At 58.9% G+C, this 55,217-nt stretch carries 57 protein-coding genes, 2 tRNA genes, 3 pseudogenes and 1 riboswitch (2 of these 63 running past the window's edge); of the genes and pseudogenes, 32 read left to right on the forward strand and 30 right to left on the reverse strand.

Going from position 1 to position 55,217, the window contains the following annotated elements:
* From ACA062_RS25570 to ACA062_RS25580, 3 genes are all read left to right on the forward strand, one after another.
* Positions 1–406, forward strand: partial view of a hypothetical protein gene (locus ACA062_RS25570; protein WP_497453542.1) — the end only. It extends 971 nt beyond the left edge of the window; the window shows 406 of its 1,377 coding nt (coding positions 972–1,377); its start codon lies off the left edge, out of view; its stop codon occupies positions 404–406.
* 146 nt (positions 407–552) lie between these two features.
* On the forward strand, positions 553–777 hold the full coding sequence (locus tag ACA062_RS25575) for a hypothetical protein (RefSeq protein ID WP_497453543.1): 225 nt from the start codon (positions 553–555) through the stop codon (positions 775–777).
* Position 778: 1 nt separating this feature from the next.
* On the forward strand, positions 779–1,246 hold the full coding sequence (locus tag ACA062_RS25580) for a hypothetical protein (RefSeq protein WP_497453544.1): 468 nt from the start codon (positions 779–781) through the stop codon (positions 1,244–1,246).
* 523 nt (positions 1,247–1,769) lie between these two features.
* Here the strand turns inward: ACA062_RS25580 and ACA062_RS25585 are convergent.
* On the reverse strand, positions 1,770–2,600 hold the full coding sequence (locus ACA062_RS25585; RefSeq protein ID WP_497453545.1) for a hypothetical protein: 831 nt from the start codon (positions 2,598–2,600) through the stop codon (positions 1,770–1,772).
* Positions 2,601–2,763: 163 nt separating this feature from the next.
* On the reverse strand, positions 2,764–3,174 hold the full coding sequence (locus ACA062_RS25590; RefSeq protein WP_497453546.1) for a hypothetical protein: 411 nt from the start codon (positions 3,172–3,174) through the stop codon (positions 2,764–2,766).
* A gap of 408 nt (positions 3,175–3,582) precedes the next feature.
* Between ACA062_RS25590 and ACA062_RS25595 the strand changes: the two genes are divergently transcribed.
* Both ACA062_RS25595 and ACA062_RS25600 read left to right on the forward strand, forming a co-directional pair.
* On the forward strand, positions 3,583–4,290 hold the full coding sequence (locus ACA062_RS25595; RefSeq protein ID WP_497453547.1) for a recombinase family protein: 708 nt from the start codon (positions 3,583–3,585) through the stop codon (positions 4,288–4,290).
* Between the two features lie 227 nt (positions 4,291–4,517).
* Positions 4,518–4,667 carry a hypothetical protein gene (locus ACA062_RS25600; RefSeq protein ID WP_497453548.1) on the forward strand — a complete coding sequence of 50 codons (150 nt, stop codon included), beginning with the start codon at positions 4,518–4,520 and terminating at the stop codon, positions 4,665–4,667.
* Between the two features lie 4 nt (positions 4,668–4,671).
* On the opposite strand, the gene ACA062_RS25605 is transcribed toward ACA062_RS25600, so the two are convergent.
* The 5 genes from ACA062_RS25605 to dapA all read right to left on the reverse strand — a co-directional run bounded on the left by ACA062_RS25605 (position 4,672) and on the right by dapA (position 8,364).
* Positions 4,672–4,761 (reverse strand) — tRNA-Ser (locus ACA062_RS25605).
* A gap of 83 nt (positions 4,762–4,844) precedes the next feature.
* Entirely contained in the window at positions 4,845–5,558 is a 714-nt protein-coding gene (purC, locus tag ACA062_RS25610; protein WP_150745894.1) for a phosphoribosylaminoimidazolesuccinocarboxamide synthase, read from the reverse strand.
* A gap of 28 nt (positions 5,559–5,586) precedes the next feature.
* Positions 5,587–6,345, reverse strand: coding sequence for an MBL fold metallo-hydrolase (locus ACA062_RS25615; RefSeq protein ID WP_064679248.1), 759 nt, complete (start codon positions 6,343–6,345; stop codon positions 5,587–5,589).
* Between the two features lie 4 nt (positions 6,346–6,349).
* Positions 6,350–7,468 carry an NlpB/DapX family lipoprotein gene (gene bamC / locus ACA062_RS25620; protein WP_497453549.1) on the reverse strand — a complete coding sequence of 373 codons (1,119 nt, stop codon included), beginning with the start codon at positions 7,466–7,468 and terminating at the stop codon, positions 6,350–6,352.
* 17 nt (positions 7,469–7,485) lie between these two features.
* On the reverse strand, positions 7,486–8,364 hold the full coding sequence (dapA, locus tag ACA062_RS25625) for a 4-hydroxy-tetrahydrodipicolinate synthase (protein WP_128871996.1): 879 nt from the start codon (positions 8,362–8,364) through the stop codon (positions 7,486–7,488).
* Between the two features lie 328 nt (positions 8,365–8,692).
* On the opposite strand from dapA, the gene ACA062_RS25630 reads away from it, so the two are divergent.
* Together ACA062_RS25630 and ACA062_RS25635 are read left to right on the forward strand one after the other, a co-directional pair.
* Positions 8,693–9,253 carry a glycine cleavage system transcriptional repressor gene (locus ACA062_RS25630; protein ID WP_019692529.1) on the forward strand — a complete coding sequence of 187 codons (561 nt, stop codon included), beginning with the start codon at positions 8,693–8,695 and terminating at the stop codon, positions 9,251–9,253.
* Between the two features lie 10 nt (positions 9,254–9,263).
* Positions 9,264–9,737 (forward strand): peroxiredoxin, encoded by a 474-nt coding sequence (locus tag ACA062_RS25635; RefSeq protein WP_497453550.1) that lies wholly within the window; start codon positions 9,264–9,266, stop codon positions 9,735–9,737.
* A gap of 142 nt (positions 9,738–9,879) precedes the next feature.
* Here ACA062_RS25635 and ACA062_RS25640 read toward each other — a convergent pair whose 3' ends face one another.
* Positions 9,880–10,950, reverse strand: a complete 1,071-nt coding sequence (locus tag ACA062_RS25640) for an AI-2E family transporter (RefSeq protein ID WP_497453551.1) — start codon at positions 10,948–10,950, stop codon at positions 9,880–9,882.
* A 31-nt stretch (positions 10,951–10,981) separates the two neighbouring features.
* Positions 10,982–11,221 (reverse strand): sulfurtransferase TusA family protein, encoded by a 240-nt coding sequence (locus ACA062_RS25645; RefSeq protein WP_028621876.1) that lies wholly within the window; start codon positions 11,219–11,221, stop codon positions 10,982–10,984.
* Between the two features lie 97 nt (positions 11,222–11,318).
* On the opposite strand from ACA062_RS25645, the gene ACA062_RS25650 reads away from it, so the two are divergent.
* Entirely contained in the window at positions 11,319–12,752 is a 1,434-nt protein-coding gene (locus ACA062_RS25650) for a M48 family metalloprotease (protein WP_497453552.1), read from the forward strand.
* Between the two features lie 312 nt (positions 12,753–13,064).
* Here ACA062_RS25650 and ACA062_RS25655 read toward each other — a convergent pair whose 3' ends face one another.
* The 4 genes from ACA062_RS25655 to rpoE all read right to left on the reverse strand — a co-directional run bounded on the left by ACA062_RS25655 (position 13,065) and on the right by rpoE (position 16,870).
* Positions 13,065–14,492, reverse strand: coding sequence for a DegQ family serine endoprotease (locus ACA062_RS25655; protein WP_497453553.1), 1,428 nt, complete (start codon positions 14,490–14,492; stop codon positions 13,065–13,067).
* A 207-nt stretch (positions 14,493–14,699) separates the two neighbouring features.
* Complete coding sequence (locus ACA062_RS25660) at positions 14,700–15,662, reverse strand: MucB/RseB C-terminal domain-containing protein (RefSeq protein ID WP_497453554.1); 963 nt, start codon at positions 15,660–15,662, stop codon at positions 14,700–14,702.
* 8 nt (positions 15,663–15,670) lie between these two features.
* On the reverse strand, positions 15,671–16,258 hold the full coding sequence (locus tag ACA062_RS25665; RefSeq protein ID WP_497453555.1) for a sigma-E factor negative regulatory protein: 588 nt from the start codon (positions 16,256–16,258) through the stop codon (positions 15,671–15,673).
* A gap of 30 nt (positions 16,259–16,288) precedes the next feature.
* Positions 16,289–16,870, reverse strand: coding sequence for an RNA polymerase sigma factor RpoE/AlgU (gene rpoE, locus ACA062_RS25670; protein WP_007944079.1), 582 nt, complete (start codon positions 16,868–16,870; stop codon positions 16,289–16,291).
* 558 nt (positions 16,871–17,428) lie between these two features.
* On the opposite strand from rpoE, the gene nadB reads away from it, so the two are divergent.
* Entirely contained in the window at positions 17,429–19,045 is a 1,617-nt protein-coding gene (gene nadB / locus ACA062_RS25675) for an L-aspartate oxidase (RefSeq protein WP_497453556.1), read from the forward strand.
* Here the strand turns inward: nadB and ACA062_RS25680 are convergent.
* Together ACA062_RS25680 and ACA062_RS25685 are read right to left on the reverse strand one after the other, a co-directional pair.
* Positions 19,014–19,466, reverse strand: a complete 453-nt coding sequence (locus ACA062_RS25680) for a protein YgfX (protein WP_497453557.1) — start codon at positions 19,464–19,466, stop codon at positions 19,014–19,016. The two genes, nadB and ACA062_RS25680, sit on opposite strands and share 32 nt — an antisense overlap.
* Positions 19,450–19,704, reverse strand: a complete 255-nt coding sequence (locus tag ACA062_RS25685) for an FAD assembly factor SdhE (protein WP_497453558.1) — start codon at positions 19,702–19,704, stop codon at positions 19,450–19,452. Before ACA062_RS25685 ends, ACA062_RS25680 begins: the two co-directional genes overlap by 17 nt.
* 149 nt (positions 19,705–19,853) lie before the next feature.
* On the opposite strand from ACA062_RS25685, the gene ygfZ reads away from it, so the two are divergent.
* Both ygfZ and ACA062_RS25695 read left to right on the forward strand, forming a co-directional pair.
* The gene (gene ygfZ, locus ACA062_RS25690) at positions 19,854–20,795 is read left to right on the forward strand and encodes a CAF17-like 4Fe-4S cluster assembly/insertion protein YgfZ (protein ID WP_497453559.1); all 942 of its coding nucleotides are present in this window, start codon (positions 19,854–19,856) and stop codon (positions 20,793–20,795) included.
* Positions 20,796–20,829: 34 nt separating this feature from the next.
* The gene (locus ACA062_RS25695) at positions 20,830–21,651 is read left to right on the forward strand and encodes an HDOD domain-containing protein (RefSeq protein ID WP_497453560.1); all 822 of its coding nucleotides are present in this window, start codon (positions 20,830–20,832) and stop codon (positions 21,649–21,651) included.
* Positions 21,652–21,751: 100 nt separating this feature from the next.
* On the opposite strand, the gene ACA062_RS25700 is transcribed toward ACA062_RS25695, so the two are convergent.
* Together ACA062_RS25700 and ACA062_RS25705 are read right to left on the reverse strand one after the other, a co-directional pair.
* Positions 21,752–23,140: a sensor histidine kinase gene (locus tag ACA062_RS25700; RefSeq protein ID WP_138968773.1), complete on the reverse strand. Its 1,389-nt coding sequence runs from the start codon at positions 23,138–23,140 to the stop codon at positions 21,752–21,754.
* On the reverse strand, positions 23,133–23,804 hold the full coding sequence (locus tag ACA062_RS25705; RefSeq protein ID WP_497453561.1) for a response regulator: 672 nt from the start codon (positions 23,802–23,804) through the stop codon (positions 23,133–23,135). Before ACA062_RS25705 ends, ACA062_RS25700 begins: the two co-directional genes overlap by 8 nt.
* Before the next feature lie 384 nt (positions 23,805–24,188).
* On the opposite strand from ACA062_RS25705, the gene ACA062_RS25710 reads away from it, so the two are divergent.
* The 4 genes from ACA062_RS25710 to ACA062_RS25725 are packed head-to-tail and all read left to right on the forward strand — an operon-like array spanning position 24,189 to position 28,233.
* Complete coding sequence (locus ACA062_RS25710; protein WP_497453562.1) at positions 24,189–25,166, forward strand: Bug family tripartite tricarboxylate transporter substrate binding protein; 978 nt, start codon at positions 24,189–24,191, stop codon at positions 25,164–25,166.
* A gap of 59 nt (positions 25,167–25,225) precedes the next feature.
* On the forward strand, positions 25,226–25,684 hold the full coding sequence (locus ACA062_RS25715) for a tripartite tricarboxylate transporter TctB family protein (RefSeq protein ID WP_497453563.1): 459 nt from the start codon (positions 25,226–25,228) through the stop codon (positions 25,682–25,684).
* A 1-nt stretch (position 25,685) separates the two neighbouring features.
* A complete protein-coding gene (locus ACA062_RS25720; protein ID WP_497453564.1) occupies positions 25,686–27,200 on the forward strand; it encodes a tripartite tricarboxylate transporter permease in 1,515 nt (504 codons plus the stop codon).
* Entirely contained in the window at positions 27,193–28,233 is a 1,041-nt protein-coding gene (locus ACA062_RS25725; protein WP_497453565.1) for an AbrB family transcriptional regulator, read from the forward strand. The genes ACA062_RS25720 and ACA062_RS25725 overlap by 8 nt, the downstream gene beginning before the upstream one ends.
* 103 nt (positions 28,234–28,336) lie before the next feature.
* Here the strand turns inward: ACA062_RS25725 and ung are convergent, their stop codons facing one another.
* The gene (gene ung, locus ACA062_RS25730; protein ID WP_497453566.1) at positions 28,337–29,029 is read right to left on the reverse strand and encodes a uracil-DNA glycosylase; all 693 of its coding nucleotides are present in this window, start codon (positions 29,027–29,029) and stop codon (positions 28,337–28,339) included.
* A gap of 133 nt (positions 29,030–29,162) precedes the next feature.
* On the opposite strand from ung, the gene dspII reads away from it, so the two are divergent.
* Positions 29,163–30,269, forward strand: a complete 1,107-nt coding sequence (gene dspII / locus ACA062_RS25735) for an enoyl-CoA hydratase/isomerase DspII (RefSeq protein WP_497453567.1) — start codon at positions 29,163–29,165, stop codon at positions 30,267–30,269.
* A gap of 62 nt (positions 30,270–30,331) precedes the next feature.
* Here the strand turns inward: dspII and ACA062_RS25740 are convergent, their stop codons facing one another.
* Positions 30,332–30,805: a hypothetical protein gene (locus ACA062_RS25740; RefSeq protein WP_497453568.1), complete on the reverse strand. Its 474-nt coding sequence runs from the start codon at positions 30,803–30,805 to the stop codon at positions 30,332–30,334.
* A 166-nt stretch (positions 30,806–30,971) separates the two neighbouring features.
* Positions 30,972–31,220, reverse strand: coding sequence for a hypothetical protein (locus tag ACA062_RS25745; RefSeq protein ID WP_497453569.1), 249 nt, complete (start codon positions 31,218–31,220; stop codon positions 30,972–30,974).
* A 265-nt stretch (positions 31,221–31,485) separates the two neighbouring features.
* Positions 31,486–31,586: riboswitch (guanidine-I (ykkC/yxkD leader) on the forward strand.
* A 63-nt stretch (positions 31,587–31,649) separates the two neighbouring features.
* Between ACA062_RS25745 and ACA062_RS25750 the strand changes: the two genes are divergently transcribed.
* The 13 genes and pseudogenes from ACA062_RS25750 to ACA062_RS25810 form a co-directional block, all read left to right on the forward strand.
* Positions 31,650–32,717, forward strand: a complete 1,068-nt coding sequence (locus tag ACA062_RS25750; protein WP_497453570.1) for a putative urea ABC transporter substrate-binding protein — start codon at positions 31,650–31,652, stop codon at positions 32,715–32,717.
* Positions 32,718–32,732: 15 nt separating this feature from the next.
* Positions 32,733–33,548 (forward strand): ABC transporter permease, encoded by an 816-nt coding sequence (locus ACA062_RS25755; RefSeq protein ID WP_497453571.1) that lies wholly within the window; start codon positions 32,733–32,735, stop codon positions 33,546–33,548.
* A gap of 19 nt (positions 33,549–33,567) precedes the next feature.
* On the forward strand, positions 33,568–34,356 hold the full coding sequence (locus ACA062_RS25760; protein WP_497453572.1) for an ABC transporter ATP-binding protein: 789 nt from the start codon (positions 33,568–33,570) through the stop codon (positions 34,354–34,356).
* A gap of 12 nt (positions 34,357–34,368) precedes the next feature.
* A complete protein-coding gene (locus ACA062_RS25765; RefSeq protein WP_497453573.1) occupies positions 34,369–35,094 on the forward strand; it encodes an urea amidolyase associated protein UAAP1 in 726 nt (241 codons plus the stop codon).
* 11 nt (positions 35,095–35,105) lie between these two features.
* On the forward strand, positions 35,106–35,747 hold the full coding sequence (locus ACA062_RS25770) for an urea amidolyase associated protein UAAP2 (RefSeq protein WP_497453574.1): 642 nt from the start codon (positions 35,106–35,108) through the stop codon (positions 35,745–35,747).
* Positions 35,748–36,066: 319 nt separating this feature from the next.
* Complete coding sequence (gene uca, locus ACA062_RS25775; protein ID WP_497453575.1) at positions 36,067–39,699, forward strand: urea carboxylase; 3,633 nt, start codon at positions 36,067–36,069, stop codon at positions 39,697–39,699.
* Positions 39,700–39,724: 25 nt separating this feature from the next.
* On the forward strand, positions 39,725–41,503 hold the full coding sequence (gene atzF, locus ACA062_RS25780) for an allophanate hydrolase (protein WP_497453576.1): 1,779 nt from the start codon (positions 39,725–39,727) through the stop codon (positions 41,501–41,503).
* 190 nt (positions 41,504–41,693) lie between these two features.
* Positions 41,694–43,181 carry a sensor domain-containing diguanylate cyclase gene (locus tag ACA062_RS25785; RefSeq protein WP_497453577.1) on the forward strand — a complete coding sequence of 496 codons (1,488 nt, stop codon included), beginning with the start codon at positions 41,694–41,696 and terminating at the stop codon, positions 43,179–43,181.
* A gap of 6 nt (positions 43,182–43,187) precedes the next feature.
* A complete protein-coding gene (locus ACA062_RS25790; protein WP_497453578.1) occupies positions 43,188–43,385 on the forward strand; it encodes a cysteine-rich CWC family protein in 198 nt (65 codons plus the stop codon).
* A gap of 56 nt (positions 43,386–43,441) precedes the next feature.
* Positions 43,442–44,134, forward strand: coding sequence for a pseudouridine synthase (locus ACA062_RS25795; RefSeq protein WP_497453579.1), 693 nt, complete (start codon positions 43,442–43,444; stop codon positions 44,132–44,134).
* 312 nt (positions 44,135–44,446) lie between these two features.
* Positions 44,447–45,331 (forward strand): alpha/beta fold hydrolase, encoded by an 885-nt coding sequence (locus ACA062_RS25800; RefSeq protein WP_497453580.1) that lies wholly within the window; start codon positions 44,447–44,449, stop codon positions 45,329–45,331.
* A gap of 181 nt (positions 45,332–45,512) precedes the next feature.
* Positions 45,513–45,586, forward strand: a tRNA-Gly gene (locus tag ACA062_RS25805).
* 555 nt (positions 45,587–46,141) lie between these two features.
* Positions 46,142–46,363: pseudogene (locus ACA062_RS25810) on the forward strand (helix-turn-helix domain-containing protein); the annotation flags it as partial.
* Positions 46,364–46,381: 18 nt separating this feature from the next.
* Here ACA062_RS25810 and ACA062_RS25815 read toward each other — a convergent pair.
* Positions 46,382–46,629 (reverse strand): annotated as a pseudogene (locus ACA062_RS25815) (AbrB/MazE/SpoVT family DNA-binding domain-containing protein).
* Positions 46,630–47,054: 425 nt separating this feature from the next.
* Here ACA062_RS25815 and ACA062_RS25820 point away from each other — a divergent pair.
* A complete protein-coding gene (locus tag ACA062_RS25820) occupies positions 47,055–47,324 on the forward strand; it encodes a short-chain dehydrogenase (protein ID WP_307327516.1) in 270 nt (89 codons plus the stop codon).
* Positions 47,325–47,610: 286 nt separating this feature from the next.
* On the opposite strand, the gene tam is transcribed toward ACA062_RS25820, so the two are convergent.
* The 4 genes and pseudogenes from tam to ACA062_RS25840 form a co-directional block, all read right to left on the reverse strand.
* Positions 47,611–48,381 (reverse strand): trans-aconitate 2-methyltransferase, encoded by a 771-nt coding sequence (gene tam / locus ACA062_RS25825; RefSeq protein ID WP_497453581.1) that lies wholly within the window; start codon positions 48,379–48,381, stop codon positions 47,611–47,613.
* Positions 48,382–48,679: 298 nt separating this feature from the next.
* A complete protein-coding gene (locus ACA062_RS25830) occupies positions 48,680–49,744 on the reverse strand; it encodes an RHS repeat-associated core domain-containing protein (RefSeq protein WP_497453582.1) in 1,065 nt (354 codons plus the stop codon).
* A gap of 239 nt (positions 49,745–49,983) precedes the next feature.
* Positions 49,984–50,088 (reverse strand): annotated as a pseudogene (locus tag ACA062_RS25835) (trans-aconitate 2-methyltransferase); the annotation flags it as partial.
* Between the two features lie 159 nt (positions 50,089–50,247).
* Positions 50,248–50,394, reverse strand: a complete 147-nt coding sequence (locus ACA062_RS25840; RefSeq protein ID WP_497453583.1) for a hypothetical protein — start codon at positions 50,392–50,394, stop codon at positions 50,248–50,250.
* Between the two features lie 189 nt (positions 50,395–50,583).
* On the opposite strand from ACA062_RS25840, the gene ACA062_RS25845 reads away from it, so the two are divergent.
* Positions 50,584–50,994 (forward strand): low affinity iron permease family protein, encoded by a 411-nt coding sequence (locus tag ACA062_RS25845; RefSeq protein ID WP_497453584.1) that lies wholly within the window; start codon positions 50,584–50,586, stop codon positions 50,992–50,994.
* Between the two features lie 59 nt (positions 50,995–51,053).
* Here ACA062_RS25845 and ACA062_RS25850 read toward each other — a convergent pair whose 3' ends face one another.
* The 4 genes from ACA062_RS25850 to ACA062_RS25865 form a co-directional block, all read right to left on the reverse strand.
* Positions 51,054–51,557 carry a DUF4142 domain-containing protein gene (locus tag ACA062_RS25850; RefSeq protein ID WP_497453585.1) on the reverse strand — a complete coding sequence of 168 codons (504 nt, stop codon included), beginning with the start codon at positions 51,555–51,557 and terminating at the stop codon, positions 51,054–51,056.
* Positions 51,558–51,630: 73 nt separating this feature from the next.
* Positions 51,631–51,789 (reverse strand): KGG domain-containing protein, encoded by a 159-nt coding sequence (locus tag ACA062_RS25855; RefSeq protein WP_497453586.1) that lies wholly within the window; start codon positions 51,787–51,789, stop codon positions 51,631–51,633.
* Between the two features lie 116 nt (positions 51,790–51,905).
* Positions 51,906–53,255, reverse strand: a complete 1,350-nt coding sequence (locus tag ACA062_RS25860; RefSeq protein WP_497453587.1) for a sensor domain-containing protein — start codon at positions 53,253–53,255, stop codon at positions 51,906–51,908.
* A gap of 84 nt (positions 53,256–53,339) precedes the next feature.
* The gene (locus tag ACA062_RS25865; protein ID WP_497453588.1) at positions 53,340–53,978 is read right to left on the reverse strand and encodes a LysE family translocator; all 639 of its coding nucleotides are present in this window, start codon (positions 53,976–53,978) and stop codon (positions 53,340–53,342) included.
* Between the two features lie 26 nt (positions 53,979–54,004).
* Between ACA062_RS25865 and ACA062_RS25870 the strand changes: the two genes are divergently transcribed.
* Entirely contained in the window at positions 54,005–54,187 is a 183-nt protein-coding gene (locus ACA062_RS25870) for a hypothetical protein (protein WP_497453589.1), read from the forward strand.
* A gap of 110 nt (positions 54,188–54,297) precedes the next feature.
* Here the strand turns inward: ACA062_RS25870 and ACA062_RS25875 are convergent, their stop codons facing one another.
* Positions 54,298–55,217, reverse strand: partial view of an MFS transporter gene (locus ACA062_RS25875; protein WP_497453590.1) — the 3' portion only. Its footprint extends 412 nt past the window's final position; the window shows 920 of its 1,332 coding nt (coding positions 413–1,332); its start codon lies beyond the right edge, outside the window; it ends in the stop codon at positions 54,298–54,300.

A 55,217-nucleotide genomic window follows, 5' to 3' on the forward strand; every position in this document is an offset into this window, starting at 1 on the left:
CAGCTTTCAAGCCTTTGATGCCCTCCAAGGTGAAACTGTTGATCGCAAGATGATACGGAGCACCTTGAGTAAGTATCTGACGGTAACGTCGCTCTCGCCGAACTACAGCAGTTCCACTAGCAGCATGCAGGATCACTTTGCTGACGACTATTCACGGTTTGTTGAACAAGTGCCGACGATCAAGAATGCAATCATCACCCTTGGCTTACCTGATAAAGTAATGTTATCTGAAGAGGTGTTGAAAGCTGAGATTGCACAGCGCGAAGAAGAAATCTTTGCCAGCTTCAACTATGAGCAATGCGAAGGACCGTTGGACTATTCCACCATCTACTATCAAGTAGAAGACGACTACGTACCGAATCCAAACCTGCGCGTCACTCCGGCAGAGATATTCTGCTACTTCTAAAACAGCGATACTGTCGTAGGTAGTATCTACACATGATACATGCATCACCCTGTAAGCGTGATTATACGTGGCTTGTAGCCATTTTGAGCAAGTGAATCTTCTGTCGTTAGACAGAGCCCAACATTATAAATAAGAGGATGAAACAAATGAGCAGCAGTCTAGATCATTTCGGTAGCTGTTTTGTACGAGCATTTGCTAAACAAAAAGCAAATCAACACGTACAAACAAAGCAGCAAGTACAAAAGATTGATAGCAGCAATGTAATCAACACCATCACCAAGACCACCACTGCCAAGCTATCAGATGAGCAATACAGAACGTCAATCATAGCAAAGGCAATCGCATACATTAAACAAAAAGGGAGCATGTAAAATGACAAGTATCAAAGGCGCACCACGCAAGTATGACCAGAATGAACTTGAACAACGTCAAGCTGCTTATCGTGATTTTTACAGCACCAGCATGGAGTGTCGAGAAGCCATTCGAGCCGAGCTACCACATCACTTACTGCTGAATGTAATTAAATATGCCAATGAGGGATACATATTGGATGAAAAAACTCCACTTCGACTTGAAATATTGAATTACAGAGCTTTCATGGTTAAACCTGATCACATGCAAACCGCAGACCTTGCAGCAGCTGACCTTAAGATAAAAGACGCGTACGTGCTTGAGTTACAAGCTGACCGTGATCGATACAAGGAACTGTTGAAAGCTCAGTTGATTGAAAGTGATTTAGCTAAAGAGAAGAAGGCATTGGATGCAGCTAAAGCTGAAAGAATGGCAGAGATTGAAAAGGAAGTGAATAACACGTTTGCTGCCTTGATCATTCCAGATTAAGTCAATGACGATAGCGGTAAGCTCCTGCTATCGAATACAAGAGTATTTACAATGTTGGTCGCCCAATCGACACCATCACCAGCCCTTGACTACTTAACAGTGGTCAGGGGCTTTTTTGTGGGCGGTAAGAATTACAATTTAATCACCACTATAACAGGATAAATATCAGAGCCAGAATCACAAGTGACAACAGGATCGCCATCTATGAATATATGTATCAACACCTTGGAAACACTGATTATTACTAGGTTTAATCAGCAATAGGTTAGGCATATTCTTTTCTAACCTTAAATCTCATTATCTGGACTCATAAGTAAAAAATATCAATCTATTATTGTCGATGGACTTTGCCTATGAATGCCTTTGCAAAATATTGCCTAAATTCACGTTTGTATTTTCAGCAAGTTACAATCCGCGCCAGCATCTCCCCCTCATTTGACCTCAGAACGTCTTAGAGGGTCTTCTTTGTGAGTAACAATCGGTTTGGTTTGATGTACACCATCGTCGTCAAAAGACAAATAAATTATTCCCCTTTCAAATCCTTCATAGCATCACTATAACCTGCTTCCATCACGGCCCATTGACGCTCCAATTGCCGCTGAAGGTTCGCGACATCACAGGCAATACCAAGGTCTTCGCGTATGGCGACCATAACCTTCAATTGAACCTTCGACAGTTCTTTCATTTCAGGTAAAAGTAAAGCATGAAATTCACGCAGCTTTTCCCCATGAGCGCTGTATGCTGTTGCTCGCGCCGCTGCATACTCCTGAGACTGACCGAATTTAAACTCATAAGAGTTTTTAAGGGTCTGGTATACATCCCATTCCTGACGACCTTCCTCGTTGAACCTTTGCATATCCCGCTGTAGTCTAGAAGCCTCAGCAAACGAACTCTCGTAGTAGTCATCGTTGATTTCAATGTCTGTTTTGGCAGCCTGTAAGATTGCAAGTCGAGGTAGCAGCTTTACAAATAGCGCTCCAAACTCAACACCTAAATTTCCCGCCAATATCGAGGTCTTAGATTCAGCAACTAGTCTCAGCTTTGCTATCGAACCGGTGATTACCTGAATCTCTGGTGTCAAATTCAAACTAGCAATGTCGCGATTGGCTAAGTTGCCAATATGAAGATTTGTAATTTCAATGTCTTCAATCGCTTTCAAGTAAACCTCACGCCTTAGATCGCTAATTTTCTCCTTGGACTTCTCGCTTGCGTCATGATCAAGTTGCAGCTTAAGGCGGCTGTTGTTACTTCTATTCGACAGCATTACTCCAAACAAAGTTATGCCTGATGCAACGATCGCCGACCAAATTACATCTGGAACTGATTTTATTAAGTCAGTAATTTCCGAAGGCATTGCGTCACTCCTTGATATTGATGGTCCTTCAAAGGCGAAACCATCTTTAGGTTGTTAACTTCAGTCATGCTCAGCAAGTGAATCCTACCTGCAAGCCCGGCTTACACCACTATCACTCATTCGATTCGACTTGCTCGATGCTACCGGGTAGCGATGAATGTGGTTATACCATCTTGGGGCGAAATCCTCGGTATATCCAACCAACAAGCCAGCCAGCGATGTACAGGACCACACTCAGCCCTAACCAAATACCAACCGCCGTAGCTATGCACTCCATCCGTTCCTTGGGTAGTTTTGCAAGTTTTTTCCGGAAGTCTTCGTTTTCTTTTCGAATGTCCTCTCGCAAGCCGGCGATGTATTCACTTGAATAAGTATTAGTTGTCGCCTCCTTCAGATAGCCAGTTAATTGGTTGATTGATAATTCATGGTAATACGTGGTTCTCGATTCATTGGGTAGTAGAAGTGCTGTATACCACCCGATGAAGATTGCAAGAATCAAACACACAACGACCCAAAGTCTTAGCCACCCATTCATCTCGTTCTCCTTGTCCATGCCGTTCAACCCATTATCCATGATGGCACCCGGCGCTGACAGTGATAGCGGAGACCCCTACGCCTGCACACGGTTGACCTGGAGCGTTCGCACATCAGCTGAAATGGTTAGCTCACGCTGAATGAAACTCTTCACAATGCGGCGTTGCAATGTCGCTATAGGATGACGGTAGCAATGCCACTACGGGGTAGCTCGCCTCATCACCATGTAGGTGATCCCTGATGGTGATGAGTAGCAGTCGAACATTCCATCCTGCGCAGCAAAACGACACGCTCACTTTCAAATGAAACTCGCCACGTTGGTGCAACCCACAATCCAATGACAAATACAAGAGGTGAAAATCTATTTTATTGCTGCTTAACATTACGTTGACGACCGGCAGCGGTCTGTTAATATGATCACATCAACCACACAGACGGACTCACCCACATGAACATCGTTGCCTACTACCGCGTATCGACTGATGGTCAAGGTAAGTCTGGTCTGGGTCTTGACGCGCAACGTGAATATGTACGGCTGGCTGCTGAGTCCAACAGTTGGAACATCATTGGTGAATTCACTGACACCGCCAGCGGCACCATCACACCAACAGAACGCACACAGTGCAAGGCAGCATTGGCAGCCTGTGTAGAACATGCCGCAACGTTGGTAGTCGCTAAGCTGGATCGTCTGTCACGCGACGTTGAGGACATTGCCGGATTGATGAAACGTGTGAAGTTCAAAGTGGCGACCATGCCCACTGCTGATGCTTTCCAGTTGCACATATATGCAGCACTGGCACAGCAGGAACGTGAATTCATTGCCAGTCGTACAACCGCCGCACTCGCCAGTCTCAAATCCAAAGCAGATGCTGGCGACAAGGAAGCACAAGCCAAGGTCGCACGTCGTAATGCTGGTAGAGCAGTGGCACACGCCAAAGGTACAGGCGCAGCTACAGCAGCAGCACAGGCAGTTGCCGACACCAATGCCGAATCACTACGTCAGGCTATCCAGTCCGGTATGTTTGAGGGTGTGACTACATTGCTCGGCATGGCGAATTACTTGAATGCCAAAGGTGTGAAGACTGCGCGTGGTAATGAGTTTGCACCAATGACAGTCAAGCGCACTGTTGAACGTCTTGGGCTCACCTTTCCTTAACGTGAAGTGGTGGGTTTTCCTGCACGATTAGACGCGCAAACCATCACCCTTGGGGTCTGCACTACCTAAAGCCTACAACGCCTGATTCGATGCTACAGCAGCAGTAAAAGAGCCATTCAATCAATCATTGGTGTGCTGGGGATTTTGGAGAACCTAAGAGGGGGTATCTCGATTTTCAGGCTTGAGTGTCGAGCAGGTTCGATGCCCCGCTGAGGGATTTTCCCTACATGAAAGCACTGGCTCGACGTGAAATCGAGATTCCAAAACGGGGGGGTTGGGGTTTTGGTGGAATTGGAGTAGTAGAAAGCAGTAGTAGAATCGAAAAATCAGCAGACACAAAAAAGCCTCGTAAATCAACGACTTACGAGGCTTTTTGAATAATGGCGGAGAGATAGGGATTCGAACCCTAGGTACCGGTGAAGGTACAACGGATTTCGAATCCGTCCCATTCGGCCACTCTGGCATCTCTCCAACGGCGCGCATCATAACAACACTTTCGCCGGAAGCGAACCCCCTAGGCGAAATATTTCTGTGCTTTCAGATGCTTGCGTCGGTTAAAGCGGTACGCCCAGGCGATTGGCGACTTCTTCGTAGGCTTCGATGACATCACCGAGGCCCTGGCGGAAGCGGTCCTTGTCCATTTTCTTGCCGGTGGCCTTGTCCCACAGGCGGCAGCCGTCCGGGCTGAATTCGTCGCCCAGGACGATGGAGCCGTCGGAGAACACGCCGAATTCGAGTTTGAAGTCGACCAGCAGCAGGCCGGCGTCGTCGAACAGTTTGTTCAGGACTTCGTTGACCTTGAGCGACAGTTCTTTCATGCGAACCAGTTGCTCGGCGGTGCCCCAACCGAAGGCCACGACGTGGGATTCGTTGATGAACGGGTCGCCCTTGGCGTCGTCCTTCAGAAACAGTTCGAAGGTGTACGGGTTGAGCTTCATGCCCTCTTCGACGCCCAGGCGCTTGACCAGGCTGCCGGCGGCGTAGTTACGCACGACGCACTCGACCGGGATCATGTCGAGTTTTTTCACCAGGCACTCGTTGTCGCCCAGCAGTTTGTCGAATTGGGTCGGCACGCCGGCGGCTTCGAGTTTCTGCATGATGAAGGCGTTGAACTTGTTGTTCACCATGCCTTTGCGGTCGAGCTGCTCGATGCGCTTGCCGTCGAACGCCGAGGTGTCGTTGCGAAACAGCAGGATCAAGCGGTCAGCGTCGTCGGTCTTGTAAACCGATTTGGCTTTGCCGCGGTAGAGTTCTTCACGTTTTTCCATGATGGGCTCCGCTTGCTAAGTAGGTGGGCTAGGCGATGTGTCGCCAGTCGAGCCCTGAATCTTGATCGGCCAGTTGCAGCCAGTCCGGGTCGCACCCGAGGGTGTCGACAAAACATTGCCGGGCCAGCTGCGGCAGGTTGTTCTTGCTGCTCAGATGGGCCAGGACCAGGTGTTGCAGGCCTTGCCAGCCCAACTCGGACACCAGGAATGCCGCCTGGTGGTTGTTCAAATGTCCCAGTTCGCCGCCTACCCGCTGCTTGAGAAAGTAGGGGTAGTGACCGCGAGCCAGCATGTCACGGCAATGGTTGGACTCGATCATCAATGCATCGAGGTCCCGATAGCCGTCCAGCACCTTGTTGCAATACGAGCCCAGGTCGGTCAACAGGCCGAAGCGCCGCTCACCGTCACTGAAGACGTATTGCGTCGGCTCTTGCGCATCATGGGCCACGGCAATGACACCGATGTTCAGGTTGCCGATCTGCAGTTGCTCGCCGCCCGCCAGGAGGCCGGCCGGTTCAATCGGTTTGCGCATCCCGCGCAGTGTGCCGCGACTGAGGTAGACCGGCAGATTGTAACGCCGAGACAGTAAACCCACGCCATGCACGTGGTCGGCATGTTCGTGGGTCACGAGTATCGCGCTCAGTTGCGCCGGGTTTACACCCAGGCGCAACAGGCGTTTTTCGGTTTCCCGCAGGGAGAAACCACAATCCACCAGCACGTACGTATCAGCACTGGCTATCAGCGTGCCGTTCCCTTGGCTACCGCTGCCGAGCACGGCAAAACGCATGAGATCAGCCCAGGTTGTCCTGAATCACGCTCAACACTTTGCGCGCCACGTCAGCCGGCGCCACGGTGTTGATGTTTTTCTCGACGGTGACCTGGACGTTTTCGCCAACCTTGCTCAGGCGAACCTGATAACGCTCGGCACGGGCTTCGACGGCTTCCTTGTCCGGCGCGCTGCCAAACAGGCTGCTGAAGAAACCGGGCTTGTCGTCTGCCTTCTCGGCTTTTTCCGCCAGGTTGATGTAGTACAGGCCCAGGCTGCGGTTGATGTCTTCAACCCGCCATTCGCCCTGTTCCAGCGCACGGCCGACGCTTGACCAGGCACGGTCGAGGTCGGAGCCGACGTTCAGCACAGGGTTGCCGCTGCCGTCTTCGCTCAGGCTGACGCGACTGGGTGTATCGAAATCACGGGAAGCCAGCATGGAGACCGAACCGCCCTTCTCCGACGTGCGGCTCATGCTTGCGAGCATGTCGTCGACCAGTGCCGCGTCCAGGCCAGTGTTGACCGAACGGTTGGTGAAGGCCACGTCGGCAGTGCTGCCGGCAGGACGTTGGGCGCTGACCACATAGACTTCACTGGTATTGCGCTGCACGCCTGGCTCGATGCGGACCCGCACGCGCGATTCGCTGTCGGTGCCGACACCGGCGGCGCTCAGGCGCTTGGCCATCGCGGCCGACAGTTCGTCGGAATGCTGCCAGGTGGTGGTGAATTCACCGGTTTGCGGGCGCTGTTCGTCCAGACGGAAACCATTGTCCTGGAAGAACTGCACGGCCACTGGCCAGACTTCGGCTGGCGGGCTCTGGGCCACGATCCAGCGCGTGTCACCGGTCTTCTGCAGCGAGTAGGCGCCAGCGGCGTCGGCTCCGGCGGTCAGCGGCTGCGGACGCGGCACGACGTATTCGCCCTTGGCGGTGTCGTCGGCCACGTTGCGCGGGATCGGCAACAGTGGATCCAGACGTTTGGCGGTGTTGACGTCCTGCGGCAATTGCATCGGTGCAGTCTGTTGCGCCTCCAGGTAATCGCTGCCACGGTCACGGAAATAACCTTCCGGGCCCCAGACCCATCCACAGCCACTGGTGCTGGAGATAATCAAGGCAAGTGCGGAAAGTCCGGCCAATCGCTTCATGCGTAGTGCTTCCTCAATTAAACCAGGACGCCGGACTGGCGCATGGCCTGCCGCAGCGGTTCGTGACAGGCAGCGCTGAGCCAGGTGAGCGGCAGACGGATACCGTCCGGCATCAAGCCCATTTCATGCAGCGCCCATTTCACGGGAATAGGGTTGGATTCGATAAACAGGGTTTTATTGAGCGGCATCAGCTTTTCGTGAATAGCGCGGGCCGTGACGGCATCGCCCTTCAGAGCGGCATTGCACATGTCGGCCATGTCCCGCGGCGCAACGTTGGCGGTCACCGAGATATTGCCTTTGCCGCCCAGCAGCATCAGCTCGACTGCGGTGGCGTCGTCGCCGGATACCACCAGGAAGTCTTTGCTGACGCCGTCGATGATGGCTTTGGCACGGGACATGTCGCCGGTGGCTTCCTTGATGCCGATGATGTTCTTCACGGTCGACAGGCGGATCACGGTGTCGGCCAGCATGTCGCACGCGGTGCGGCCAGGCACGTTATACAGGATCTGCGGGATGTCGACGGCTTCGGCGATGGCCTTGAAGTGCTGGTACAGGCCTTCCTGGGTCGGCTTGTTGTAATACGGGGTCACCAGCAGACAGGCATCGGCGCCGGCGATCTTCGCATTGGTGGTCAGCTCGATGGCTTCGCGAGTCGAGTTGGCGCCAGTCCCGGCGATCACCGGAATGCGCCCTGCAACCTGCTTGACCACGTAACGAATCACTTCGATGTGCTCGTTCACGTCAAGGGTGGCCGATTCACCTGTAGTGCCGACCGCCACGATGGCGTGGGTGCCGTTTTGCAGGTGAAAGTCCACCAGTTTGCTCAGACTGTCCCAGTCGAGACGACCCTGTGCATCCATGGGTGTGACCAGTGCCACCATACTGCCCGCAATCATGCAACCGCTCCTGCCGGAAAAAGAGAGCGGTAATGGTACTGGCGCCAAGATGCTTGTACAAGCGAAGTACTGCGCTGCTGCCATTCCCCTTGGCGCTGCTTTTCGCTACCCTTCAGACTTTGATCGGTACTGATAAGCTCGCAAGCCGGGTTCCAGCCTCCATTTTCGGCATCACAAGCCCCGATCCAGCGTTGCCGCCCTTCGCTCTTGCCACTCTGGAGCAGGTTGCAACCTTCCGGCTCGGGTTTTCTGAATTCGCATCCGCAGGCTCGCCCCGGCAAAAAAAGCCCATAAAAGTATCGACCGCTCATCGCTTTAGGAATGCTGCATGTCCACCCCCACAGTTCGCGAACAATTCCTTGTCATCAGTGCCCTCGGCGCCAACCCCATGGAGCTGACTAACGTCCTGTGCCGCGCCAGCCATGAAAACCGCTGCGCCGTGGTTACCTCTCGCCTGACCCGTCATGGCGAGTGCAGTGCGTTGGTCCTCGAGATCTCCGGCAGCTGGGACGCCCTGGCGCGCCTCGAAGGCAGCCTGTCGAGCCTCGCCAAGAAGCACGCCTTCACCGTCAATGTGGTGCGCAGTGCGGCGCTGGAGAATCGCCCCCAGGCCCTGCCGTACGTCGCTTATGTCAGCTCGGCCTACCGCTCGGATATCATCAACGAGCTGTGCCAGTTCTTCATGGACCACAACGTCGAGCTGGAAAACCTGACCTGCGACACCTATCAGGCACCCCAGACCGGCGGCACCATGCTCAATGCCACGTTTACCGTGACCTTGCCGGCCGGCGTGCAGATCAGCTGGCTGCGCGATCAGTTCCTGGATTTCGCCGACGCGCTGAACCTGGACGCCCTGATCGAACCGTGGCGCCCACAAAACCCAATGTAAGGAAGCTTTCATGGCCGTTGCCATCGACCAACCGGTTGCCGATTTCGAAGCACCCGCCACCAATGGGCAGACCGTCAGCCTGGCGGGTCTCAAAGGCAAGCAAGTGGTGATTTACTTCTATCCGAAGGACAGCACGCCGGGCTGCACCACCCAGGGCCAGGGCTTTCGTGATCAGCTTGACGCCTTTAAAGCGGCCAATACCGAAGTCTTCGGCGTGTCCCGCGACAGCCTGAAATCCCACGAGAACTTCAAGGCCAAGCAGGCGTTCACCTTCGAGCTGATCAGCGACAAGGAAGAAGCGCTTTGCCAGCTGTTCGACGTGATCAAGTTGAAGAAGCTGTATGGCAAGGAATATATGGGGGTTGATCGCAGCACGTTCCTGGTTGATAAGGATGGCGTGCTGCGTCAGGAATGGCGGGGTGTGAAGGTGCCAGGGCATGTGGATACCGTGTTGGCGGCGGCACAGGCGTTGAACAAGGCCTAAGCTTTCTTGGCATCTGCGCTGACGCCATCGCGGGCAAGCCCGCTCCCACAGGTACTGCATCGATCCTGTGGGAGCGGGCTTGCTCCGGGCGGCGTTCCGACGATGAGGTCCTACGCCTCACCCTGTGAATCAGAACAGACAATTACAGCAGCGGCGCCACCACCGGCTCCTTGCGCGGCCACGCATCCAGCACAGCCTTGAACAGCGTCGCCAGGGGAATCGCAAAGAATACCCCCCAAAATCCCCACAACCCGCCAAACAACAGCACCGCGCAGATGATTGCCACCGGGTGCAGGTTGACCGCTTCCGAGAACAACAGCGGCACCAGCACGTTGCCGTCCAGGACCTGGATAATGCCGTAGACCGCCATCAAATAGATGAACTGATCGCTCCAGCCCCACTGGAACAGGGCGATCAACAGCACTGGCACGGTCACTACCACGGCCCCGACATAGGGCACCACCACTGACACGCCCACCAGTAACGCCAGCAGCGCCGCATAGTTGAGGCCCAGCACCACGAAACCGATGTAGGTCGCACCACCGCAAATGACGATCTCGATGCCTTTGCCGCGAATGTAATTGGCGATCTGCCGGTTCATCTCGCGGGCGACGCGGGTGATCAGCGCCCGCTCGCGAGGCAGATAGCCGCGCACCCATTGGCCGATCATCTCCCGGTCCTTGAGAAAGAAAAACACCAGGATGGGCACCAGTACCAGGTAGATCATGATGTTGACCAGCAGCGGCAGACTCGACAGCGAGTACGTCAGCGCCCACTGGCCGAAATTGCCGATCTCGCCCCGCGCCACTTCGATGGCCCGCAGCACCTGCTCATCGGACACCAGATGCGGGTAACGCTCGGGCAGCAGCAATAACAGTGACTGCCACTTGGCGAGCATGCCGGGCAATTCGTTGAACAAGGTGATCAGTTGATGCCAGAGCAATGGCACCACGACCACGATGAACACCAGCAGCAGCCCCATGAATAACGCAAAGACCAGCCCAACCGCCGCTGCGCCCGGCATGCGCAGGCGTTCGAGCGTCACCACCAGGCCTTGCATCAGATACGCCAGCACCATCCCGGCGAGCACCGGGGCGAGCATGCCACCGAGCGTCAGTACGGCGGTAAACGCCAGAAACAGCAGCACGGCAAGCACCACGGCTTCTTCGTCGGAAAAATAGCGCTGAATCCAGTCGCGTAACACCTTGAACATCAATAATCCCTTAGAAATGAACGCAGCAGGTTCAGGCTTTTTTCAGCCAATAGCGGTAAACGCCCGCCTCATCTTCTTCACGCAGCAGCGTATGACCGGCCAATCGGGCAAAGGTGCGAAAGTCGCGCTGCGAGCCCGCATCCGTGGCGATTACCTTGAGCACTGCGCCGCTGGCCATGCGGTTGAGTTCCAGTTTGGCCTTGAGTAACGGCAGCGGACAATTGAGGCCGCTGGCGTCGAGTTCGGCGTCATGGGCTACGGCATCGGTCATTGCATCACTCCGGTCAGGTGGTCGAGGAGCTTAGAATATCTGGTCCGAAGCGTACTGTCCGGCTACAGTAAGGTCTTTGTCGACTAAGGCTTTGTGCATGACATTTCTGCGCCCTACCCTGCTGACGCTCGCTTGCCTGCTCGCCTCACCGGGCTTCGCCGACGACCTGCCGTCACTTGGCGACGCCAGTTCTGCCATCGTCTCGCCGCAACAGGAACACCAGTTGGGCCGGGCCTGGCTGGCGCTGTTGCGTAGCCAGGTGTCCCAGCTCAACGACCCACAGCTCAAGGACTACGTCGAATCCAGCGTTTACCGCCTGGTGGAGACCAGCCAGGTCAATGACCGGCGCCTGGAATTCATCCTGATCAACAGCCCGCAGCTCAACGCCTTCGCGGCGCCAGGCGGGATTGTCGGGGTCAACGGCGGTCTGTTCCTCAATGCCCAGACCGAAGGCGAATACGCCTCGGTACTGGCTCACGAACTGGCTCACTTGTCGCAGCGTCACTTTGCCCGTGGCGTCGAAGCCCAACAGCGGATGCAGGTACCGATGATGGCCGCCCTGCTGGCCGGGATCGTGATTGCCGCGGCCGGTGCCGGCGATGCCGGGATCGCGGCCATTGCCGGCACGCAGGCAGCGGCGATTCAGGAACAGCGGCGCTTTTCGCGTCAGAACGAACAGGAAGCCGACCGCATCGGCATTCTCAATCTGGAAAAAGCCGGTTACGACCCGCGCTCGATGCCGACCATGTTCGAGCGCTTGTCGCGCCAATACCGCTTTGACGCCAAGCCACCGGAATTCCTGCTGACTCACCCGGTCACCGAATCGCGGATCGCCGACACCCGCAACCGTGCCGAACAGGCCAAGCCTGGCGGCATTGAAGACACCATGCGTTATCAGCTGATTCGTGCACGGGTCCAGCTGATCTATGAAGAAACCCCGGGCCTGGGCGCCAAGCGCTTTCGCGCCCAGCTGGATGAAAACCCGAAAAACGATGTCGCGCGCTATGGCCTGGCGATCGCCCAGATCAAGGGCGGCCAGTTGAACGAAGCTCGGGAAAACCTGGCGACGCTGCTGGCCAAGTCACCGAACGAGATCATCTATAACCTGGCTCAGGTCGATCTGGATATCACCAACAATCGGCTGCCCGATGCTCAATCCCGGGTGGACCGGATGTTGACTCAGTATCCCGGCAACTATCCGTTGAACTCAGTGCGTGTCGACCTGCTGCTCAAGCAAAACCGTGCGCCCGAAGCGGAAAAAGCTCTGGAGAATCTGCTCAAGAGTCGACCGGACGATCCGGACGTCTGGTACATGGTGGCCGAGACTCGTGGCTTGTCGGGCAACATAATCGGCTTGCACCAGGCCCGAGCCGAGTACTTTGCCCTGATCGGCGACTACCGCCAGGCCATTCAGCAACTGGACTTCGCCAAGCGCAAGGCCGGCACCAACTTCCCGCTGTCGTCGCGGATCGACGCGCGGCAACGGGAGTTGATGGAGCAGGAGCGCATGATCAAGGACATGATGGGCTGACGCTTTTTACCGACGCATAAAACAACCGCCCTTTCGAGGCGGTTTTTTTATTCGGCCGACAACTGGCGATGCCCTTGCCCTTGTAGGAGCAAGCTTGCTCGCGATGGACGTTAACGATGACGCGTTAATTCTGAATAAACGCGTCGCCTTGAGATCTTCGTCGGAACGCCGCCCGGAGCAAGCTCGCTCCTACAGGATGGACGTCAACGATGACGCGTTTTTTCTGAATGAACGCGTCGCCCATGAGACCTTCGTCGGAACGCCGCCCGGAGCAAGCTCGCTCCTACAGTGCATTCATTTCCGACAACCGGATTATTCAGCCAGTTTGAAGGTAATGAAGCTGGCGCGACCTTGACGCAGAACCCGCATCGACACCGAGCGGTTCTTCGGCAGCGCCTTGGCGATGTCGGTGAACTCCTTGGTGGAACCGATCGCCTGATTGTTCAGGTGGGTGATCACATCGCCAGGCTGCAAGCCGATCAGGGCGGCAGGACCGTCCTGGACTTCCTTGATGACTACGCCGCCTTTGAGGTCGAAGGTTTTCTTCTGCTCATCGGTCAGCTCGGCCACGGAAACACCCAGGCGATTGCTGCTGCTCTCGACACTGGATTTTGGCAGGGTGTCCAGCTCCTTGCCTTCTTCAGGAATAGCGCCAACCGTCAGTGCGACGTTCTTGCGCTTGCCTTCGCGAATCACTTCCAGATCGGCCTTCGAGCCGGCCTTCAGCGCGCCGACCAGGTGCGGCAGATCGGCGGACATGACGATCGGTTGACCGTTCATGCTAAGGATCACGTCGCCGACTTGCAGGCCGCCCTTGGCAGCCGGGCCGTCATCCTGGATCTGGGCCACCAGCGCACCGGCAGGTTTTTCAAGACCGAACGACTCGGCCAGGTCCTTGTTCACTTCCTGAATGACCACGCCCAACCAGCCACGGCTGACCTTGCCGCCGCTTTTCAGCTGGTTGGATACGTCCATGGCCACGTCGATCGGAATCGCAAACGATACGCCCATGAAGCCGCCGGAACGGGTGTAGATCTGCGAGTTGATCCCCACCACCTCGCCCGCCAGGTTGAACAGCGGACCACCGGAGTTACCCGGGTTGATCGGCACGTCGGTCTGGATGAACGGCACATAGTTTTCGTTCGGCAGGCTGCGACCGATGGCGCTGACGATGCCCTGGGTCACGGTGTGGTCGAAACCGAACGGCGAACCGATCGCCACCACCCATTGGCCGGCCTTCAGGTCCTGGGATTTACCGAGCTTGAGCACCGGCAGGTCCTTGCCTTCGATTTTCAGCAGGGCTACGTCGGAACGCGGATCCGTGCCGACCAGCTTGGCTTTCAATTCGCTGCGGTCCGCCAGGCGGACGAGGATTTCGTCGGCATCGGCAATCACATGGTTGTTGGTCAGGATGTAGCCGTCGGACGAGATGATGAAACCCGACCCCAGGGACTGGGCTTCACGCTGGCGGTCACCCCGTGGCGTACGCGGTTGTGGCGGCATGCCGCGCTCGAAGAACTCGCGAAGCATCGGCGGCAAGCCCTCAAGGTCGGGCATCTGCTGGTTCACTTTACGGTCCGGCAGTTTCTGCGTGGTACTGATGTTCACGACCGCCGGCGAGGCCTGCTCGACCAGCTGCGTAAAATCAGGCAGTTCGACCGCTTGCGCAGGTACAGCCTGACCAAGCACCAGTACGGTGGCAACAACGGAGAGATAAGACTTCAAACTGAGTATCGACATACAGCTCCCATTACGACGAGCAGGGTTAAGCGATATGGAGCAAGGAACACCGGTCACGACAGGCCGGTATTTTTGTTCCGGGAACAACAGACAAGGCCAGAGCCGAGGTGCTCTGACCTATAAAAAATTTTCGGGATATTTGCAAATGAAAATGCTCAGCAAACATTTCGACGTCTCGCCAACGAGGTGAAAAGGGCCGAAATCAGCTCACTGCTTGCTGGTGACAGCGCTATCGTTACGCATGGACAGCGCAATGCGTTCAGCGGTGCCAGCAGGAATTTCACCGACCACCGTGACCATCATTTCACCCTCAGGGGTCTTCAAGCGTCGGGATACAGCGACGGTTGGGCCCATCTGAACGCGAGTATCGGTGACGGCTGCGCCATCCAATGGCTCGAGGAATACCGAGAAACGGGCCAGACCATCGTCATACATCAGACTGTTGACCTGGGTTTTGGTCTGCGGATCCTTGCGTGCGGTACTGCTGGTCAGCTCGAAACCGGGAGGCAACCAGTCCGAATGCCAGGCCTGGGCAACCTTGGCTGCAGCAGCCTTGTCGCTATCGAGGGCGATCGCCTTGCAGTCGTCGCCCGGCTGCAAGTCTCTGTCCGCCGGCACGTCGGTGGTATTGAGCTGCGTGAACTGGAATCGCTCCAGCAACTGCCCTTTGTCATTGAGCAGCAATGACTTGAGCGGCAGGCCGGTTTCTTGATCCAGATGCAGCTCAAACCCATAGCGATGCTGATCGCGAGGCGTCAGGGAAATGATCACTGCCGAACGCCCGGCCACACGCGACTTGCCAATGACGGCAAGGTCATACCAATTCTTGAGCTTTTGAGGATCGAGTGCACGAGCAGCGGAATTCGGGGTATCCCCGAGCCCTGCAATCAGGGTGCCGCTGACGCATTGAGTATGCCCATCAATGCGCACGACTTCCTGGGCCGAGCCGTCGAGCTGGAGTAAACGCTCGCGGACCTTGCCATCCTGGACCCGGTGCCAGATGTTGTGGGTAGAAAAACTACCGTTACGCTCGTAGACGAAAGTACCGTGAAAGTTTTGCTGTTGCTCGGCCTGCCCCAGACGGGTCAACCAGTTCTGGGCTTCATCGGCGTGGGCTGGAACAATGAACCAGCCACTGAGCACAAGCGTAAGTAAAGGTATGGAGCGCATGGTCCTCCTTAACGGTTTTCCAGACTTGCTGCACGAGCGTAAGGCAATGCACTTTCAGTACCTTTTAGTGCGGCCTGCTGAGCATGTTGGCGCAAGTAGCCTGGCAAACGCTGATCGTGCCAGCCTGGCTGGCCTTGCAATACGCCGTTGGCCATGGGACCGGTGGCATCCGAACTCTCACTATAGCCTGCCAATACAGCTGGACCCTTGACCTGAGGTGCAACCAGACCCTGTTGGGTGGATTGCTGGGCCAGTTCGACACCGGCGATCTCGTCCTGGTTGTACAGACGGACACCTGCCAATACTGCAACGGTGACCGAAGCAGCGACTGCCAGACGACCCAGGCTGCGCCATGGACCACGGGAAGCTTTTGCCGGTACGGCTTCGTCAGCCAACGCAGCGGAAACTGCCGCGGCAATGTCCAGGCGTGGAAGCAGCAGATCCTTGTGCATCACTGCCCGAGCGATTTGATAACGAGCCCAGGTTTCACGAGTTTCAACATCGTCAAAGGCATTCAACACCCGACGCAATTCCAATTCGTCCGCTTCGTTATCCATCACTGCGGACAGCGATTCCTGCAGGGCTTCACGACTCATGGCGTTCCTCTCTTGGCTGTCGCCGCTGTCTCAGTTCTCCTGCAACAACGGCTGCAGGGCTTTATCGATGGCTTCCCGAGCGCGGAAAATCCGGGAGCGCACGGTACCCACCGGACATTGCATGACTGCCGCAATGTCCTCGTAACTCAGACCATCGAATTCACGTAAAGTTAAGGCGGTACGCAAATCTTCTGGAAGTTGCTGGATGGTTCGATGGACAGTGCCTTCGATCTCATCGCGCAGCAGTGCACGTTCGGGCGACTCGAGATCCTTGAGGCCATGATCGCCATCGTAGAACTCTGCATCCTCGGAACTGACATCGCTATCAGGCGGCCGGCGGCCGCGTGAAACCAAATAGTTTTTCGCCGTGTTAATGGCGATGCGGTAAAGCCACGTATAAAACGCACTGTCTCCGCGAAAATTTCCAAGCGCACGGTACGCCTTGATAAAGGCTTCCTGTGCCACATCCTGGGCTTCATGGGTGTCGTGCACGAATCGCACGATCAACCCGAGAATTTTGTGCTGGTATTTCAGCACTAGCAGATCGAAAGCTCGCTTGTCGCCGCGCTGAACGCGTTCGACCAGCTGCTGATCCTCTTCCTGGGTTAGCATGAACACTCCTCGATAAACTCGAAGGAGGCTTGCATGACTAAACGACCAGGCTTGCAAACATAGACTCGGGCTTTTCGCAAAAGTTCTCCCCCTCCAAGCAAGTTTCCTGCGGGCTCTGATTTGGCACGCACGAAAAGCGCAGCGCGAGTTGACCCGGCTGCGCGAATAATCTTGTCATCGGTTTCGCCGGTGAGGATCCAACCACGATCCTGCACTGAAGCCGACGCTGTCCCTTGATTCAGGCAACCTTCTATTGATCTTGGGCCTTTGGCAAAAGTTCCAAATATTTATAGCCGGACCGAGTCGACATTGTGCAACCGTGAATGGAAAAAGAGTGTTAAATCCACGATACAGTGATGGTGTCGCCGAACCGGAGGAGAAATCATCCGACGAAGCGTCCCCTTTTTTCCGTCACAGTAGTTTCACAATGCCATACAGGCTCGGCTATTGTGCCGCTCCCCCCCTCTATATACTAGTGGGCTGTGTGGCTGTCTTGACTCGCCGATCCAGGTGTCATGCGCCAACCCCGACCCGGGTCGCTTTGAGCGGAATCCTGAAATGAGCCAACAGTTTCAACATGATGTTCTGGTAATTGGCAGCGGCGCTGCCGGCTTGAGCCTTGCGCTGACCTTGCCCGATCATTTGCGCATTGCCGTACTGAGCAAAGGCAACCTCGCCAATGGCTCGACTTTCTGGGCCCAGGGCGGTGTCGCAGCCGTCCTGGATGACACCGACACTGTTGAATCCCACGTCGATGACACGCTCAATGCCGGCGGCGGCCTGTGTCACGAAGACGCGGTGCGCTTTACCGTCGAGCACAGTAAAGAAGCCATTCAATGGTTGATCGACCAGGGCGTGCCGTTCACCCGCGATGAACAGTCAGGCACCGAGGACGGTGGATTCGAGTTCCACCTGACCCGTGAAGGGGGCCACAGTCATCGGCGCATCATCCATGCCGCCGATGCCACGGGCGCCGCGATTTTCCGGACCTTGCTCGACAAAGCCCGGCAAAGACCGAACATCGAACTGCTGGAACAGCGGGTTGCGATCGACCTGATCACCGAAAAACGCCTGGGCCTTGAAGGCGAGCGCTGCCTCGGCGCCTACGTGCTGAATCGGGGCACGGGAGAAGTCGACACCTACGGCGCGCGCTTTGTGATCCTCGCATCCGGCGGCGCCGCCAAAGTCTACCTCTATACCAGCAACCCCGACGGTGCCTGTGGCGACGGCATCGCCATGGCCTGGCGTTCCGGCTGCCGGGTGGCCAATCTGGAATTCAACCAGTTCCACCCCACCTGCCTCTATCACCCGCAAGCCAAGAGCTTCCTGATCACCGAAGCCCTGCGCGGCGAGGGTGCGCACCTGAAGCTGCCCAACGGCGAACGCTTCATGCAGCGCTTCGACCCACGCGCCGAACTGGCCCCCCGGGACATCGTCGCGCGGGCCATCGACCATGAGATGAAGCGCCTGGGTGTCGATTGCGTTTATCTGGACATCAGCCACAAGCCCGAAGCATTCATCAAGACTCATTTCCCGACGGTGTACGAGCGCTGCCTCGAGTTTTCCATCGACATCACCAAACAACCGATCCCGGTGGTGCCGGCGGCGCACTACACCTGCGGTGGCGTGATGGTCGATCAGCAGGGCCGTACCGACGTGCCAGGCCTCTACGCCATTGGCGAAACCAGTTTCACCGGCCTGCACGGGGCCAACCGCATGGCCAGCAACTCCTTGCTGGAGTGCTTCGTTTATGCGCGCTCGGCGGCGGCGGACATTCTTGAGCAGTTGCCCCAGGTGTCGATTCCTGCCGCCCTGCCCGTCTGGGATGCGAGCCAGGTCACCGATTCCGACGAAGACGTGATCATTGCGCACAACTGGGATGAACTGCGGCGATTCATGTGGGACTACGTGGGTATCGTGCGCACCAACAAGCGCCTGCAGCGGGCCCAGCACCGCGTGCGCTTGTTGCTGGACGAGATCGACGAGTTCTACAGCAATTACAAGGTCAGTCGCGACCTGATCGAGTTGCGTAACCTGGCCCAGGTGGCCGAGCTGATGATCCAGTCAGCCATGGAGCGCAAGGAAAGTCGTGGCCTGCATTACACCCTCGACTACCCGAACATGCTGCCGGACGCCCTCGACACTATTCTGGTGCCGCCCACCTACGCCGACTGAACGTGAGCCGGACCCGCAGGCGTCGGTGCAGATCCGCCGCCTGCGAATCCCGGGGCACACAGATCGATCGGTCATGCCACTCACCCCGCAAACGAAAACGCAGCACCACGATCAAGGGGAGCGCCAGGCTGTCCGGCCGCAGTTGCACCGGCTGCCAGCCCGCTGCCTGGTTCCACAGCTGCCAGCCATCCCCATCGCGACGCAAGCCGCGAAACGCCCGGGGATGCGTCAGCAGAATCTGCCGTGGCAACACCCACACGCCGTGAGCCACGCACAGCGAAACGCCGAGCAGACTGGCCCAGACCGGTATCGACAGAAGACACAACGAACCCAGCGCGAACAGCTGGGCCAACAGGTACACCGCCAGCAGCTGCCGTGAGGCATGCCAGCGGCATTCGAACGCTTTACTTGGGCTGGACACGATCCAGGATCATGCGCACCATGCGCTGCAGCTCCGGATCTTCCGATTCGGCGCGTTCCATGAACCAGCCGAACATGTCCTGATCTTCGCATTCGAGCAGCTTGCGGTAGCATTCGCGGTCGACCTCGTTGAGGTGCGCGTAGACCTCTTTCACGAACGGCACCAGCAACACGTCAAGTTCAAGCATGCCGCGACGGCTGTGCCAGTAGAGGCGATTCAGTTCAACATCTTCGACCATGGAGCGCTCCTCAAATAGGCGGCAAGTATACAGCCCCATGCTGCGTCGAACACTCGGCTTTGGTCAGGCAACAGGGTCTTTTGTGAACTACCCATTTCATGGGCGCGCCCTTATGATGTCCCCCAGACTTTTTTATCCTGCGATGACCCATGGCCGACTCAGCTTTTTTCTGCACCCTGTCTCACGAAGGCGTTCTCGCGGTCCGCGGCGCGGATGCCGGTAAATTCCTGCAAGGCCAATTGACCTGCAACCTCGATTACCTGAGCGACACCCGGGCCAGCCTTGGCGCGCGCTGCACGCAAAAAGGCCGGATGCAGTCGAGTTTCCGTATCCTGCTCGAAGGTGACGGCGTCGTGCTGGCCATGGCCAGCGAGTTGCTGGAGCCGCAACTGGCGGACCTGAAAAAGTACGCGGTGTTCTCCAAATCCAAATTGACCGATGAAAGCGCCGCCTGGGTGCGCTTCGGCCTCGAGCATGGCGATGCCGCACTGCTCGGCCTGGGTCTTGGGCTGCCGGCAGACACCGACAGTGTCGTGCGCAATGACGGCCTGATTGCCATCCGCGTCTCTCCTGATCGCGCCGAACTCTGGGCCGGCGCCGATCAAGCGGACGCCCTCAAGGGCAGGCTGTCCGCCCTGCTGGCCGAAGGCGATCTGAATCAATGGCTGCTGGGCCAGGTCCGCGCCGGGATCGGGCAGGTCATGCCGGGTACGCGTGAACTGTTCATCCCGCAGATGCTCAACCTGCAAGCCGTCGGTGGCGTGAGTTTCAAGAAAGGTTGCTACACCGGCCAGGAAATCGTCGCGCGGATGCAGTACCTGGGCAAACTCAAGCGCCGCTTGTATCGCCTGCGCCTGGATGCCGACCCATTGCCGGAACCCGGTGCGCCACTGTTTTCGCCGACCCATGGCAGCGCTATCGGCGAAGTGGTGCTTGCCGCCCGCGCCGGGCAAAACATTGAACTCCTGGCTGTACTGCAAGCCGAAGCAGCAGAAGGTGGCGATATTCATCTGGGCGCGCTCGAAGGGCCAGCCTTGCACCTGCTCGACCTGCCTTATCAACTGGATCGCGATCGCGAAATCCAGCGCTGAATGCAGCACTTGTCGCAATACCCAGAGAGTCGAAATGAGCAAGCTGGCGGATAAGGTCCAACAGGATTTGGTTGCGGCCATCGATAACGATGACCTGGTTCTGCCAACATTACCGGAAGTGGCCTTGCAGATTCGCAAGGCCGCCGAAGACCCGGAAATCAGCGTCAGTACGCTCAGCAAAGTGATCGCCCGCGATACCGCGTTGTCGGCGCGCCTGATCAAGGTGGTCAACAGCCCGCTGCTGCGCGCGACCCGGGAAGTCACTGACCTGCACACGGCGATCACCCGCCTGGGCGTCAATTACAGCAGCAACCTGGCGATCGGCCTGGTGATGGAACAGATTTTCCATGCCCGCTCCGAGGTGGTGGAGCAGAAAATGCGCGACGTCTGGCGCAAAAGCCTGGAAATCGCCGGGATCAGCTATGCGCTGTGCCGCCGTTACACCCGACTCAAACCCGATCAGGCCGCCCTCGGTGGGCTGGTGCATCAGATCGGTGTGCTGCCGATCCTGACCTACGCCGAAGAACACAATGAACTGCTGTCCGATTCGATCAGCCTGAACCATGTGATCGACCAGATCCATCCCTTGATCGGCGACAAACTGCTCAGGGTCTGGGAGTTTCCGGAGATGCTGGTGCAGTTGCCCGGGATGTACCTGGACTTCGACCGCCAGTCCGAACGGGTCGATTATGTCGATCTGGTGCAGGTGGCCTGCCTGTTTAGCTACAGGGGCACCGACCACCCGCTGGCCGGAATCGACGCGACCAGCGTGCCCGCGTTCAGGAAGCTGAGGATTGATCTGGAGAACGAGGTGCAATGCGGCGTACTGGAAGAATCGCGGTCGATGTTTTATTAAAGCTTCGCGGGCAAGCTCCGCTCCTACAGATCATAACAAACCGTAGGAGCGAGCGGTGCGGCGATCCGACTTGCCCGCGAAGAGGCCGGCACAAACACCATCAATCTCCGGCAATAAAACTCACCCGCACCTTCAACCCCGCCTGCTCGCCATCGTGCAGGCTGATCTGTGCCAAGTGCGCGCGACAGATTTCACCGACAATCGCCAGGCCCAACCCGGACCCGGCCACTTGCTGATTGCGGCGATAGAAACGCTCGAACACTCGATCACGCTCTTCAAGAGGGATGCCTGGGCCATCGTCCTCGACCTCCAGCACGGCCGGTGCAGTCACCCGCAGAATCACATTGCCGCCTGGTGGCGTGTGCGCCAGCGCGTTATCCACCAGATTGCTCAGTAATTCATTCAACAGCGTCGGTTCACCGCGCAGCCACACCGGTTCATCCGCTTCCAGCGCCAGTGCCACGCCGCGCTTGTGCGCCAACGGCGCCATCGCCATGCCGAGTTCGCGCGCCAACTGACTGAGGTCCAGCAACTGTGCACCGCCCTCGGCGATTGCCCGCGCGCCATTCTCCACCCGTGCCAGGGACAGCAGCTGGTTCGCCAGGTGGGTCAAGCGATCCGTGCCCTGAGCCGCGGTTTCCAGGGTGCTGCGCCAGGTGTGCGGTTCGGTCGAGCGCAGGCCCAGTTCGAGCCGAGCCTTGAGCGCCGCCAGCGGCGTACGCAGTTCATGGGCCGCATCGGCAATGAACTGCGCCTGCCGCTCGAACTGTCCGCGCAGGCGTTCGGTAAAGTGATTGAGCGCACGCACCAGTGGCCACAACTCATGTTGCACTTCTACCAACGGCAACGGCCGCAAATCATCGGGCTGGCGCTCCTCCACCGCCGTGCGCAAACGCTCCAGCGGGCGCAGTGCCGCGCTGACCGCGAACCACACCATCAACAACGCACCGATCGCCAGCATGCCCAGCCGCAGCAAGGTGTCCGCCGCCAGGCTACGCGCCATGCTGACCCGCGCCTCATCGGTTTCCGCTACGCGGATTTCCGCCATGCCGTTCATGTTCGGCTCGCTCACGGGCTTGAGCAGGCTGACCACCCGTACGTTCTGCCCTTGGTATTTAGCGTTGTAGAAGCGTGCCAGCGCCGGGTAGTCATCCGTGCGCGGTGTACCCGGCGGCGGTGGCGGCAGGTTTTCGTAGCCGGAAATCAGCTTCTGGTTGATGTCGTTGACCAGGTAGAAAATCCGTCCCGCGCTGTCGTAGGCAAAGGTATCGAGGGCCACGTACGGCACATCGGCACTGAGGCTGCCATCACGTTGGGACACCCCGGCGGCGATGGTTCGCGCCGAGGCCAGCAACGTCCGGTCATAGGCGGTGTCGGCGGCTTCGCGACCGTTCCAGTACGCACTCAAACCACTGGCCAGCATCAACACCACCAGCAACAGCGCGAGGTTCCACAGCAACCGCCAGCGCAGGCTGCTGGGCTTATGCATCGCGGCTTTCCAGCAAATAGCCGAGACCGCGGAAGGTGACGATGGCAACCGGTTGCCCGTCGAGTTTCTTGCGCAGGCGGTGAACGTAGATCTCGATGGCGTCGGGGCTGGCCTCTTCGTCCAGGCCGAACACCTGGGCGGCCAGTTGCTCTTTGCTCATTACCCGGCCGGGACGGGCGATCAGGGCTTCGAGCACGGCCTGCTCGCGGGAGGTGAGCGTCAGCAGTTCTTCGCCCAGGGTAAAGCGCCGGGTGTCCAGATCGTAAACCAGCACCCCACAGGTCTGCTGACGTTCGCCACCGAGCACACTGCGGCGCAGCAAGGCTTTGACCCTGGCTTCGAGTTCGGTCAGTTCGAAAGGTTTGGCCAGGTAGTCGTCGGCGCCCAGATTCAGGCCATGGACCCGGTCCTTGACGTCGCTGCGGGCGGTCAGCATCAGCACCGGCAGATTCTTGCCCCGGGCCCGCAGGCGCGCCAGCACTTCAAAACCGTCCATGCGCGGCAGGCCGACATCGAGGATCGCCATGGCGTATTCCTCGCTGCTCAAGGCCAGGTCGGCCGCCACACCGTCGTGCAGCACATCCACGGTCAGGCCAGTGCTCTTGAGCGCCTGGGCGACGCTTTCAGCGAGCTGCAGATGGTCTTCGACGAGCAGAACACGCATGGATAGTTACCTCATTCAGGGATGTTCGACGCCATTGTTTGGCGCGGAGTTTACAGCCGCCTCCGCCACTGTGAAGCCCGAAAACCTTGAAAGTCCGCTGAAAGGTTAGCGAAAGGTTCGACCGTTAGAGTCGGCCCACGGATGGTTTCGACTGCAAGCCATCCAATCGTGCCCTGAACTGTAGCGCCCGAAAAACGCCATGAAGCGTTTTCGCCAATAAGAACAATAAATAGAGGTACTGCACCATGCTGTCCACACAGCTTCTGGCTCGCCCGCCCCGCCCCTCCCCATTGTTTACGTTCGCCAGCGCCGAATCCGGCTGCACGGCGCAACACCGTCGCACCTGACACATCCCCAAAAACAACAACTCCCGTGGAGACCACAATGAATCGATCACTGCGCCGTTTTGCCCTCGCCGCCAGCTGCATGCTGTTTGCCGGCCAACTGATGGCCGAGCCCAAACGCCCGGAATGCATCGCCCCGGCCTCGCCAGGCGGCGGTTTCGACCTGACCTGCAAACTGGTGCAAAGCGCGCTGGTGAACCAGAAACTGCTGAGCAAACCCATGCGGGTGACCTACATGCCCGGCGGTGTCGGCGCAGTGGCGTACAACGCCGTGGTGGCGCAGCGTCCGGCCGACGCCGGCACGCTGGTCGCCTGGTCCAGCGGTTCGCTGCTGAACCTGGCCCAGGGCAAATTCGGTCGCTTCGATGAAAACGCCGTGCGTTGGCTGGCGGCGGTCGGCACCAGCTATGGCGCCATCGCGGTAAAAAACGATTCGCCCTACAAAAACCTCGACGACCTGGTCAAGGCGCTGAAGAAAGATCCGAGCTCCGTGGTCATCGGTTCCGGCGGCACCGTCGGCAGCCAGGACTGGATGCAGACCGCCCTGATCGCCAAGGCCGCCGGAATCAACCCACGGGACTTGCGTTATGTCGCCCTCGAAGGCGGCGGTGAAATCGCCACCGCGCTGCTCGGCGGCCACATCCAGGTCGGCAGCACCGACATCTCCGACTCCATGCCGCATATCCTGAGCGGTGACATGCGTCTGCTGGCGGTGTTCTCCGAGAAGCGTCTGGACGAGCCGGAAATGAAGGACATTCCGACCGCCAAGGAGCAAGGCTACGACATCGTCTGGCCAGTGGTCCGCGGGTTCTACCTCGGGCCAAAGGTCAGCGACGAAGACTACGCCTGGTGGAAAGACTCCTTCGACAAACTGCTGGCTTCCGACGAGTTCGCCAAGCTGCGCGATCAACGCGAGCTCTTCCCGTTCGCCATGACCGGCCCGGAGCTGGACGCCTACGTGAAGAAGCAGGTAGCGGACTACAAAGTACTGGCCAAAGAGTTCGGCCTGATCCAGTGATCGCCTCTGTCTAGCGGCTGCAGCTCCGTCTCCCCGGGGCCGCGGCACAGGAGTTTTTCATGCTCTTACAACGCATTTTCGCTTCGGTGCTGTTGCTGGCCTGCATCGGCCTGGCACTGATGGCGTGGCCGTATCAAGCGGCTTTTTCCTACGAACCGGTCGGACCACGGGCCTTTCCGCTGTTGATGCTCGGCCTGATGGGCCTTGGTCTGCTGTACATGGTGATTCGCCCGACGCCGATCGTGCACAGCGACGATGACCCCAGGCTCGATCGCGAAACCCTGAACAAGATCGGCCTCTGCGTCGTGCTGCTGCTGATCTTCGCCGGGCTGTTCGAGCCGCTGGGCTTCATCCTCAGCAGCATCCTGATCGGCATTCCGATGGCGCGCCTGTATGGCGGTCGCTGGGGGCCGAGCATCATCGTGACTACGCTGGTGAGCATTGGTCTCTACCTGCTGTTCGACAAGTTGATGGACGTGCCGCTGCCCCTGGGCCTGCTCGACGTACTGGAGAACTGATATGGATACTTTCGGCTATTTGGGCCAGGGTTTCGGCGTCGCGCTGAGCCCGTACAACCTGGTGACCGCGCTCTGCGGCACCCTGATCGGCACCGTGGTTGGCCTGTTGCCGGGCCTGGGCCCGATCAATGGCGTGGCGTTGTTGATCCCGATCGCCTTCGCCCTCGGCCTGCCGCCGGAGTCGGCGCTGATCCTGTTGGCAGCGGTGTACCTGGGCTGCGAATACGGCGGCCGGATCAGCTCGATCCTGCTGAACATCCCGGGCGAAGCCTCCACCGTGATGACCACCCTCGACGGTTACCCGATGGCCCGCAAAGGCCTGGCGGGTGTGGCGTTGTCGCTGTCCGCCTGGAGTTCGTTCATCGGTGCCTTCATCGCCACCTGCGGCATGGTGCTGTTCGCCCCGCTGCTGGCGAAATGGGCGATTGCCTTCGGGCCGGCGGAATACTTCGTGCTGATGGTGTTCGCGATCGTCTGCCTGGGTGGCATGGCCGGTGATCGACCGTTGAAAACCTTTATCGCAGCGCTGATCGGACTGTTTCTGTCGACCGTCGGCATCGACGCCAACAGCGGCGTGTACCGTTTCACCGGGGACAACATCCATCTGACTGACGGCATTCAGTTCGTGGTGCTGGTACTGGGCCTGTTCTCCATCAGCGAAATCCTGCTGCTGCTGGAAAAAACCCATCGCGGCCAGGAAGCGGTGAAAGCCACCGGGCGGATGATGTTCAACTTCAAGGAAGCGTCTTCGGTGTTCGTGGTGAACATCCGATGTGGCCTGTTGGGGTTCATCATGGGCGTGCTGCCGGGGGCTGGCGCAACATTGGCCAGTGCCGTGGCCTACATGACCGAAAAACGCATCGCTGGCACCAAGGGCACCTTCGGCCAAGGCGACATGCGCGGTCTCGCGGCACCGGAAACCGCCATCGGCGCTTCGGCGTGCGGCGCCCTGGTGCCGATGCTGACCCTCGGCGTTCCGGGTTCGGGCACCACGGCGGTGATGATCGGCGCGCTGTCGCTGTACAACATCACCCCCGGCCCGCTGTTGTTCCAACAGCAACCGGACATTGTCTGGGGCCTGATCGCTTCGTTGTTCATCGCCAACATCATGCTGGTGATCCTCAACATCCCGATGATCCGCATCTTCACCCGTATCCTCGCCGTGCCGAACTGGGCGCTGGTGCCGGTGATCGCGATCATCACCGGGATTGGCGTCTACGCGGTGCACGCGACCACCTTCGACCTGTTCCTGATGATCGGCATCGGCATCTTCGGCTACATCCTGCGCAAGCTGGACTTCCCGTTGTCGCCTGTGCTGCTGGGCTTCATCCTCGGCGGTCTGATGGAGCAGAACCTGCGGCGCGCCCTGTCGATTTCCAACGGGGCACTGGAAATCCTCTGGTCGAGCCCGATCACCTTCGGGGTCTGGGTACTGACCGCGTTGATGCTGCTGATGCCACTGCTGCGGATCTGGCGCAAACGTTCGGTCGCCCGGCGCGCCCTCGCCGATGTCTGATCGAACACCGTTCAAAGCCTGGTGGGGAACCCCGCTGGCCGGTCTGCTGGGCGGTTACCTCGCCAGCCAGATCGGCTGGCCGCTGCCGTGGATGGTCGGCTCGTTGCTGGCGATCATCCTGGTGCGTTGCCTGACCCCTTGGCAATTGGCGGAAATCCCTGGCGGGCGCAAGGTCGGCCAGTGGATCATCGGCATCGGTATCGGCCTGCACTTCACCCCGGTGGTGATGGAGCAGGTGCTGAGTCACTTCGGCTTGATCTTCTTCGGCGCGTTGATCACCAGCCTGTCGGCCGTGGTCGGGGTGTGGTTGATGCGGCGTACCGGCGAAGATCGCGCCACGGCGTTCTTTTCCAGCATGCCCGGCGGGTCCGGGGAGATGGTCAACCTCGGCGCGCGTAATGGCGCGGTGCTCAGCCGGGTGGCGGCGGGGCAAAGCTTGCGGGTGTTGGTGGTGGTGCTGTGCGTGCCGGCTGCGTTCAAGTATTTGCTGGGCGACGGTGCACCGGTGTTCCATCCGAGCGCCGTCGACTGGCGGTGGCTGGCCCTGCTATTCCCGGCGGGCGCAGTGGCTGCGTGGCTGTGGGAGCGTCTTCGTCAACCCAATCCGTGGCTGTTCGGGCCGTTGCTGGTGAGTGCGGCGGTGAGCATTGGCTGGGATCTGCACATCGGCTTGCCCAATGGCGGCAGCCAGATCGGCCAATGGCTGATCGGCAGCGGGTTGGGTTGTCACTTCAATCGGCAGTTTTTCCGTCGCGCACCGTCGTTCATGGGCCGGACCCTGATCGGGACGGTGCTGACCATGTTGATCGCTACGCTGGCAGCGCTGGGACTGAGTGCGTTGACTCATCTGGATCTGCGCTCGCTGACCCTGGGCATGATGCCCGGCGGGATTGCGGAGATGAGCCTGACAGCGGAGACCCTGCAGTTGTCGGTGCCGCTGGTGACGGCAATGCAGGTGATGCGGTTGTTGTTTGTGTTGTTTCTGGCGGAGCCGTTGTTCAAGTATTGGGACCGTCAGCCGGATTCTGTCTGATGGACCGAGGAGTTCCCTTCGCGGGCAAGCCTCGCTCCTACAGATTCCATGTGAACCCTGTAGGAGCGAGCGATGCGGCGACCCGACTTGCCCGCGAAGCTTTTTAGGCTGGCGGCAACCGCCACTCGATCGGCGTCTCGCCATTCTGCTCAAGAAACTTGTTGGTCCGGCTGAAGTGCCCGCAGCCAAGAAAACCACGGTATGCGGACAACGGCGATGGATGCACCGACGTCAGCACCAGGTGCTTGGTGGCATCGATCAGTTTCTGTTTGCTCTGGGCATGGGCGCCCCACAGCATGAACACCAGATGCGGTTGCTGTTCACTGACCACTTGAATGATTCGATCCGTGAAAAACTGCCAGCCCTTGTCCTTGTGCGCATTGGCGTTGGCGCGCTCCACGGTCATGGTGGTGTTGAGCATCAGCACGCCCTGCTCGGCCCAGCTTTGCAGGTAACCGTGGCTCGGGATGTCGATGTTCAGGTCGCGTTTCAACTCTTTATAGATGTTCACCAGCGATGGCGGCGCCGGCACGCCCGGTTGCACCGAGAAGCACAGGCCGTGGGCCTGGCCCGGGCCGTGGTACGGGTCCTGGCCGAGGATGACCACCTTGACCTTGTCCAGCGGCGTCGAGTTGAGCGCGTTGAAAATCATCGGGCCCGGCGGATAGATCTCCTTGCCCGCCGCGCGCTCTTGTTGCAGGAAGTTGCGCAACTCTGCCATGTAAGGCTGGTCGAATTCCGCACGCAGTGCCTCCTTCCAGCTCGGTTCGAGTTTGATACGGTCGTCAGCAGTCATGGTTGCATCCGGCAAAAACAATGGGGCGAACCCTAGGAAAGCTCACCCTGCTTGTCAATTGATCTGACGCAGATCCGGCATTTTCCTGTACAGCGATCATACTGAACGCTCAAATTCCCGATCGAGGTCCACGATGAATCTGCACTTCGAAGAACTCACCGGCACCGACGGCGCACGCATCGGCGTTGCCAGCCTGGATGCCGAAAAATCCCTCAACGCCTTGTCCCTGCCGATGATAAACGCCCTGCGCGATCAACTGGAGGCCTGGGCCAAGGAGGAACCGCAAATAGTCTGTGTCGTGTTGCGTGGCAACGGCACCAAGGCCTTTTGCGCCGGTGGCGAAGTCCGCAGCCTGGTGGAAGCCTGTCGCGCTCACCCGGGTGAAGTGCCACCCTTGGCCGCGCACTTCTTTGCAGCGGAATATCGCCTGGACTACATGCTGCACACCTACCCCAAACCGCTGATCTGCTGGGGGCATGGTTACGTGCTGGGCGGCGGCATGGGGTTGCTGCAAGGGGCGAGCATCCGGATAGTCACGCCGAGCAGCCGCCTGGCGATGCCGGAGATCAGCATCGGCCTGTACCCGGATGTCGGCGCCAGCTGGTTCCTGTCGCGGCTGCCCGGCAAGCTCGGTTTATTTCTCGGCCTGACCGGCGCCCACATGAACGGTCGCGATGCGATCGATCTGGACCTGGCCGACCGTTTCCTGCTCGATGAACAGCAAGAAGAGCTGTTCGAAGGCTTGCTGCAGTTGAATTGGCAGGAGCAGACGGCCATGCAACTCAACAGTCTGCTCAAGGCCTTGCAGCAGGAGGCGGTCGCGCAGATGCCCGAAGCCCAATGGTTGCCGCGTCGCCAGCAGATCGACGAACTGCTGGATGTCAGTGACGTGGCCTGCGCCTGGAAAGCCATCAGCTTGCAGCGCGATCACACGGACCTGCTGCTCAGTCGTGCGGCTAAAACCATGAGTGAAGGCTCGCCCGTGACCGCTCATCTGGTGTGGGAGCAGATCGCCCGCGCCCGGCACATGTCCCTGGCTCAAGTCTTTCAGATGGAATACACCATGAGCCTCAACTGCTGTCGTCATCCGGAGTTCAGCGAAGGTGTGCGCGCACGGCTGATCGACAAGGATCAAAAACCGCACTGGCACTGGCCGGACATCAACAACGTGCCCGATGCGGTGGTAGATGCCCATTTCCACAAGGCCTGGGAAGGCCGGCATCCCTTGGCAGACCTGTAGGAATGCTGATCAAAATAATGTGGGAGCGAGCTTGCTCCCACAGTGATTGCGTTCAATTCATATTAACGGTGGCCACCTCGGCCATCGTGATCGCCGCGACCGTTGTGGTCGCCTCGTCCACCACGGTTGTCGCGCCCGCCAGGGCTGCGATTGTCGTTGTCCCGACCGCCACGGTTACGGCCGTCCCAACCACTACGGCTATGCCCATCCCAGCTGCGACTCTGATGGGCCCGGTAGTCGGCTCGCGGCGCCGACTGGTAATAACGCGGTGCTGGCTGATAAACCCGCGGCTGGTGGTAATACCGCGGCGTTGGCTGGTAATACCGTGCAGGTGGCGAATAATACCGGCGCGGCGCCGTGTAATAACCGCCGTTGGAATAGTAAGGCCCGCCACCGGAATAATACGGCGCAGGAGAGGTGTAGACCTCGGAACGGTAGTAGCTGGCTCCTCCATCGGAATAGGGCACGCACGCACCAAGAGACAATCCCATCAGAGCAATCAGAAGAATGCGGTGGAGCTGTTTTCGACAGAGCATGGCGGCCTCCTGGACCGCGAGTGAGCCACACCAGCGACGCTGGCAGGCGACAGTCAATTATTCGGTGGCTGTCGAAAGATCAGACATCGAATTCGAAATCTGGTGCGCTTGTGAAACACATTGAAACAAGTCGCCGATGAAAGGTTTTTCATCATTCACCTGCCGATCAACGGTGCCAGTGGTGATATCCGCCATGGTAATACCGCGGGCCATGACCGCCGAAGTACCAATAGCGATAGCCCCCGTAGACGCGCGGGTCGTAATAACCGGGTGCGTAGTAAGGCGAGTGGTAACCGGGGTAGTAATAGGGCGCCGGATACACATCGGCCCCACCTGTGTAGTAGTAACAGCCAGACAGGCCAAACCCCAGCAACGCACTCATCAGTAGTGGATGGAGCTTTTTCTGAAGGAGCATGACGGCCTCCGGGAAGACCCGCGACAACACTCATCTGTTTTGACTTGAAAACCTGAACCGAGTGCGCCCTGCAAAGAACCTTCAGATCAGCGGCCAGCACGTTCCATTGCAGTGCACTCACGCACCATCACAAGGCAATCCCCCTCCCTTTTCCACAGCGACTGTTGCTATTTCCTGCGGCCTAGAGCGCTCCAGCCAACTTGGCACGGCTCTCGCTTTAGCAAAGACGTGCAGGAGTCATCACAGGTTCGCGGCACCACAATTTGCAATGGCTGACTAGGGTTCCGGCTCGCTAAGGCGAGTGGCTGGTCCGAGAGTTGGCGACCTCCAGTTGAGGTTACACGGCGGGACAAAAGCCCGGGAGACAAGCCACCGTTCGCGGTGCCGCGTTGACTCCTGCCCGCCCCTGATCAACTGGAGAACTATCCCATGTCCCGACTTCGATTACCCGCCCTGCTCGCCGCTGCCTTCGCAGCCTGTGTGAGCCTCTCGTCCCAGGCTGCCCAGAAAGACCACTTCAGCGTCTGCTGGACTATCTACGCCGGCTGGATGCCCTGGGAATACGCAGGCAGCCAGGGCATCGTCGACAAATGGGCGAAAAAGTACGGCATCCAGATCGATGTGGTGCAGCTCAACGATTATGTCGAATCGATCAATCAATACACCGCTGGCCAGTTCGACGGCTGCACCATGACCAACATGGACGCACTGACCATTCCGGCGGCCGGTGGCGTCGATAGCACCGCGTTGATCGTCAGCGACTTCTCCAATGGCAACGATGGCATCGTGCTCAAGGGCGATGGCAAGAAAGTCGGCGACCTCAAGGGCATGGACGTCAATCTGGTGGAGTTGTCGGTGTCCCACTACCTGCTGGCCCGGGCCCTGGATTCGGTGGACCTCACCGAGAAAGACCTGAAAGTGGTCAACACCTCTGACGCCGACATCTCGGCCGCCTTCAACACCGATCAGGTCAACGCCGTCACCACCTGGAACCCGATGCTCTCCGACATCAAGGCCAAGCCCGGCGTGACTGAAGTCTTCAACTCCAGCCAGATCCCCGGCGAAATCATGGACATGATGGTGGTCAACAGCGCCACCCTCAAAGACAACCCGGCCCTGGGCAAAGCGCTGACCGGCGCCTGGTTCGAAGTGGTCGAGTTGATGAACGCGAAAAACGCCGCCAGCAAAGCCGCCCTGGAGCACATGGCCAAAGCCTCGGGCACGGATCTGGCGGGTTTCCAGGCGCAACTCGACACCACCAGATTGTTCGCCACGCCCAAAGAAGCCCTCGCGTTTTCCACCAGCAAGCAACTGCCGGAAACCATGCGCAAGGTCGCCGAGTTTTCCTTCCAGCATGGCTTGCTGGGTGAAGGCGCCAAGGACACCAGCGCCGTCGGCATGGCCTTCGCCAACGGCGTGACCAGCGGCGACAAGGGCAACCTCAAGCTGCGCTTCGACCCGACCTTCGTGCAGATGGCTGCCGACGCCAAGCTGTAAACAGGAGGACTGGCCATGCGCCTGATCAATCGCCACCCGGATCGCCCGAGTCGCCTGCTGTTGGTGATCCTGCCATTCGCCCTGGTGCTGTTCGCCTACTTCATGGGCTCGGCCGAGCGGCTGACGGACAACCCCAACGACAAGCTGCTGCCAAGCGCGGTGCAGATGACCGACGCGGTGAAACGCCTGGCGTTCACCGCCGACACCCGCACCGGTGACTACCTGCTCTGGCAAGACACCGCCTCCAGCCTGCGCCGGCTGGCCATCGGCCTGGGCATCAGCGCGTTGGCCGGGCTGTGCCTGGGTATCGCCGCCGGGACCCTGCCGCTGTTCGGCGCGCCGTTGTCGCCGTTGCTGACGGTGCTGTCGATGGTGCCGCCGCTGGCGATCCTGCCGATTCTGTTCATCGTGTTCGGACTGGGGGAGTTGTCGAAAGTGATGCTGATCGTGATCGGCATCACCCCGTGCCTGGCGCGGGATCTGGAACAGCGTGCCCGGGAGATACCGGTCGAGTTGCTGATCAAGGCCCAGACCCTCGGGGCTTCGACCTGGACCTTGATGCTGCGGGTAGTGCTGCCGCAATTGCTGCCACGCCTGTTGATCTCGCTGCGACTCATGCTCGGCTCGGCCTGGTTGTTCCTGATTGCCGCCGAAGCCATCGCCTCCACCGACGGCCTTGGGTACCGGATTTTCCTGGTGCGCCGCTACCTGGCGATGGACGTGATCTTGCCCTACGTGGTGTGGATCACCCTGCTCGCCTGGCTGATGGATTGGGGCCTCAAGCGCCTGACCCGACGGGCCTTCCCCTGGCATGAAGGTGCCCCTAAATGAGTTATGAAGGAGCCCGCGCATGAGCTTCATCACCGTGAAAAATGTCTGGCAGCAATACGCTGATCAGGTGGTGCTCGAAGGGCTGAACCTGAACGTCAACGAGGGCGAGTTCTGCACGCTGGTCGGCGCGTCAGGTTGCGGTAAATCGACCTTCCTGCGCCTGCTGCTCGGCCAGGAACGCGCCAGTCGCGGCGAGATTCTGTTGGACGGCCAGGCCCTGGCCGGCGAGCCGGATGCCAGCCGTGGCGTGGTCTTCCAGCGCTACTCGGTGTTCCCGCACCTGAGCGTGCTGGACAACGTCGCCCTCGGTCTCGAACTGCCGCGTTCGCCATGGCTCGGGCGGTTATTCAGCAACGCTAAAAAAGACGCACGAGAACAAGCCTCGGTGCTGCTGCACAAGGTCGGCCTCGGGCATGCGCTGGACAAGTACCCGGCGCAGCTGTCCGGCGGCATGCAGCAACGGTTGGCCATCGCCCAGGCGCTGATCATGAAACCCCGGGTGCTGCTGCTAGACGAACCCTTCGGCGCGCTCGATCCAGGCATCCGCAAGGACATGCACGGGCTGTTGCTGGAGCTGTGGCGCGAGACGCAACTGACGGTGTTCATGGTCACCCACGACCTGTCCGAAGGCTTCAGCCTTGGCACGCGTCTGCTGGTATTCGACAAGGTCCGCCTCGACCCGCACGCCCCCGGCGCCTATGGCGCGCGCATCACCTACGACATCCCGTTGAACAGCGACCGCCGCGTCAATCGCGCGGCCGTCGACGCCCTGCCGCCTCAACTGGCGGGCACGCTTCGTATCGCTTAGAGGAATTTTGCAATGACGGATTCGACCCAACTGTTCCTACCCTTCGCCGAAGAAATGCTCCCCGGCGGCGGTCATCGTTCTTTCGTATTGAAGCGCGGCCAATTGCTGCGCCTGACCGACCTGCGCGGCGGTGCCAACGTCAGCCTGACGCTGCTCAACGCCAACGAAAAAACCGAGCGCCTGAACCTGCCCGACAGCCTCAAATGCCAGCACACCGCCAAGCTCACCACCGGCCATTGCCTGTACTCGGACATGGGCCGGGTGCTGGCGGCCATTACCGCCGACACCTGCGGCTGGAGCGACAGCCTCGGTGGTGTGCTGTGCGCTGAAGAGGTCGCGCAAAAATACGGTCAGGGCCGCTATCAGGAACTGCGCAACGGCTTCTTCCGCAACGGCACCGACAACCTGTTGGTGGAGCTGGGCAAATGGGGGCTGGGCCTGTCCGATCTGCTGATGACGCTCAACCTGTTCAGCCGGGTGAACGTCGATGAGGCCGGACGTTTCCACTTCGTCGAAGGCAACTCCCGGGCCGGCGATTACATCGAGTTGTATGCGCCGATGGACACGCTGGTGGTGCTCACCGCCCTGCAACACCCGATGGACCCGTCACCGCAATACGCCCCCCAACCCCTGAAGCTCAGCTGGATGAACGCCGATGCCAGCGTCGCCGAACACTGCCGCACCTCGCGCCCGGAAAACGAGCGCGGCTTCATCAACACCGACCGCCTGTTCGCCTGAGGATCGCTGCCATGTCACTTGCCATCGCCACTGTTCAACAGCTGCCTGAAACCGCGGTCTACCGCGCCACCATCCCTGCCGGCGAACCCTGGCTGATGGAGGTGAAGGCCGGCCAGACCTTGCGCATCCTCGACCTGGAAGGCAACCAGGCGGTCGACACCCTGTTCTACAGCGTCGCCAACCCCAAGGAACGCTACGACGTGCAACGCACCTTGCGCCGGCAGAACAGCGTCTACCTGAGCACCGGCAGCGTGCTCTATTCCAACCTCGGCCAACCGATGCTGACCATCGTCGCCGACACCTGTGGCCGGCATGACACCCTCGGCGGTGCCTGTGCCCAGGAGAGCAATACCGTGCGTTATGCACTGGAGAAACGCTATATGCACAGCTGCCGCGACAACTACCTGCGCGCCTGCGTCCACGACGGGCGACTGGGTAAAGGCGACATCGGACCGAACATCAACTTCTTCATGAACGTACCGGTCACCGCTGACGGCGGCCTGACCTTCGAAGACGGGATTTCGGCGCCGGGCAAGTACGTCGACCTGCGGGCGGAGATGGACGTGATCGTGCTGATTTCCAACTGCCCGCAATTGAACAACCCGTGCAATGCCTACAACCCTACGCCGGCGGAGGTGTTGGTATGGAACTGAAATTGGCGCGGTTGCGTAAATGGTTGTTTGCCCTGTGCCAGGCCCGCTCCGGGCAATGCCTCAAGCAGTAAGAACACCACTGAACCCTGTGGGAGCGGGCTTGCCCCGGGCGGCGTTCCGACGATAGCGGTGTGTCAGTTGACATCAATGTCGAATGTGCTGGCCTCATCGCGGGCAAGCCCGCTCCCACAGTGGGCGATGGTGTTCTGAAGAAAATTGATTTTGCCGCCGGGGACGACCCCGGCGCCCATCGAAAAACTGCGGGACGGCCCGCATCCCAGGTCGAGGCTGATGCGCTATCGCCTCCGGGGGTTTTGCCATGTTCGAAAAAGTCCTGATTGCCAACCGTGGCGCCATTGCCTGCCGCATCTTGCGCACCCTGCATGAATTGCAGGTCACAGGCGTCGCCGTCTACTCCGAAGCCGATGCCGCCAGCCTGCACATCCTGCAGGCCGACGAGGCCCACAGCCTGGGTGACGGCGCCGCGGCCGGCACCTATCTGATGGTCGACAAGATCCTCGCCATCGCCAAATCCACAGGGGCCACGGCGATTCATCCGGGCTACGGTTTTCTCTCGGAAAACGCCGCGTTCGCCGAAGCCTGCGAAGCGGCCGGTATCGCCTTCATCGGCCCGACGCCACAACAACTGCGCGTGTTTGGCCTGAAGCACACCGCCCGTGCCCTGGCCAGGCAACACGGCGTGCCGATGCTCGAAGGCACCGAACTGCTCGACAGCCTCGACGCCGCCTTGATCGCAGGGGAACAGGTCGGCTACCCGGTGATGCTCAAAAGCACCGCGGGCGGTGGCGGCATCGGCATGCGCGTGTGCCGCAGCGCAGCCGAACTGAACGAATCCTTTGAAGCGGTCAAACGCCTCGGGCAGAACAATTTCAGCGACGCCGGTGTATTCATCGAGAAGTACATCCAGCGCGCCCGGCATCTGGAAGTCCAGGTGTTCGGCGACGGCCACGGTGAAGTGATTGCCCTCGGCGTGCGCGACTGCTCGGTGCAGCGCCGCAACCAGAAAGTCCTCGAAGAAACCCCGGCGCCGAACCTGCCCGACGGCATGGCCGAAGCGCTGTGCGCGGCGGCGATCAAACTGGCAAAAGCGGTGAATTACCGCAGCGCCGGAACTGTGGAATTCGTCTTCGACAGTGAAGATCAGCGCTTCTACTTTCTGGAAGTGAACACCCGCTTGCAGGTGGAGCACGGCGTCACCGAGCAAGTGTGGGGCGTGGACCTGGTGCGCTGGATGGTGCAACTGGCAGCCGGTGATCTACCACCGTTGAGCGAGTTGAGCCGAGGGTTGAAAGCTGACGGTCATGCGATTCAGGCACGGCTCTATGCCGAAGATCCGGGCCGGGATTTTCAACCGAGCCCCGGCCTGCTCACGGCCGTGGATTTTCCTGTCGCCGATGGCAAACAGTTAAGGATCGACACCTGGGTCGAAGCCGGTTGCGAGATTCCACCGTACTTCGATCCGATGATCGCCAAGGTCATCAGTTGGGCGCCGACCCGCGAACAGGCCCGCGCCGATCTGCATCAGGCGTTGGGCGACAGCCTGCTCTACGGGGTGGAAACCAATCGCGATTACCTGCGCCAGATTCTGCTCGATACGCCCTTCGCCAGCGGTCAGCCATGGACCCGCTGCCTGGAAGGTCTGGTCTATCAGGCCAACACTGTCGAAGTGCTCAGCGCCGGCACCCAGACCAGCGTTCAGGACTATCCCGGCCGCCTCGGCTACTGGGCGGTGGGCGTGCCGCCGTCGGGGCCGATGGACAGCCGCGCGTTGCGACTGGGTAACCTGTTGCTGGGCAACGACGAAGGTGCGGCAGCGCTGGAAATCACCATGAGCGGACCCTTGCTGCGCTTCAATTGCGATGCGGTGATAGCGGTGACCGGGGCGGTGATTCCACTGACCTTGAACGGTGAATCCGTAGCGATGAATACGGCGCTGCTGATTCCGGCAGGCGCCACGTTAAGCCTTGGCACGATTGCCGGTGCTGGCGCTCGCAGCTACCTGTGCCTGCGCGGTGGCCTGCAAGTGCCGGATTATCTGGGTAGCAAAAGCACGTTCACCCTTGGCCAGTTTGGTGGGCATGGTGGCCGAGCGTTGCGAGCCGGGGATGTGCTGCATGTTCCGGCCTTGAGTGACGTTGGCGCCGGGCAACACCTGGCTGAAGAACAGATCACCGGGTTGCCCGCAGTGCGACAGATCCGGGTGATCTACGGCCCCCACGGCGCGCCGGAATACTTCACCGAAAACTACATCGCCACTTTCTTCGCCACCCAGTGGGAAGTGCATTTCAACTCCAGCCGCACCGGTGTTCGACTGATCGGGCCGAAGCCGGAATGGGTTCGCGCCGACGGTGGTGAGGCGGGATTGCATCCGTCGAATATTCATGACAATCCCTACGCAATCGGCGCGGTGGATTTTACCGGTGACATGCCGGTAATCCTCGGCCCCGACGGCCCGAGCCTGGGCGGATTTGTCTGCCCGGTAACAGTGATCGAGGCGGATCTTTGGCAGCTGGGGCAGCTCAAGGCTGGCGACAAGGTGCAGTTCTTCCCAGTCGATCTAAAGGCCGCCCGCAATCTTGCCCTGAAATGGGGGACCTGTAGGAGCTGGCTTGCCAGCGAAGGGGCCCTACCAGACACCGCGTCAACTTCTTCGCTGGCAAGCCAGCTCCTACAGGGGATTGTGTCGCCGGTGATGTTGGATATTGGTCAGGACGATACTCGGCTGGTGGCGAGGCTGTCGGGCGATACGCACCTGCTGCTGGAAATCGGCGCCCCCGAGCTGGACCTCGTCCTGCGCTTTCGCGCCCATGCCCTTATGCAAGCCCTGGAAAGCAAGCACCTGCACGGCGTGATCGACCTGACCCCAGGCATCCGCTCGCTGCAAGTGCACTACCAACCCGAACAACTGCCGCTGGCCGATCTGCTCGGCATCGTCGCTGGCGAATGGGACGCCGTATGTGCCGCCACGGACCTGCAAGTGCCCTCGCGCATCGTCCACCTGCCACTGTCCTGGGACGATCCGGCCTGTCAGTTGGCGATCGAGAAATACATGACGACCGTGCGCAAGGATGCGCCCTGGTGCCCGAGCAATCTGGAGTTCATCCGCCGCATCAACGACCTGCCGAACCTCGACGAGGTGCAGCGCACGGTATTCGACGCCAGCTACCTGGTGATGGGCCTGGGCGACGTCTACCTCGGTGCACCGGTCGCCACCCCGCTCGATCCGCGCCATCGGCTGGTCACCACCAAGTACAACCCGGCCCGCACCTGGACCGCGGAAAACTCGGTGGGCATCGGTGGCGCCTACATGTGCGTGTACGGCATGGAAGGCCCCGGCGGTTATCAGTTCGTCGGTCGTACCTTGCAGATGTGGAATCGCTACCGTGAGGTCGCGGCGTTCGATGGCAAACCGTGGTTGCTGCGCTTCTTCGACCAGATCCGGTTCTACCCGGTGAGCGCCGAAGAATTGCTGCGCATTCGCCGGGACTTTCCCTTGGGGCGCTTCGATCTGAACATTGAACACAGCCAACTGAACCTGGCGGATTACCAGGCCTTCCTGACCAAAGAAGCCGAGACCATTGCCGCGTTTCGTGATCAGCAACAAGGCGCGTTCAACGCCGAACGCGAGCGCTGGATCGCCAGCGGCCAGGCACATTTCGACAGCGAGGAGCCGGCTCCGGAAACCACCGCAGACGCGCCGCTGGCCAGTGGTCAACAGAGCGTCGACAGCCACATCGCCGGCAACCTCTGGCAGGTTCAGGTGGAGGCCGGCAGCCGGGTCGCCGCCGGTGATGTGCTGGTGATTCTGGAGTCGATGAAGATGGAAATCCCCCTGCTCGCGCCGATGGCCGGCGTGGTGCGCGAAATTCGCGGACAGCCGGGGTCGGCGGTACGTGCCGGGCAGCGCATCGTGGTGCTGGAACTCGAGTGAACCCATTTTGAAAAGGATTAAACCGATGAACATCAATCTGCAACTCGATGCCCTGCGTAGCGCCTACCGCGACGGCAGCACCACACCTCGGCAACTGTTGCCGAGCCTGCGCGAGAAAGCCGCGGCGCTGAACCCGGACTATCACCTGTTCATCCACTTGCTCAGTGTCGAAGAACTGGAGCCCTACCTCGCCGCCCTCGACGGTTGTGACCCGGACAGCCTGCCGCTGTACGGCGTGCCGTTCGCGATCAAGGACAACATCGACCTGGCGGGCATTGCGACCACAGCAGCGTGCCCGGCGTTTGCCTACGTGCCGCAGCGTTCGGCGACCATCGTCGAGCAGTTGCTCGCCCTGGGCGCTATTCCTCTGGGCAAGACCAACCTCGATCAGTTCGCCACTGGCCTCAACGGCAGTCGTTCACCCTTTGGCGCGTGTCCGAACAGTGTGTTGCCGGAGTACCCCTCGGGCGGTTCCAGTGCCGGTTCTTCGCTGGCGGTGGCGCTCGGTGTGGCAAGTTTTGCGCTGGGCACCGACACGGCAGGTTCCGGGCGAGTGCCGGCGGCCTTGAATAATCTGGTCGGGCTGAAAGCGACCAAAGGGTTGATCTCCACGGCGGGCGTGGTGCCGGCCTGCCGCACGCTCGATTGCGTCACGACCTTTACCGCCACCGCCCGGGAAGCCAGTCAACTGCTGGCGCTCACCGCGCAGCTCGATCCGCGGGATGAATACAGCCGTAGCAATCCGCTGTGGAATGACGGTTCGGCGTTCGGTACACCGCGTCCGTTCCGTTTCGGCGTGCCGCGTACGCAAGACCTGGAGTTCTTCGGTTGCCCTGAAGGTCCGTTGTTGTTCGCCGATGCCATCGATCAGCTCAAGGCGTTGGGCGGTGAGGCGGTGGCGCTGGATTTGTCGCCGTTCCTGGAAGCGGCGCGCCTGCTCTACGACGGGCCCTGGGTGGCCGAGCGCTACAGCGTTGCCGGGGAGTTGATGGAGCAAAATCCCGAAGCCGTGCTGCCGGTGATTCGTGCGGTACTGGCCAAGGCACCAGCGGTGAGCGGCGTGCAAACCTTCCGTGCCCAATATCGCCTGCAAGCCTTGAAGGCACTGTGCGACCAGGCGCTGGACGGACTCGATTGCGTGCTCACGCCAACCATCGGCCGCCCGGTGACACTGAAGGAACTGGCGGCCGAACCGGTGCTGCGCAACTCGGAACTGGGCTATTACACCAATTTCATGAACCTGCTCAATTATGCCGCCGTCGCCGTGCCTGCCGGCTTAATGGGCAACGGCCTGCCATGGGGCGTAACGCTGTTCGGCCGGGCGTTTACCGATCAGTACTTGTTGGGAGTGGCGGATGCACTGCAGCGCCGGCAAGGTTTGGCGACCTCTGCACCAACCACAGTCGCGCGCAATGATCGTGCGCGGTTGGTGGTGTGTGGTGCGCATCTGGATGGGTTGGCGCTGAACTGGCAACTGAAGCGGCGCGGGGCTCGGTTGGTCGAGACGACGTTCAGCTCACCTGACTACCAGTTGTATGCATTAGCTGGCGGCCCACCGCTGCGTCCCGGGATGGTTCGGGTGAAGGAAGGTGGTGTCGCAATCGCCGTGGAAGTCTGGGAACTGCCGAGCAGTGAGTTGGGTTCGTTCCTGACCGGGATTCCGGCACCGCTGGGGTTGGGCAAGGTGCAACTGGCGGACGGGCGTTGGGAGAGCGGGTTTATCTGCGAGGCGTATGGGTTGGAGGGGGCGGTGGATATCAGTCATCTGGGCGGGTGGCGGGCGTACCTGAAAGATCGGCGTTGATCTTACAAATCGCGGGCAAGCCCGCTCCCACAGGGTCCGCGCAGAACCTGTGGGAGCGGGCTTGCCCGCGATGACGTCAGCCCAGGCGCCACCGTCCGTGATCCATACCGATTCACCCCACAAATCCCGCAGTTATTTCCGCAAAGTGCCACTAGAATGCTTGCCATCGGATTACTGCAACGGAATCGCCATGCCGCTTCGCTCGCCGCTGTATTCGCAACGTTCGTTGGTGCTCACGCTGATCGCGCTGCTGGGCGCAGGATTCCTGGCCACCTCCTTCCTGAGCTACTACGCTTCGCGGGCGTCGATCCGCGACAGTATCGTCAATACCGAATTGCCGCTGACGTCGGACACGGTCTACTCGGAAATCCAGAAAGACCTGGTCCGACCGATCCTGATTTCCTCGATGATGTCCCGCGACACCTTCATGCGGGACTGGGTGGTCAATGGCGAAAACGACCCTGGGCAGATGACCCGCTACCTCGACGAGGTCATGACCCACTACGGCGCCTACACCGCGTTTTTCGTCTCCAACGGCACGCTGACCTACTACCACGCCAAAGGCGTGCTCAAGCAGGTCAAAGTCGATGAGCCCCGCGACGCCTGGTACTTCCGCGTACGCGACATGGCCGATCCCTATGAGATCAATCTCGACCCGGACCTGGCCAACAAGGACAACCTGACCTTCTTCATCAACTACAAGGTCTACGACTACAACAACCGTTTCATCGGCGCGGCGGGTGTCGGCCTGACGGTCGATGCGGTGATCAAGCTGATCGACAAATACCAGCAGCGCTATCAGCGCAGCGTGTATTTCGTCGACACCTACGGGCGCCTGGTGCTCACCGGCGCCGAAGGGGGACCGCAAGGCGCACGGGTCGGACAGACCCTCGGCGAACTCGACAGCATGAAGGGCCTGGTCAGCCAACTGCCCAACCCCCACAGCGGCAGCTACGAATATTCTTTCCAGGGCCAGGGCCATTTCCTCAACGTGCGCTTCATTCCGGAGCTGAACTGGTACCTGTTCGTCGACAAGCGCGAAGATGGCGCCCTCAGTGAGATTCGCCAGTCGCTGTACCTCAACCTGCTGATCTGCCTGATCGTCACCCTGAGCGTACTGGCCCTGCTCAACCGGGTGATCAAGCGCTATCAGGGCAAAATCCAGACTCAGGCAACCCTCGACAGCCTGACTGAACTGCCAAACCGTCGCGGCTTCGACCTGCTGGCCGCGCAAGCCATGCACGAAGCCCGGCGCGAGCCCAGGCCAATGACCGCGCTGTTGCTGGATCTGGACCACTTCAAGGCCTTGAACGACACCTACGGCCATCTGGCCGGCGATCAGGTGCTGATCGGCTTCGCACGGGACCTGGAGAGTTGCCTGCGGCACTCCGACATCGTCTGCCGCTGGGGCGGTGAAGAATTCATCGTGTTGCTCAAGGACACCGACGGTCACACCGGCAAGATGATCGCCGAGAAGATCCGCCTGCATGTCGAAGAACAGCGTTATGCCTACAACGATAAGCAACTGCGCCTGACGGTGAGCATCGGCCTGACCACCCTGCAAGTGGATGACACCTTGCACACGCTACTGTCGCGGGCCGATCAAGCGATGTATCGTGCCAAGCATTCCGGTCGTAACCGCACCTGCGTGGAAATGCCTCACTCCAGTTATGCATAGTCCTACATGAACAAGCCAGATTTCTGCCCGGCCTGCGGCGCCTCCAACGACTGCACCCTGGCCGACCCGCGAACCGCCGATCGAGCCTGCTGGTGCTACGGCGTCAGCATCGACCCGGCGGTGCTCGAAGCGCTGCCGCCGGAACTGCGCGACACATCCTGCCTGTGCCCCCGCTGCGCCCAGGTCGAGGCACAGCTGGGGTAAGCAACCGTGCTGTCGATCACGTAAGATACGCGTCCCTTTCTCCATTGATTGCCGTCATGCGCGTTGACCGTTTCCTCAGCAACCTGCCCCGCTTCAACCGTCAGCAGGTGCGCTTGTTGCTGGTGGAAAAGCGCGTCAGGATCGACGGAAAAATCGTCAGCGACACCCACGCCGAGGTCTCGGTGTTCAGCCGCGTCGAGGTCGATGAGGACGTACTGCAAGTCGGCAAGCCCGCCCGCTACTTCATGCTGCACAAGCCAGCCGGCTGCGTCAGCGCCACCCGCGACCCGGAACACCCGACCGTACTCGACCTGATCGATGAACCGGACAAGGACGAGCTGCACATCGCCGGGCGCCTGGATTACAACACCACCGGCCTGATGCTGATCACCAACGATGGCAGCTGGTCACGACGCCTGACCCAACCGCAGACCAAACTGCCCAAGGTCTATTACGTCGAGACTGAACAGGACATCGGTCCCGACTACGCGATCACCTTCACCGAAGGCCTGTACTTCGCGTTCGAAGACCTCGTCACCCAACCCGCCGATCTGGTGGTGCTCGGGCCGAAATCCGCACGTCTGAGCATCGTCGAAGGCCGGTATCACCAGGTGAAGCGGATGTTCGGCCACTTCGACAACAAAGTGTTGCGCCTGCACCGCGAACGCATGGGCCCGCTGGCGCTCGACAATGCGCTAAAACCGGGCGAGTACCGCGCGTTGTGCACCGAAGAGATCCTTTTGTTCTAAGCGCACGACCGCTCAGCAGAAGTTGTCGAACAATTCACGAAAGATACTTGCGCGAGGACGTGACCCCTGCTTGAATCAGGACGTCGGCCGAAATGTGACCGACGAGTCACAACATACTTCTAAGAAACTTTTTGCCGGAAGAGAACCCTCAGGTTCCGCTGTCCCCCGGCAGACTGCCCGCCAATAACAATACCCGTCGACCGGACTGCATTGGATCGACATGGGCTCCAAATTTCCAGGCGCATGCCTACCTGTCACAAAGCTCGTGCAATCTCATTTGCGCTCATACCCGCTTGCTTGGAGTCTTATGACATGAGGCCAGAAATCGCTGTGCTGGATATACAGGGTCAGTATCGGGTTTACACGGAGTTCTATCGCGCAGACGCCGCAGAGAAGACCATTATTCTGGTCAACGGCTCGATGGCCACGACTGCGTCGTTTGCACAAACCGTGAAAAACCTGCACCCGCAGTTCAACGTGGTCTGCTACGACCAGCCCTACGCGGGCAAGTCGAAAGCCCACAACCTGCATGAGAAATTGCTGACCAAGGAAATCGAAGGGCAGATCCTCCTGGAGCTGATCGATCACTTCGCCGCCGAACACGTGCTGTCGTTTTCCTGGGGTGGCGCCGCGACCCTGGTCGCCCTGGCCCAACAGCCGCGGCGCATCGAAAAAGCCGTGATCAGCTCCTTCTCGCCGGAGATCAACTCGCACATGCTCGACTACCTCGAGCGCGGCATCGATTACCTCGGCAGCCGGGACGGCGACCGGGTCGGCAACCTGGTGAACAGCACCATCGGCAAACACCTGCCGACCCTGTTCAAGCGCTTCAACTATCGGCACGTCAGCTCCCTGGCCGAGCATGAATACGGGCAGATGCACTTCCACATCAGCGACCTTTTGCACAGCGATCGCCAGTGCTTTTTCAAGGCTGCGCAGAAAATCAAGGTGCCGGTGCTGTTCATGAACGGCGAATGGGACGAATACACCGCCGCCGATGGCGCCCGGTTATTTGCCAACCACGTGCAGGACGCCACCTTCAGCACCCTGCAGGCCACCGGCCACTTTCTCGACATGGAACACAAAGCCGCCTGCCGAGACAGCCGCAACGCACTGCTGGGCTTCCTGAAACCGGCGCCACAGGCGAGCCGACCGCGGTACCACTACGTCCAGGACCAACATGCACGGGCCATCTGAAACAGCGTCATCGCGAGCACGCCCCGCCCTACAGTGTTGAATGCATTCCTGTAGGAGCGTGGCTTGCCCGCGAACGACCGTCACGCGGTCCCTGTTTTGATTTATCCGATGCTAAATGCAACGCGCACAAAGAAAAACTTCAAATCCATGCGCACATCTGGTACAAAGTCAGCCGCTCTGAGCGGGTGTCGTATAATGGCATTACTCCAGCTTCCCAAGCTGATAACGAGGGTTCGATTCCCTTCACCCGCTCCAATCGAATTTCAGTCTCACGTCGTTTTTTGACGGGGGATGCAGGTAAAGAAAAAACCGGCCTTGATGGCCGGTTTTTTTGTGTCTGGGATTTAGTGGGATTGGGCTCGTAGGGAATGCGGTCATTCTTGATAAATAACTGCCCTCATTTGTCCGTCCCTTCGCCATTTTCCGCGGGTCGAGGGGGAAGTCCTCCCGGGGCTATGGCAACGCCTCCAAGATCTGATAGCGTTTTTCTTCAAAATCATCTTTCCAGTATCAAATTTCAACCAGCATTAACATTTTACCGCCTACGAAAATTAACGTTTTCGCATAAGATCGACGTTCTGGTAACGTTTTTCTCGCCCCAATAAAGGATTTCGTCAATGCAAGTCGGTTTCGAGACCCTCGCGAGAATTGCAGCGCTTCCTTTACTGACGGGGTATGACGAACCCCGGCAAGCTTAAGAAAGGGTATCCGCAGCTTGAAGATGAGGGCATGGCGAAACGCGTCGTGGAGGCCATGCGTTCCGCGTTCGAGAATCACCCATCATGGACAGATCAACTCAGAGACCGTTTGATGAACATCAAGCCTATTAGCAACCAGGAAGAACTGACCGCTGCATGTGCTCGCGTTGAGCAATTGTGGGGGGCAGACATCGGTTCGCCTGAGGGCGATGAGTTGGAAATACTGGCGCTGCTCATCGAAAAGTACGAAGACGAGCATTATCCAATGCCGCTCTCCGATCCGATTGAGGCCACCGGATTCCGCATGGATCAGCAAGGTTACGAAAAAGGCGACGGGTAAATTTGGCAATCGTCACGCTTCGCGGCCTACAGGCTGCATTGTATTCCAGGGAGCAAGGTCTGTTGGCTCTGGCACAGACAAATCACATTGCGCCATCAGATCGGCCAATCGGTAATGTCTCTCGGCTTTCGCAGGCTTGAGCGTCATCGCTTCGGCAGACACATTGAGCGCTAGCAAATCCCCGCTGACCACGCTCATTTGCTTGAGCAAGGTAGACGGATCGCCGCGCTATTGCCCCACTGCTGAATTTTCACTTCCATATTCACCTCCAATAACGACGAACCGTAACTCAGCCCATTCTTAGCCGGCTCAAGATTACAAGATAACCGTGGCCATGCTGGATTAGAACGGCGCCAATTCTCAAAAAGGCAACGTCCTACACTACTCTGGGAATTGTCCGTAGACTTGAGCATTGCTGTGCCTTTGTCACGAGGCCTATAGTCCGATCCGCGTCCACATGGCGTATCGGGTTTGGCGACTCGATGACAACGATTCAGAAACCACCGAGTTTATTCGGAGCTTCTGACTGCACTTTGCTGCGCTTTTTTTGGTGGCTGTGCGTGGGAGACCTTCGGGTCTGCCGGTTTTTACCGTTGTCCGGTTCGCCAACCTGCGTACAGCTACCACCCAATTGTTTGGCGACGATTGAGTGGTAGGTCTTCAACCTACAAACGGTAAATCACTCATGAAAGAATATATGGCTTTAACCAGCAACGCCGACGACCTTCCCTCGCTGTATGTAAACACCACCCAACCGCTGCACTCACTGCTCAGCACCGCCCGTTACAGAATTGGTGCGGTGACACAGGTCCTGGAAAACCTCGCGATGCGCGGCGACATCTCCACTGATTCGGTGATTCTCAGTGATTTCGCCTTGCTTTGCTGTATCCCCTTGCGCGATGGTTGTGATGTTCTGGATGTCGTTGCGCGACGTATGGATGCCGAACCGGCTTGACGTCATCAAGCATCGACTAATGCGATAACGCACCAATAAAAAGGACAGATGACCTTTAACGTCACCTGTCCTTTTTTACTCCAGCAAGTCGCGACGTTAAACGACCGAGAAAACGGCAGCAGCACCAAGCCATCGCCCTGCATCGGTTAAACCCGGCTGCTGCGCCGTGTCGCCTCTGGTAACAAGTGGCGTTCCGACGATGGTCTCAAGGCGACGCGTTCATTCAGAAAATACGCGTTATCGTTGACGTCCATCGCGAGCAAGCTTGCTCCTACAGATACGGGTATCAACGGGTCGCGACGATAAACAACCGCGGAAACGGCAGCAGCACCGAGCCATCGGCCAGCGCAGGATAGGCCCGCTCGATGGCCGTCTGATATTGCTTGAGATACTGCGCCCGCTCCGCCTCATCCAGCGGCTCGAGAATCGGCCGTAACCCACTCCCCTTGAACCACTCAACCACAGCTGAAGCGCCGCCCGCGAGCGGATGGTGGTAGGTCGTGCGCCATACATCAACCCGGGAACAGTGGGGACGCAGCATCGAGTAGTAAGTGCTGGCACTTTCCATTTCTGTCCGCTGTCCGGCGACACCTGCGAGTTTGCCAACCCACGGTCCATCGGCTGCCACTTCGCGCATCAGACGGTGCGACGGTTCATTCAGATTATCCGGCATCTGGATCGCCAGGCTGCCGCCGGGCGCCAGCTTGTTCACCAATGCCGGCAGCAAGTTCGCGTGGTCAGGCAGCCACTGCAACACCGCGTTGGCAAAGATCACATCAAAGGGACCACTCTCGCTCCAGGTATCGATGTCAGCGGTATCGAACTGCACCTGCGGCAACCGCTTGCGCGCGGCTTCGATCATGTCGGTCGAACTGTCCAGCCCTCGCACTGTGGCGTTGGGGAAGCGTTCCACCAGCAATTGGGTCGAATTACCGGGGCCGCAACCGATGTCGATGGCCGAGTGCACGTCATTGCCGGGAATGGCCGCCAGCAGGTCACGGGCCGGGCGCGTGCGTTCATCTTCAAAAGCGACGTATTGTCTGGCGGACCAACTCATTGCGTTCTCCTGTCGGCGCGTTTGTGCAAAACGGGTCACCAAGATACAGCGCGGCAGTCGTTCTGGCTTCCTGAAGATGTATATGTCGATGACAGAGCAAGGTCCGCTGGACCATCCCGTTTGAAAAAACCGGCCTGACAGGCCGGTTTTGCGGATTGCACATCTGCTATTCGGTTTCAAGACCCTCGCAAACCGTTACATTGCACTGGAACGATCAACGCGGAGACCGTGTGATGAATATTAAACCTATACGCAGCCAAGAAGACCTGACCGCTGCATTTGCTATTCGCGCGAAAGGCTAGCGCTTACGGATAATATCCGAGTAAAACTCAGGCCGTTTGGCGTTCTTGAAAGAGTTGATCGGCATAACTAAAACATCACTATAGATCTTAGGCCGGAGGACCAATTGCTCCTGATGCGTCCCATGCGCACTGATATATTGGAAGTGGGGCCCGTCCCTCTTTGAAGCAAGATCCCTAACAAACACGGCGCCAACGCTGTTCGGCTTTTTAAACCCGATCCCGTTGAATCGCTGCGATGGTTTCGCATATCCACGAGCTACGCTTATATCAGGACTGACATAAAATCCAGGTCCGAAGTCCGCCCTCAAATTCCTTCCCATATAACTTGGATCCAAACCGTTATTTGCAAGATTCGCAATATGTTTTGATTTAGAGCCGTGGTATCCCACAAGCCGAAAGCCTTCAGGTGGTATGGGCATGGATTTACTAAGCAATTTATGGCCGCCATCCACTGCTACGGATAGAGCACTTGAGGTCTTGATGGGCTTTATGCCCTGATTCAAAACTCTAATGAGTGAGAGCAATGGAAAACGCCCACTGTCATCCTGAAAGTTAATAGGATCCCCCTTACAATATGCATAGGCATTAGTCCCGCCCTCCTTAAAAGGACTTAGCGAGTCGGGACTATTAAATCTCATCATTATAGGATTGAACGCACGATAGCCATTACCCAAAATATAAAAACCCGTCACTGGATCTCTATATTGACCGGTGTACCCCATCGATGTAACGGAGCTACTCACTTGGGAGTGATAACCGTAGGGAGTATAGGCGCCACCGCCATATTCGCTCTTAGAAACAACCCCCACTACTGAGCCTTGCCGATCAATACACAACAAACTTTTTTCAGTTTCATCTGCGAGATGTTTATGCTGAGCAAGTAAAGAGTCAGAGAGCCGAAAGAATGAGTTCCTCACCGCCCCTTCGATCTCGGTAGCCAATAAATCTGCGCAGTAGAAGAGTCTTGCCCCATGTGACAGATTATTCTGTGCTCGTTTCACCAAACGATCCAAAGCATCGTAACCATAAAGACTCAGTGGCACATGGTTCTCGACTTTCACATTCCACCCCGTGATTTTTCCGAACTCTCCCTGGATACTCTGCGCCCCATTTTTTAGATTTGATAGCTATCAGAAATGATAGGAATGGACCTTCGAGAATTCTGGAGAACCCCACTGCCATGGCTGGCGAGCAACGGGAGTGACCTACGATGATGCTAGACGTCATTCAATTCCGAGCACGTTCAAAGCCAAGCCGCCGGGCAGCTCAAAAGGCAGATCAGGTAATTTTAAGTTTTACATCAGCGCGTTGCGACGATAAACAACCGCGGGAACGGCAGCAGCACCGAGCCATCCGCCAGCGCACGGTAGGCCCTCTCGATTGCCGCCTGATAGTGCTTGAGGAAACGGGGCCCAATCGATGTCGATGGCCGAGCGCACGTCAGTGCCGGGAATGGCTCAGCAGGTCACGGCCGGGCGCGTGCGTTTATCTTCAAAAGTCCGCCACGGACCATCCCGTTTGAAAAAACCGGCCTGACAGGCCGGTTTTGCGGATTGCACATCAGCTATTTATCCGGCGCATCCTTCTCCTGCATCTGCACCGAAGACTTGGTGCCATCCGTATTGTCCTTGGTTTCGTTGTCCGAATTGTCGAAACAGCCTTGCAAGGCGAGCAGGCAGCAGGAAAGGCACAGCGTACGGGCGAGGTTCATGGTGTTCTCCGGTGTAAAGGGCTTGATGTAGTGACCCGACATTATCGAGATGGTTGCTATCGATCGCGTCTGACGTGATGAGCGTGTAGGCCTTTCGGATGCTGTTTTAAGCGAATAGAAATGTAAGCAGAATTTTCATCATGCCGGCGCTGTCACAAAATCAGGCGCATCCCTATAAGGAACACAGCAATGAAATTCGCAAAAATCTCACAGAAACTCGCTCTGCGGGCCGGTAGCCCCAAGACCTTCATGGGCGCGTTGATCCTGATTGGTCTGTGGGGTCTGAGTGGGCCGATTTTCGATTACAACGACACCTGGCAACTGATCATCAATACCTCCACGACCATCATCACATTCCTCATGGTGTTTTTGATCCAGAACACGCAGAACCGCGATACCGACATTCTGCACCTGAAGATCGATGAATTGCTGCGGGTCAACAAGGAGGCGCGCAACGCGATGCTGGGGCTCGAATTGCTGGATCTCAAGCAGCTGGAAGCCTTGCGCAAACACTATCGCGCCATGGGCGAAAATGAGGTGTTCGACCTCGAAGGCCTCGTCTCCAAGGGCAAGCAAAAACCGAAGTGGGACGAGTGCTGAGCTAAAAAAACGGCGCCTGAGCTGAGTCACGCGCCGTTTGCGTTTAACACTGCCACCCCCTAGCGGCTGGCTTGCAGCGCCTTGGCCATCTGCAGATGGTTTTGCAGTTTGGGCAGGGTTTCTTCAGCGAAGGCTTTGATTTGCGGCACGTCGGTCGTTTGCGCGGCCTGCTGCAGCTGCTCGATGGCTTCCTGGGTGGTTTTCACCTGACTGGCCGCGTAGGCCTGGTCGAAGCTTGCGTCAGCTTTCACTTCCGGCATCAGGGCCTTGGCCTTGTCGACCACTTCTTCGCGCGGGGCTATTGGCAAATCCAGTTGCTTGGCGATTTTCGCCAGATGCTGGTTGGCGGTGGTGCGGTCGTTGATGACGACGATGGTGTAATCCTTGACCGCTTTGGACTCGGACAATTGGTGCGCCAGGCGACTGGCTTCGATGTCGGCCATGCCTTTGGCCGAGGCATCATTGATGAATTCGGCAGGGGACTGGGCAAAGGCGCTGCTGGCCCACAGGCCCAGTAACGTGGCAAAACTGGCATTGCGTAATCGGGTGGCCATCCGGCTCATGGTCGCGCCCTCCTCTTGAAAAATTCAAGCGGGAGCTTGCGCCCCCGCCTCTCAATCAAAACTACCTCACGGACTATTTCGATTTCTGACCGCCTTTGCGGCCCGTATCGGGTTTCGCAGGGTCTTTTTCGACAGTCGTAGTGGTAGTTTTCCCACCTTTGCGACCGGCTTCAGACGCCTTCGTTCGATCGTTGGCGAAGTTTCCCGAGTTCGAGTTTCTTGAGTTAGGCATGATTTTCTACCTCTTTTGATGAGCGCAGCGAGCATAAGCCCGCATAGAATCAGAATTTCGAACACCACAAAGGTTTAGAAAAACAGGGGGTCGACGCGACGAACGGTGGTGGGTTTTCAGGCACCGGGTGGCAGGTGCTGGTGGCGTTTGGCGCTGTACATGGCTTCGTCGGCATGCCTGAACAATTGACTTTCTTCGGTGCCATGCTCGGGGTAATGCGCAACGCCGATGCTCGGCTGGATATTCACGCTGTGTCCGTCCAGGCGCAAAGGCTGGGAGAGGACCTGGCGGATTTTTCCCGCCACGCTGTCGGCGTCTTCGCCGGCGTGGATGCTGTGCAGCAACACGACAAACTCATCACCGCCGATGCGCGCCACGGTGTCGGTTTCGCGCACGCAGTGCGTGAGCCGGTTGGCGACCGCTTGCAGCAACATATCGCCCACCGCGTGGCCATGGGTGTCGTTGACCTCCTTGAAGCGGTCGAGATCGATGTACAGCAAGGCCATTCGGCCGCCGTCTGCCCGGGCTTGTATCAATGACGCCTTGAGTCGCTCACGGAGCAACTCGCGATTGGGCAACTGGGTGAGTTGATCGTACTGGGCCATGCGCTGCAGCCTGGCATGCAATTGCTTGCGTTCGATAGCCGTCGCGACCTGGGCGCAAACGTACTGCAACAGCTCCTTGTCCTGCTCCGTGTAGCGCTCGCCCCCGGGCACGCTTTTGACGATCAGCGCACCGATGGTACCGTTTTGAGAACTCAGTGGCACGCCCAGCCAACAGGGCGATTGCTGGTTCGCGACCAGCGCCTCATACCCTTCAGGCACATTGTCCAGTTCCGGGGTCAGCAGGATCGGCTGGCCGCTGCGAATGACCTCGGCGCACAGACGCCCGGTGATGGTTCCGGGCTGTTCGGGTTGCAGTTCATGGTCGTCGACGTGATAAGGAAAATTCAGCTGCCCGCAATGTTCGTCATATAAGGCGACGGAGAAATTCAGCGCCGGCAGCCATTCGCCGATGAGCAAATGGATGCGTTGGAACAGCGCCAGCAAATCTTCCGTGACGTGAGCGGCTTCGGAAATCGCGTACAGCGCCGCTTGCCGGGCCTCGGCCTCTTTGCGTTCGGTAATGTCGCGGGCCACGGCGATGCGCAGTTGGTCGACTTCCGACCAGCGGGCCGACCAGAGGATGTGCACCACCCGGCCATCCTTGCGCAGGTAGCGATTCTCAAAGTTGAGCTTGGGCTCGCCCCCCATGATTTCCCGAGCGGCGTCGAGGGTGCGCTGCCGATCGGCGGGATGCACCAGGTCGATCATCGGCTGGCCGATCAACTCGTCGGGGGTGTAGCCGAAAATGCGCTCGCAGGCTGCGCTGACAAAGACAAAGCAGCCTTGTTTATCGACCGCACAGACAGCGTCCAGCAAGAGATCGAGGTAGCTCGCCTGGGGCGCTGAATTTCTGGTTGCCATGGTGCGTTGGGCGCTTCCCGACAATGCAGCAATAAAAAACCATCCCGACCGATCAGTGCCACTGACGCGTCCGTGCCATCAGCCTCACGCCTTGTTCGGCACCAGCCCCGGCAATGCATGCACCAGGGCGTTGATGGCGAAACCGATGAACATCACCCCGCACAATCGGGTGATCGCCAGTTCATGCCGTTGATACAGGCTGCGCACCCGCCGTGCACCGACGATGCCAATGAGGATAGCGTAGGCCATGAGGCCGCCGACGAAGCTCAGGACAATCAACCAGGGCAACATTGACCAATTCAGCAGTTCTGCGCGGCTGGAGAGCAGCGCGGTAAACGTCGCGACCGCCACCGGATAAGCCTTCGGATTGGTCAGGCCAAACAGAATGCCGTGCCAGAACGGCTGCCGCGCCGGGCCTTGAGGCGCCTCGACACTGCTGCGACGAGCACGCACCGCCCGCGCACCGAGCCAGAACAGATAGAGCCCGCTGAGCACGCCCAACACATCGAAGGCTGTGCTGCCGATTTCCCGCGCACCGACAATCGCGATCAACGCGGTGCTGCACCAGACCACATCCCCCAGCAAATGCCCGCAGAGAAACCCCGCCCCGGCCCGCCGGCCATGCGCCGCGCCGATGCCGAACACCGCCAGCACCCCCGGCCCCGGCGTGATGCCGTAGATAAAGCCTGAGGCGAGAACGGCCAAAAGTAGCGATGGGGTCATTGGAAGTCCTTGTTGAGCCTGGGTGAGTGCACGCCAGTCTATCTCAGGTCCCCGGGGCGGTGGTGCGGGATCACTTGGGGTGGTTTTTTGAAGGGGTGGCGCGGCAGATGACGTTGTCGCGGGTGTCGGAGGCGGTTTGGTTGATTGCGGGGGTGGCGTTGATTCAGTTCAGCGATGCGCCGGCCAAGGCGATCGGTGTGGCGTCTTGAAGATCAAAAGATCGCAGCCTCGTTTCACTCGACAGCTCCTACCAGGGATGCGTGGTCCCCCGTAGGAGCTGTCGAGTGGAACGAGGCTGCGATCTTTTAAGCGCTTGTTGTCAGTACTTGTCGAGCGTGCGCAGCTTCTGCGGCAACCCCCACAACAGCAGCGCAACGGCGATCAGCGCGCAGACGCCGATGACGTACAGGGCCGGGGTGGTGCTGCCGGTCAGGTCTTTGATCCGTCCGACCATGACCGGGCTGACGATGCCGCCAAACTGACCGAGGGTATTGATCACCGCGATCCCGCCCGCAGCACCGGCGCCGGCGCCGGCCAGCAGTTTCGGTGGCAGGGTCCAGAAGCTCGGGATGGAGGCGATGATCCCGGCACCGAGCAAGCCCAGCGCGACAATCAGGAAGGTCGTGTGGTTGGCAAAGATCCCGGCACAGAAGAACCCTACGGCACCGACCGCGACCAGACCGGCGACGAACTTGCGTCGCTCGCCTGTCGAGTCGGACAACCGCCCGATCACTACCATGCTGATGGCGCCGCAGATGTAAGGGATGGCGGTCAGCAACCCGATCATCACCGGGCTCTCGGTGCCAGCACTGCGGATCAGTTGCGGTGCCCAGAAATTCAAGCCGTAGGACGCCACCTGAATCAGGAAGTAGATCAGCCCCAGCGTCAGGAAACCCGGGATCCGCAATGCGGCGAGCAACGAGCCGCCGGTCTTGTGCGGTTCATGGTGCGCGATGCGGCTGGCCAGCAGGGTCTTCTCCGACGGCGTCAGCCAATGGGCATCTTCGATGCGGTCCTTGAGCAGGGTCAGCACCAGCAAACCGAGGCCGATGCAAGGCACGCCGCCGAGCAGAAACAGCCAGTGCCAGCCGCGCATGTCCATGAAGCCGTCGAGGTGTTGCAGCACCAGCCCGGAGAACGGTGCGCCCACCAGGCCGGCGAACGCCGACGACAGAAACAGCATCGAGGTGATACGCCCACGGTAGTGCTGCGGGAACCATAACGTCAGGTAATACAGGA

The organism is Pseudomonas sp. LBUM1679 (assembly GCF_059695565.1).

What these genes read in the sequence shown, in the direction of transcription:
- uca (WP_497453575.1), top strand. Translation starts at nt 36,067, where the DNA reads ATGTTCGAAAAAGTCCTGATTGCCAACCGTGGCGCCATTGCCTGCCGC.
- ACA062_RS25715 (WP_497453563.1), top strand. Translation starts at nt 25,226, where the DNA reads ATGCTCTTACAACGCATTTTCGCTTCGGTGCTGTTGCTGGCCTGCATC.
- ACA062_RS25575 (WP_497453543.1), top strand. Translation starts at nt 553, where the DNA reads ATGAGCAGCAGTCTAGATCATTTCGGTAGCTGTTTTGTACGAGCATTT.
- ACA062_RS25630 (WP_019692529.1), top strand. Translation starts at nt 8,693, where the DNA reads ATGTCCACCCCCACAGTTCGCGAACAATTCCTTGTCATCAGTGCCCTC.
- ACA062_RS25785 (WP_497453577.1), top strand. Translation starts at nt 41,694, where the DNA reads ATGCCGCTTCGCTCGCCGCTGTATTCGCAACGTTCGTTGGTGCTCACG.
- ACA062_RS25710 (WP_497453562.1), top strand. Translation starts at nt 24,189, where the DNA reads ATGAATCGATCACTGCGCCGTTTTGCCCTCGCCGCCAGCTGCATGCTG.
- ACA062_RS25580 (WP_497453544.1), top strand. Translation starts at nt 779, where the DNA reads ATGACAAGTATCAAAGGCGCACCACGCAAGTATGACCAGAATGAACTT.
- ACA062_RS25695 (WP_497453560.1), top strand. Translation starts at nt 20,830, where the DNA reads ATGAGCAAGCTGGCGGATAAGGTCCAACAGGATTTGGTTGCGGCCATC.
- ACA062_RS25720 (WP_497453564.1), top strand. Translation starts at nt 25,686, where the DNA reads ATGGATACTTTCGGCTATTTGGGCCAGGGTTTCGGCGTCGCGCTGAGC.
- purC (WP_150745894.1), bottom strand. Translation starts at nt 5,558, where the DNA reads ATGGAAAAACGTGAAGAACTCTACCGCGGCAAAGCCAAATCGGTTTAC.
- ACA062_RS25600 (WP_497453548.1), top strand. Translation starts at nt 4,518, where the DNA reads ATGAAAGCACTGGCTCGACGTGAAATCGAGATTCCAAAACGGGGGGGT.
- ACA062_RS25595 (WP_497453547.1), top strand. Translation starts at nt 3,583, where the DNA reads ATGAACATCGTTGCCTACTACCGCGTATCGACTGATGGTCAAGGTAAG.
- ACA062_RS25585 (WP_497453545.1), bottom strand. Translation starts at nt 2,600, where the DNA reads ATGCCTTCGGAAATTACTGACTTAATAAAATCAGTTCCAGATGTAATT.
- ACA062_RS25760 (WP_497453572.1), top strand. Translation starts at nt 33,568, where the DNA reads ATGAGCTTCATCACCGTGAAAAATGTCTGGCAGCAATACGCTGATCAG.
- ACA062_RS25755 (WP_497453571.1), top strand. Translation starts at nt 32,733, where the DNA reads ATGCGCCTGATCAATCGCCACCCGGATCGCCCGAGTCGCCTGCTGTTG.
- ACA062_RS25660 (WP_497453554.1), bottom strand. Translation starts at nt 15,662, where the DNA reads ATGCGCTCCATACCTTTACTTACGCTTGTGCTCAGTGGCTGGTTCATT.
- ACA062_RS25770 (WP_497453574.1), top strand. Translation starts at nt 35,106, where the DNA reads ATGTCACTTGCCATCGCCACTGTTCAACAGCTGCCTGAAACCGCGGTC.
- tam (WP_497453581.1), bottom strand. Translation starts at nt 48,381, where the DNA reads ATGAGTTGGTCCGCCAGACAATACGTCGCTTTTGAAGATGAACGCACG.
- nadB (WP_497453556.1), top strand. Translation starts at nt 17,429, where the DNA reads ATGAGCCAACAGTTTCAACATGATGTTCTGGTAATTGGCAGCGGCGCT.
- ung (WP_497453566.1), bottom strand. Translation starts at nt 29,029, where the DNA reads ATGACTGCTGACGACCGTATCAAACTCGAACCGAGCTGGAAGGAGGCA.
- ACA062_RS25845 (WP_497453584.1), top strand. Translation starts at nt 50,584, where the DNA reads ATGAAATTCGCAAAAATCTCACAGAAACTCGCTCTGCGGGCCGGTAGC.
- atzF (WP_497453576.1), top strand. Translation starts at nt 39,725, where the DNA reads ATGAACATCAATCTGCAACTCGATGCCCTGCGTAGCGCCTACCGCGAC.
- ACA062_RS25645 (WP_028621876.1), bottom strand. Translation starts at nt 11,221, where the DNA reads ATGACCGATGCCGTAGCCCATGACGCCGAACTCGACGCCAGCGGCCTC.
- rpoE (WP_007944079.1), bottom strand. Translation starts at nt 16,870, where the DNA reads ATGCTAACCCAGGAAGAGGATCAGCAGCTGGTCGAACGCGTTCAGCGC.
- ygfZ (WP_497453559.1), top strand. Translation starts at nt 19,854, where the DNA reads ATGGCCGACTCAGCTTTTTTCTGCACCCTGTCTCACGAAGGCGTTCTC.
- ACA062_RS25860 (WP_497453587.1), bottom strand. Translation starts at nt 53,255, where the DNA reads ATGGCAACCAGAAATTCAGCGCCCCAGGCGAGCTACCTCGATCTCTTG.
- ACA062_RS25800 (WP_497453580.1), top strand. Translation starts at nt 44,447, where the DNA reads ATGAGGCCAGAAATCGCTGTGCTGGATATACAGGGTCAGTATCGGGTT.
- ACA062_RS25635 (WP_497453550.1), top strand. Translation starts at nt 9,264, where the DNA reads ATGGCCGTTGCCATCGACCAACCGGTTGCCGATTTCGAAGCACCCGCC.
- ACA062_RS25615 (WP_064679248.1), bottom strand. Translation starts at nt 6,345, where the DNA reads ATGCGTTTTGCCGTGCTCGGCAGCGGTAGCCAAGGGAACGGCACGCTG.
- ACA062_RS25820 (WP_307327516.1), top strand. Translation starts at nt 47,055, where the DNA reads ATGAAAGAATATATGGCTTTAACCAGCAACGCCGACGACCTTCCCTCG.
- ACA062_RS25640 (WP_497453551.1), bottom strand. Translation starts at nt 10,950, where the DNA reads ATGTTCAAGGTGTTACGCGACTGGATTCAGCGCTATTTTTCCGACGAA.
- ACA062_RS25795 (WP_497453579.1), top strand. Translation starts at nt 43,442, where the DNA reads ATGCGCGTTGACCGTTTCCTCAGCAACCTGCCCCGCTTCAACCGTCAG.
- ACA062_RS25840 (WP_497453583.1), bottom strand. Translation starts at nt 50,394, where the DNA reads ATGAACCTCGCCCGTACGCTGTGCCTTTCCTGCTGCCTGCTCGCCTTG.
- ACA062_RS25765 (WP_497453573.1), top strand. Translation starts at nt 34,369, where the DNA reads ATGACGGATTCGACCCAACTGTTCCTACCCTTCGCCGAAGAAATGCTC.
- ACA062_RS25865 (WP_497453588.1), bottom strand. Translation starts at nt 53,978, where the DNA reads ATGACCCCATCGCTACTTTTGGCCGTTCTCGCCTCAGGCTTTATCTAC.
- ACA062_RS25790 (WP_497453578.1), top strand. Translation starts at nt 43,188, where the DNA reads ATGAACAAGCCAGATTTCTGCCCGGCCTGCGGCGCCTCCAACGACTGC.
- ACA062_RS25740 (WP_497453568.1), bottom strand. Translation starts at nt 30,805, where the DNA reads ATGCTCTGTCGAAAACAGCTCCACCGCATTCTTCTGATTGCTCTGATG.
- ACA062_RS25685 (WP_497453558.1), bottom strand. Translation starts at nt 19,704, where the DNA reads ATGGTCGAAGATGTTGAACTGAATCGCCTCTACTGGCACAGCCGTCGC.
- ACA062_RS25745 (WP_497453569.1), bottom strand. Translation starts at nt 31,220, where the DNA reads ATGCTCCTTCAGAAAAAGCTCCATCCACTACTGATGAGTGCGTTGCTG.
- ACA062_RS25750 (WP_497453570.1), top strand. Translation starts at nt 31,650, where the DNA reads ATGTCCCGACTTCGATTACCCGCCCTGCTCGCCGCTGCCTTCGCAGCC.
- dapA (WP_128871996.1), bottom strand. Translation starts at nt 8,364, where the DNA reads ATGATTGCGGGCAGTATGGTGGCACTGGTCACACCCATGGATGCACAG.
- ACA062_RS25725 (WP_497453565.1), top strand. Translation starts at nt 27,193, where the DNA reads ATGTCTGATCGAACACCGTTCAAAGCCTGGTGGGGAACCCCGCTGGCC.
- dspII (WP_497453567.1), top strand. Translation starts at nt 29,163, where the DNA reads ATGAATCTGCACTTCGAAGAACTCACCGGCACCGACGGCGCACGCATC.
- ACA062_RS25665 (WP_497453555.1), bottom strand. Translation starts at nt 16,258, where the DNA reads ATGAGTCGTGAAGCCCTGCAGGAATCGCTGTCCGCAGTGATGGATAAC.
- ACA062_RS25655 (WP_497453553.1), bottom strand. Translation starts at nt 14,492, where the DNA reads ATGTCGATACTCAGTTTGAAGTCTTATCTCTCCGTTGTTGCCACCGTA.
- ACA062_RS25855 (WP_497453586.1), bottom strand. Translation starts at nt 51,789, where the DNA reads ATGCCTAACTCAAGAAACTCGAACTCGGGAAACTTCGCCAACGATCGA.
- bamC (WP_497453549.1), bottom strand. Translation starts at nt 7,468, where the DNA reads ATGAAGCGATTGGCCGGACTTTCCGCACTTGCCTTGATTATCTCCAGC.
- ACA062_RS25650 (WP_497453552.1), top strand. Translation starts at nt 11,319, where the DNA reads ATGACATTTCTGCGCCCTACCCTGCTGACGCTCGCTTGCCTGCTCGCC.
- ACA062_RS25850 (WP_497453585.1), bottom strand. Translation starts at nt 51,557, where the DNA reads ATGAGCCGGATGGCCACCCGATTACGCAATGCCAGTTTTGCCACGTTA.
- ACA062_RS25705 (WP_497453561.1), bottom strand. Translation starts at nt 23,804, where the DNA reads ATGCGTGTTCTGCTCGTCGAAGACCATCTGCAGCTCGCTGAAAGCGTC.
- ACA062_RS25590 (WP_497453546.1), bottom strand. Translation starts at nt 3,174, where the DNA reads ATGGATAATGGGTTGAACGGCATGGACAAGGAGAACGAGATGAATGGG.
- ACA062_RS25700 (WP_138968773.1), bottom strand. Translation starts at nt 23,140, where the DNA reads ATGCATAAGCCCAGCAGCCTGCGCTGGCGGTTGCTGTGGAACCTCGCG.